We start from the raw sequence: 56,939 nt of genomic DNA, 5'->3' as shown, positions 1-56,939 counted from the left end.
GCTTCTTGGCCTGCTCGAACGCCGCGCCGAGCCCGGCCGGGTCGGTGACCCGGATCGCCTTGCAGCCCAGGCCCTCGGCGACCTTGACGTGGTCGACGCCGTAGACGCCCAGCTCGGGCGAGTTGACGTTCTCGAACTCCAGGTTGACCTGGAAGTCGATGTCGAACGCCCGCTGCGCCTGGCGGATCAGCCCCAGGTAGGAGTTGTTCACCAGGACGTGGACGTACGGGATCCGGTGCTGCGCGCCGACCGCGAGCTCCTCGATCATGAACTGGAAGTCGTAGTCGCCCGAGAGGGCCACCACCGGCGTCCCCGGGTCGGCCTTCGCCACGCCCAGGGCGGCCGGCACGGTCCAGCCGAGGGGGCCGGCCTGGCCGCAGTTGATCCAGTGGCGCGGCCGGTAGACGTGCAGCATCTGCGCGCCCGCGATCTGGGAGAGGCCGATCGTGGTGACGTAGCGGGTGTCGGGGCCGAAGGCGCGGTTCATCTCCTCGTACACGCGCTGGGGCTTGATGGGGATGTCGTCGAAGTGCGTACGGCGGTGCAGGGTCGCCTTGCGCTCCCGGGCCGAGGCGGCCCAGGCGCTGCGGTCGGGCAGTTCGCCGGCGGCCTTGAGTTCGGCGGCCACGTCGACGAAGAGCCGCAGCGCGGCGCCGGCGTCGGAGGCGATCCCGTAGTCGGGGGCGAAGATCTTGCCGATCTGGGTGGGTTCGATGTCGACGTGCACGAAGGTGCGGCCCTCGGTGTAGACGTCGATCCGGCCGGTGTGGCGGTTGGCCCAGCGGTTGCCGATGCCCAGGACGAAGTCGGACTCCAGGAAGGTCGCGTTGCCGTAGCGGTGCGAGGTCTGCAGGCCGACCATGCCCGCGTTGAGGTCGTGGTCGTCCGGGATGGCTCCCCAGCCCATCAGGGTCGGCACCACCGGGGTGCCGGTCAGTTCGGCGAACTCCACCAGCAGACCGGCCGCGTCGGCGTTGATCACCCCGCCGCCCGCGACGATCAGCGGCCGCTCGGCGGCGGTCATCATGGCGAGCGCCTTCTCGATCTGACGGCGGGTGGCGGCCGGCTTCCAGACCGGCAGCGGCTCGTACGTCTCGGGGTCGAACTCGATCTCCGTGAGCTGGACGTCGACCGGCAGGTCGATCAGGACCGGGCCGGGACGCCCGGAGCGCATCAGGTGGAAGGCCTTCTGGAAGACGCCCGGGACCTGGGCCGCCTCCAGGACGGTGGTGGCCGCCTTGGTCACGGGCGCGGCGATGGCCGCGATGTCCACGGCCTGGAAGTCCTCCTTGTGGATCACCGCGGTGGGCGCCTGCCCGGTGATGCAGAGGATCGGGATCGAGTCGCCGGTCGCGGAGTAGAGGCCGGTGATCATGTCGGTGCCGGCGGGCCCCGACGTGCCGATGCACACGCCGATGTTGCCGGGGGCGGTGCGCGTGTAGCCCTCCGCCATGTGCGAGGCGCCCTCCACGTGCCGGGCCAGCGTGTGCTGGATGCCACCGGAGGCCTTGAGGGCGGCGTAGAAGGGGTTGATCGCGGCGCCGGGCACGCCGAACGCGGTGTCCACGCCCTCGCGCTTGAGGATCTCCACTGCCGCTCGGGCGGCGGTCATTCGAGGCATTCGGTCACTCCTGCGTCGTCCTGCGGTCCAGGTTGTCGCGCCCGGTGCTCCATATTCCGCATTACGGAAGTTGTCTTTTGTTATGCGGAACTACTGTGAACATAGGGCGCCCCCGGCGCGCGGGTCAAGAAGGGGACGCGAAAGCCGTTCGGCAATCGGGTCGATCGATGTCGGTACCAACCAGTAGGGTTCCGCTCGCCCTTCACATCGGCTTCACACGGACCCCAGGTGATCTCCTTGACCACGCCGACGCCGTCGCCCGCGCAGTCCCGGCACCCGTCCCAGCCCCAACCCCAGCCGCAGGCACAGCCGCAGGCACAGGCGGTGCCGCCGGCCGCTCGGCCGAGGCCGCTGCCGCCCTTCGGGCAGGAGGTGCCCGGTTACGGACGCTCCTGCCTGTTCTGCGGCTCGGTGCCGGCGGTCCAGGCGACCGTCCGGGGGCACCAGGGCATGGTCGTGATGATGCGCTTCCTGAAGGTCCGGGCCCCGTTCTGCCGGCGCTGCGGCATCGCCAAGCACCGCGAGATGGTCTCCAACAGCCTGGTGCAGGGCTGGTGGAGTCCGACCTCGATGCTGTTCAACCCGCTCACCCTGCTGGTCAACCTGTTCCAGCGCTGGAAGATCAACCGCCTGCCCGAGCCGGTCCCCGGCGCCCCCGGCACGCCCGCCGACCCCGGCCGGCCGATCCTGCTCCGCCCCACCGCCCTGGGCCTGCTGATACCCGTCATCCTCATCGGCGGCGGCTGGCTGGTGCTCCACGACGACGCCGAGTACGCCGAGGTCGGCGACTGCGTCCACAGCAGCGGCGACGTCCTCTTCCCGGACGTGTCGGTCGTCGACTGCGGTTCCGCGAAGGCCGAGTTCGAGGTCGTCGGGCGCTTCGACGACACCGCCGACACCGGCCGCTGCGACGCCTACCCCCGCACGGTGGCCACGTTCCGGGCGGAGCACGGCTCGACCAAGTACGTCCTGTGCCTGGCGCGGAACGACAACGCCTGACCGCCGCCCGCGCGGACCACCGGACCGGGCCTCAGCCGCGGCTCCACTTCTGGTCGTCCGCGCCGGTGCAGCTCCACAGCCGCAGCCTGGTGCCGTTGACCCCCGGTGAGTCCTCCGCCTCCACGCACTTGTCGGCCTGGACGTTGACCAGGTCGTGAGCGGCGTTGAGGCGGAACTGCTGGGCGCCGGTGCCGTTGCAGTCCACCAGTTGGACGGCCGCGCCGTCGTCCCGCGAACCGCCCGCGACGTCCATGCACTTGCCCCGGGAGCGGATGCTGCCGTCCGGCTTGATCTGCCAGGACTGCGCCGCGCTGCCCGTGCAGTCCCAGATCTGCAGCGGCGAGCCCCACGGAGGGCTGCCGTCGATGCAACGGCCCGAGTCGTGGCTCCGGATCGCCGTGCCGGAGCCCGCGGCGGAAGGGGACGGGCCGGCGGCGGGGTGCTGCGCCGCTCCCCCGCCCGTGGCGCCGGCCGTGGCCTTGCCCCCGGTCGCGCTCGGAGTGGCGGTCGAGGTCGGGCCGCCTCGGGAACCGGCCTCCGGCGACCGCCGCCCGGTGTCCCCGGGGGACGGTGACCGCCCGCCGGAGGGGCTCGCGGTGGCGGGGCCGCCCCCCGGTGCCTCGCCGGCCGGGCCCTCGTCCGCGAGGGTGGCGGCGGCCGGGCCGTGGTCCTCCTCACCCGAACCCCGCACGAGGAACGGCACGCAGACCAGCACGCCGACCGCGAGACCCGCGCCGAGCAGCAGGAGTGGGCGGGACCACCTGCGGCGCGCACGGGAAGGCGCGGGCTCCGCCGCGGCGGGGGCCTGCGGGCCCGTCCCCACAGCCGTCGCCGGCAGGTGCCCCTCGTCGGGCGCGGGCGCGGGCGCGGGCGCGGTACGGGACGCGAAGGCGAGCCCGGCCGCGAAGCCGTCCGCGTAGGAGGACTCCGGTTCCGCGGCCTCCTCGGGCCGCTCGGGAAGGGCGGCGGCCTGCCTGGCCCGCAGTGTCGGGGCGTCGCCGCCGGTCCAGTCCGGGGGGTTCCGGCTGGTGGTGGCGGATGCGTCGGCGATCGCGGACGTCCTCCGAGTCCGCCGTGGCAGCGCCGTACCGGCGGGGGACGGCGCCGCCGGGGTCTCGTCGGCCGTGGGCGCCGGCCCGTCGGGAGAAGCCGTCATGAATCCTTCCAAACCCAGATGTGCACAAAACAGCCCCGCCGCGTGGGCCGGGGCTGCTTTCGGCACACCGTCCCCCAGGGGCATCCGCGCTGCGCGGTCAGCCCGAACAGGGCTCACGCGGCAGTGCAGCTCGCACCCTAGCAACCGCTCCCGGCCGTGACGACGCGCCCGGTGACGGCACTGTGGCCGCCCGGTGAACGGAGGTCGTCCCGTGGGTGACGGTGTCCCTCAGGGCCTGCGGCGGTGGGGTTCCCACGTGCGGCGGACGTCGTTCCACAGGTAGCGGGTGCCGGCGCCCTCGGCCCCGCCGGTCGTGGCCCAGACACCCTGCGGGTGGTCGCCGAGGGTGTCGGTCCAGGCGATCTCCAGGCCGGCGACCTCCGGATGGCCGAGGTCCAGCCGCTGGAACTGGGCGACCGCCTCGACCGGCAGCAAGGGGTGCACCTGCACCCGGGTGCGGGAGGCCTCGTCCTCCAGCCGGAGCACCCCGCCGCCCTCGCGCCGGACCGAACCGAGCTTCTGCACCGCCGCGATGAAGGCGGCCGCCGTCCGTTCCTCCTCGGTGGCCCCGCGGCGCCGCCAGAAGCCCCGGCCGCCCATGCGCGTCGCCGTGATCTCGCCGAGCCTGGTCCCCACCGCCTGCAGGAACGAGCTCAGCAGGACCACCCCGCCCGCACCGACCACGGCGGACACCAGCTCCGGGATCGCGGACTGGTCACCGCTCCCCGGCCGGGCGTCCTCCCAGTGAGCCATCCCCGTCGCCCCCATCTCCCGTACGTCTCCGGTGTGTTGTCAGGGTAACGGCGGCGGCTACTGTGGCGGGCGTGATCATCTGGCTGAACGGCACTTTCGGCGCGGGCAAGACCACGACGTGCTCGCACCTGGTGCGGCTCGTCCCCGGCGCCCACGTCTTCGACACCGAACAGGTCGGTTTCATGCTGGGGCACGTGCTGCACGAGGCCGTGCCCGTACGGGACTTCCAGGAGTGGCCCCCCTGGCGGGCGCTCACCGTGGCGTCGCTCGCCCAGGTGCACGCCTACCTCGGCGGGACGCTGATCGTGCCGCAGACCGTGCTGGTGGAGGAGTACTGGCGGGAGGTCGAGGCGGGGCTGGAGCGGGCCGGGCTGCCCGTGCGGCACTTCCTGCTGCACACCGACCCGGCCACCCTCACCCGCAGGATCGAGCGGGACACGGTGGAGACCGGCGCCCGGCAGTGGCGGCTGGACCACCTGGAGGAGTACGCCGAGGCCCTGCCCTGGCTGCGGGCGGCGGCGACGGTGCTCGACACGACCGCCGCGCCGCCGGAGGCGGTGGCGCGGCAGGTCGCGGACCTCACGCGGGCCTGAAGGACTCCCGCAGCTCGACCTTGCGGACCTTGCCGCTGACGGTCATCGGGAAGGCGTCCATCAGCCGCAGGTGGCGCGGCACCTTGTAGTGGGCGAGCCGGCCGCGGCAGAACTCGCCGAGCTCCTCCACCGTCAGCGCGGCCGCCGGGTCCTTGAGGATGACGCAGGCCAGGATCTCCTCGCCGTACCGCTCGTCGGGGACGCCGACCACCTGGACGTCCGCGATCTTGGGGTGGGCGTAGAGGAACTCCTCGATCTCGCGCGGGTAGACGTTCTCACCGCCGCGGATGATCATGTCCTTGATGCGGCCCACGATCTGCAGGTAGCCGTCCTCCCGCATCACGGCGAGGTCGCCGGTGTGCATCCAGCGGCCGGCGTCGATCGCCTCCGCGGTCTTGTCCGGCTCGTCCCAGTAACCCAGCATCACCGAGTAGCCGCGGGTGCACAGTTCGCCCGCCGTGCCGCGCGGCACCGTCACGCCGTCCGGGTCGACGACCTTGACCTCGACGTGCGGCAGCACCCGGCCGACGGTGCCGGTGCGGCGCTCGAGGTCGTCGTCCCGGCGGGTCTGGGTGGAGACCGGCGAGGTCTCGGTCATGCCGTAGCAGATGGACACCTCGGCCATGTGCATCTCCGCGACGACCCGCTTCATCACCTCGACCGGGCAGGGCGAGCCCGCCATGATGCCGGTGCGCAGCGAGGAGAGGTCGTACGTCGCGAAGTCCGGCAGGTTGAGCTCGGCGATGAACATCGTCGGCACCCCGTACAGCGAGGTGCAGCGCTCCTGCTCGACCGCGCGCAGCGTCGCCGCCGGGTCGAAGCCGGGTGCCGGGATGACGATGCAGGCGCCGTGCGAGGTGGCGCCCAGGTTTCCCATGACCATGCCGAAGCAGTGGTAGAAGGGCACCGGCAGGCAGACCCGGTCCTGCTCGCTGTAGCCCACCTGCTCGCCCACGAAGTAGCCGTTGTTGAGGATGTTGTGGTGGGAGAGGGTCGCGCCCTTGGGGAAGCCGGTCGTGCCCGAGGTGTACTGGATGTTGACCGGGTCGTCGCAGGACAGTTCCGCCCCGCGCTCGGCGAGCTGCTCGTGGGGGATGTGGGCCCCGGCCTCGACGAGGGCGTCCCACGTCGGGTCGCCGATGTACACGACCTCGGTGAGCGAGCGGCACCCGCCGCGCACCTGCTCCACCATGGCGCGGTAGTCGCTGGACTTGAACGCGGTGGAGGCGACCAGCACCTCGATGCCGGCCTGGTCGAGCACGAACGCCAGCTCGTGGACGCGGTAGGCCGGGTTGATGTTGACCATGATCGCGCCGATGCGGGCGGTGGCGTACTGGACGAGCACCCACTCGGGGCAGTTGACGGCCCAGATGCCCACCCGGTCGCCCTTGCCGACGCCCTTGGCGAGCAGGCCGCGCGCCACGTCGTCGACGGCGGCGCCGAACGCGGCGTAGGTCCAGCGGCGGCCGCTGGGGACGTCGACCAGCGCGTCGCGGTCCGGCCAGGCGGCGACGGCCCGGTCCAGGTTGCGGCCGATGGTGTCGCCGAGCAGCGCGGTGGTGCCGGTGCCGCTCGCGTACGACGGCTCGACGGGGCTCGCGGGGGTGCTCACCTGTGGTCCTCCTCGCGGTACTCGGTGCCGACGGCACCCTCGGCGGTGCGCCGGCGCAGCTCGATGCGGCGGATCTTGCCGGACACGGTCTTGGGCAGCTCGGCGAACTCGATGCGCCGCACCCGCTTGTACGGGGCGAGCACGGCCCGCGAGTGCGCGAAGAGCGCCGCGGCGGTCTCCGGGCCCGGCTCCCAGCCCTCGGCCAGGACGACGTACGCCTTGGGCACGGCCAGCCGCAGCGGGTCGGGCGCCGGGACGACGGCGGCCTCCGCCACGCACTCGTGCTCCAGCAGGGCGCTCTCCAGCTCGAAGGGGGAGATCTTGTAGTCGGAGGCCTTGAAGACGTCGTCGGCGCGCCCGATGTAGGTGATGTAGCCGTCGGCGTCGCGGGAGCCGATGTCGCCGGTGCGGTACCAGCCGCCGGCCATGGCCTCGGCGGTGCGCTCCGGGTCGCCCTCGTAGCCGGTCATCAGGCCCACCGGGCGGGCGGACAGGTCGAGGCAGATCTCCCCCTCGTCGCCGGGCTTGCCGGTGACGGGGTCGAGGAGTTCCACCGTGTAGCCGGGACTGGGACGGCCCATGGAGCCCGGCTTGAGCGGCTGCCCGGGCGGGTTGGAGACCTGGACGGCCGTCTCGGTCTGGCCGAAGCCGTCCCGGATGGTGAGGCCCCAGGCGCGTCGCACGTGCTCGATGACCTCCGGGTTGAGCGGCTCGCCGGCGGCGACGACCTCGCGCGGCGGGGTGCGCAGCGCGCCGAGGTCGGCCTGGATCAGCATCCGCCAGACGGTGGGCGGCGCGCAGAAGCTGGTGACGCCGGCCCGGTCCATCTCGGCCATGAGGCGGCCCGCGTCGAAGCGCGTGTAGTTGTGGATGAAGACCGTCGCCTCGGCGTTCCACGGCGCGAAGAGGTTGGACCAGGCGTGCTTGGCCCAGCCGGGCGAGGAGATGTTGAGGTGGACGTCGCCGGGGCGCAGCCCGATCCAGTACATCGTCGCCAGGTGGCCCACGGGGTAGGACAGGTGGGTGTGTTCGACGAGCTTGGGCTTCGCGGTGGTGCCCGAGGTGAAGTACAGCATCAGCGGGTCGTCGCCGCGGGTGTCCCCGTCGGGCGCGAAGTCCGCGGGGGCGTCGTACGCGTCCTCGTAGGCGTGCCAGCCCGCGGGCGCGCCGCCGACGGCGATCCTGGTGTACTCCCCCGGCACCTGGTCGAACTTCGCCGCGTCCGCCGCGCGGACGATCACGTGCCGGGCCCGGCCGCGCTCCACGCGGTCGGTGAGGTCGGCGGGACCGAGCAGCGGGGTGGCCGGGATGACCACGGCCCGCAGCTTCATGGCGGCCAGGGCGGTCTCCCAGAGCTCGGTCTGGTTGCCCAGCATGACCACGATCCGGTCGCCGGCGCCCACCCCGAGGCCGCGGAGCCGGTTCGCGACCCGGGCCGAGCGCTCGGACATCGCGGCGAAGGCGACGGCCGACTCGGTGCCGTCCTCCTCGACGATCTGCAGGGCGGTGCGGTCGTTGTCGCGGGCGATGACGTCGAACCAGTCCAGCGCCCAGTTGAAGTGCTCGGGCCGCGGCCAGCGGAAGCCCTCGTACGCCGCCTTGTAGTCCTCGCGGTGGCGCAGCAGGAAGTCCCGGGCCTCCCGGAACTCTTCCGTCCGGCTGGTTGCCGTCATGTGTCCTCCTCGTAGCCGGCCCGCTCAGTAGCATCCTGTTGTCAGTGACGAGGCTCTCACTACCCCCGGACGGGGGTGAAGGAGCGGCGAGGGCGTGACGGGATCGGGCGAGGCGGCGGAGCTGCGGGCGGCGCTGCTGCGGATGAGGCGCACCAGCGGTCTGCCGGTGGCCTTCGGAGGGCTGCTCCCGGAACCGGGGCGGCTGCGGATCTCCGAGCTGTCCGGCACGGCCACGGCCTCCCTCCAGGGGCTCACCGTCACCGCGGGCAACGGCCTCGGCGGCAAGACGATCGCACTCTCCCGGCCGCTCGCCGTCACCGACTACAGCACGTCGCGGGTGATCAGCCACGAGTACGACGCGGCGGTGGGCGCCGAAGGCCTGCGCTCGGTCCTGGCGGTGCCGGTGGTCGTACGGCGCCGGGTGCGCGGGGTGCTCTACGGTGCGCTGCGCCATCCGCTGGCGCTCGGCGACCGCCCGGTGAGCGCCGCGGTGGAGGCCGCGCGCGAGCTGGAGCAGCGGCTGGTGGTCCGGGACGAGGCCGACCGCCTGCTGTCGACGTGCCGGCAGCCGACCACGGGCGACCCTGCGGCCTGGGAGGAGGTCCGCGAGGCCCACGGGGAACTGCGGGCGCTGGCCGGCCGGGTCGCCGATCCGCTGCTGCGGCAGGAACTGCTCGCCGCGTGCGGCCGGCTGGCGGCGGCGACCGGCGCCGCCGGTGCCGGGCAACGCTCCCCCACCGGGCGGCCGGTGGCGCTCGCCTCCCGGGAGCTGGACGTACTGGCGTGCGTGGCCACGGGGGCCACCAACGCCGCCGCCGCCGACCGGCTGGGGCTGCGCCCGGAGACGGTCAAGAGCTACCTGCGCTCGGCCATGCGCAAGCTCGGCGCCCGCACCCGCCTCGAGGCGGTCGTCGCCGCCCGCCGTGCCGGCCTGCTCCCCTGAGGTGCCGGCCCGCGCGGACCGCTGCGGACCCGGTGCGGACCCGGTGCGACATTGACGACAAAGCGGCCGCGCCGGCCGCTCCCCGGTGGCGCGTTCACCCGCAAAGCACCGTGAGCGGGGCAGGACCGGAAGTCCGGACAAGCCGCCATGTTCGGTTCACCCAGGGTTATTTTGGGGTTTGACCGCCGGCGGGATCGGACCGATCATTCGGGGTGTGTCCACCGGCACGCGCGGGACGGGGGCCGGCCTGACGAATGGTCCGGTGTTCAACAGACCGTTGCCCCCGTGCGTTTCCCGATGTGCCGCCCATTGCACGACATCCATTCGGCGACGGCGGTGAATTTCCCTACACCGGACGGAAGTCGAAGGGCCGCGCCCGCACCGGCGGATTTCCGTGGCTCTTTGCATAACATTGTCCCGGACACGACACGAGGGGAGCGGCGACCGTGGAGCAGGTCTTCGACGTGCCGGCCAGACCCCGACCCGACCAGGTGATCGGGCGAGGTGACGTCCTCGCGCGGGCCCGCGGGCATCTGGCCCAAGGGGGCAGCCTGCTGCTGTACGGACCTGCCGGAATCGGGAAGTCCACCGTATTGCGGACGCTCGCCGAGGAATACGGCGGCGAGCCGACGGTGCTGCGCTGTTCCGCCACGGAGTCCGAATCGCACCTGCCCTTCCTCGCCCTGGTCGATCTGCTCGGCCTGGTCGCCGACCAGGTGTCCGACAGCCTGCCCGCACCGCAGCGAGCCGCGCTGGAGTCGGCGCTCACCGGCCGCGGGGAGTCCTCCCTGCAACGGGACGGGCTCGCGCTGCGGCTGGCCGTGCTGTCGGTGCTGCGGGCCCTGGCCGCCGACGGCCCGGTGCTGATCGTCGTGGACGACCTGCAGTGGATGGACCCCGCCAGCGCCGAGCTGCTGGCCTTCGCGGCCCGCCGGGTCGCCGAGCTGCCGGTGCGGGTGCTGGGCGCCGTACGCACCGAGGCCGATCCGCAGGACCAGCACGACCGCTACCTGCGCGCCTTCCCGCAGGACGTGCGCACGCTGCGGGTGACCCCGTTGTCCCGGCCGGAGGTCTCCGAGCTCCTCGACGGGCGCGGTCACGCCGGGCTGCCGCGGGCGGTCGTCCGGGACATCCACCGCACCAGCGGCGGCAATCCGCTCTTCGCCCTGGAGCTCGGCCGCGCCCTCGCGGAGAGCCGCACCCCGCCCCGCCCCGGGGAGCCGCTGCCGGTGCCGACCTCGCTGCGCACCCTGGTGCTCAACCGGCTCGAGATGCTCTCCGCGGACACCCGCCGCACCCTGCTCATCGCCAGTGCGGGGGCCCGCCCGACCCTTGCGACGCTGCGCAGCGCCGGCCGCGCCAACGCCGAGAGCGAGACGGGCGTGGCCGCCTCGCTCGGCCTGGTGGAGATGGACCACCACGACGGCACCGGCCTGGTGCGTTTCGCGCACCCGCTGATATCCGCGGCGCTGTACGCGGAGGCGACCCCGGAGGACCGGCGCAGCGCCCACGCCGCGCTGGCGGCGGCGGCCGGCGACCCGATCGAGCGGGCCCGGCACCTGGCGCTGGCGACGAGCGGCAAGGACGAACGGGTCGCGGCGAGCCTGGCCGAGGCCGCGGACGAGGCCCGGGCCCGCGGCGCCCCCTCGGTGGCCGCCCAGCTCGGCCTGCTGGCCGCCCGGCACACCCCCGAGGGCGCGGTGCCCACCGCGGACGAGCGGCGGCTGCGGGCCGCCGAGGACGCGCTGACCGCCGCCGAGCCCGAGCTCGCCCGGGCCACCGCCCGCGAGGTGCTGGCGCAGGCCACGGTCCCGGCGGACCGGGTGCGGGCGTGGAGCGTGGTGATCGACTCGGTCGGGCAGGCCCTGTCCGAGGTCGACGACGTCTTCCCGCAGGCCCTGGCGGACGCGGGCGACGACCCGCGGCTGCAGGGCCTGGTGCGCTACCAGCTCGCCTGGCGGGCCCTGGTGGACGGCCAGATGCACGAGGCGCGCGCCGAGGCCGCCCGCTCGGCGGCGCTCGCCGCGCGGGCCGGCGACCGGCGCACCGAGTTGCTGGCGCTGTCCTTCAAGGCGCTCAACGAGACGTTGGTAGGGCATCCCGACGCCGCCGCGACCCTGGCCCAGGCCTCCGCGGAACCGCAGGACCCGGACGTGGCCATGAACCACAACGGCCCGGTCTACATCCGCTCCCGCTACCTGCTGATGAGCGATCAGCTCGACGAGGCGCGCACCGCGCTGACCTGGCTGGCCGGTGAGGCCCGTCAGCGGGGCGCGGTGGAGAGCGAGGTCTACTCGGTGCGCAGCCTCGCCGAGATCGAGCTGCGCTCCGGCCGCTGCGGCACGGCGCTGGACCTGGCCCGCGAGAGCCTGCGGCTGGCCGAGGACACCGGCATCGGCGAGGGCTTCGCGCTGCAGATCTCGGCCCTGACCGAGGCGGCGGGCGGCACGGTGGAGCGCGCCCTGTCCCTGGCCGGGGACGCGGTGCGGCGGGCCGAGGCCGACAGCGACATGCCGTACATGACACGCGCGTTGTACGCGCTCGGGCACGCGCGGCTGGTCGGCGCCGACCCGCAGGGCGCGGTGGACGCGCTGCGCCGGGTGCGCGCGCTGGAACGCGAGATGGGCGTGACGGAGCCCGCGCGCGGCCGCTGGCAGGGCGACCTGGCCGAGGCACTGGTGCTGACCGGCGCGCTCGGTGAGGCGCGTGAGGTCATCGACGAGACCCGCAGGCACGCCCTGCGGCTCGGCCGGCAGAGCATCCTGGCCGTCCTGGAGCGCGCCGAGGGGATGCTGCTCGCCGCCCGCGGTGACACCGACGGGGCGGTGGCGGTGCTGAACGGGGCCCGGCAGCGGCTGGTCGCGCTCGGGTACGGGCTGGAGGAGGCGCGCGCCGTCTTCGCACTGGCCCAGGTGGAGGCGGACCGGCGCAACCGCGCGGCGGCCCGGGTGGCGCTGGACGAGGCCGGCCGGTTGTTCCGGCGGTCGAAGGCCCTGCCGTGGCTGGGGCAGGTGGGCCCGGCCCCGGCGGCCCCCCCGGCGGCGGCGCCACCGGAGCTGGACGGGCTGGCCTCGATGGAACGTCAGGTGGCCGCGCTGGTCCTGGAGGGCGCCACCAACCGGGAGATCGCCGCGACGCTGTTCATCAGCGTGAAGACGGTCGAGGCGACCCTGACCCGGGTCTACCGCAAGCTCGGCATCCGCTCACGGGTGGACATCGTGCGACTGGCCGCGGGCCGCCGGGCCGGCTGAGGCGAGCGCCGGCCCGGCCCGGCGGCGCTGTTCGGCGCGCGCCGGACACGTGAGGTGACCGAGGGGTTTCCCTACGCGACCGGGGTTAGGGGGTTCCCTCATTGGGGCGCGGGGGCCGCGACCCTAGCCTGGGTCCCGCACAGAGCAAGCAGGTTGACCCGTCCCACGAGTGCACGTGCGCCAACTCGCCCCTCGTTCACGGTCGTCGACGATGACGTCGGCCCAGGCCGTGCCGTACGCGTGGGATGAAGCGCCGCCCCACCGGTGACCCGCGCGTTCCCCCCACCGGCATCCTGAGGAGCTCGACGTCAGGGCTCGACCGTGCGAGGAAGGCCGCCGCGGTCGCGGCGACCGCGGCCGCCGGGGCGGCGGCCCGAGTGAACTCCTGACCATGAGTCAGGCTGCGCCAGGGGTGGGGGGGGGGGGGGGGGCCGCCCCCCCCCCCCCCCCCCCCCCCCCCAACAGCCCGCCCCCGCCGCCGGGGGGGGGGGGCGGGGGGGGGGGGGGGGGGCCCCCCCCCGCCCCCCCCCCCCCCCCCCCCTCTCCATGTCAGCGGCCGCGGTCGGCGGCGTCGACCGCGGCGTAGATGCGGTCGAAGACGGGCCCCAGGCTCTCCAGCTCGCCCGGCTCCAGCGGGTCCAGGACCATCCGGCGCACCGACTCCACGTGCGCGGGCGCGGAGGCCACGAGCTTCTCGTACCCCTCGGGCGTGAGGATCGCCAGGGTGTAACGGCCGTCCCCGGGGTCCGGCTCGCGGCGGACGAAGCCCTGGTGCTCCAGGCGCCGCACCACGTGCGACAGCCGCGACAGGGACGAGCTCGCCCGGTCCGCGAGCACGCTCATCCTGATGGTGTGCCGCTCCTGCTCGGAGAGCATCGCGAGGACGTGGTACTCCATCCAGTTCAGGTCGGCGTCGCGCTCCAGCTCGCGTTCCAGGGCCGGCAGGAGCCGGGCCATGACCCTGGCCATCGACATCCACGCGGTCAGCTCGCCGCCCTGCAGCCAGCGCGGCTCCATCGCGGCGGGGGCGGGCGGTACCGCTGTGTTCTTCGTCATGCTCCCCAGGCTATCGGACCGCTTGAAGCTTCAAGTCGATCTGTTACAGTGCACTTGAAGCTTCAAGTTGAAGCTTCAATTCGTACCCCCAGCACCGCACAGATCGGGAATCACGCCTCATGACCAGGATCGGCATCATCCTCGGCAGCACCCGCCCCGGCCGGAACGGCGAGAAGGTCGCCCACTGGGTCGTCGAGCAGGCCGCCAAGCACGCCGGCGACGCGACCTTCGAGCTCGTGGACCTCGCCGACTACCCGCTCCCCCACCTCGACGAGCCGATCCCGCCGGCCATGGGCCAGTACCAGAACGCCCACACCAAGGAGTGGGCCGCCAAGATCGCCGGCTTCGACGGCTTCATCTTCGTCACCCCGGAGTACAACCACTCCACCTCGGGCGTGCTGAAGAACGCCATCGACTACCTGCACGCCGAGTGGAACCACAAGGCGCTCGGCGTCGTGTCCTACGGCTCCGTGGGCGGCGCCCGCGCCGCCGAGCACCTGCGGCTGATCGCCGGCGAGCTGAAGATGGCCGACGTGCGCTCCCAGGTCGCGCTCTCCCTCTTCACCGACTTCGTCAACTTCAGCGAGTTCGCCCCCGGCGAGCACCAGGCCGCCAGCCTGTCGACCCTCATCGACGAGGTCATCGAGTGGAGCAGCGCCCTGGCGCCGCTGCGCGGCTGACCTTGCGCGCCGTCCCGGCGACCGGGGCCCTCAACGGCGCGGGCGGCCCGGCGAACGGGCGGGGAGCGTGAGACGCCGGGGCCGGGCGGAGGATCCTCCGCCCGGCCCCGGCGTGCCGCCCGTCCCGCTCAGGCGAAGCGCACGTCGTGGTGGTCGGCCTCCGGGTCGGAGGCGGCGAGCAGCCGCCTGCCCTCGGCCTCCAGCGCGTCACGGTCGGCTGCCGCGAGCGGCGCGAACGACGCCACCGTGACGACCGCGGAGCCACGCGACCGGTCGGTGCTCCAGGTGCCGGCCACGAATCCGTCGACGAGGACCGTGCCGCGGACGATGCCGTTGGCCGTCATGACCCGGCGGACGTGCTCCCGGGCGAGGATCCGCGAGCGGTCGGCGTGGGAGAGCACGAGGTTGTCGAAATCCGCGACGAAGCGGGCGCCCACCGGCAGGTCCGGGTCGGGCAGGGCCGCGGCGTCGGGGGCGTCGTAGAGCACCCGGCCGTCCTCGTCGCGGTAGCCGCGCAGATCCATCGAGGCGAAGACCTCGCGCAACCCGGTGAGCCCCGACCACTTCTGCGCGTCGGCGACGGAGGCGGGGCCGAAGGCCGCCAGGTAGCGGCGCACCAGCTCCTGGGGGTCGCAGGCCGCGGCAGGGGGACGTCCGAGCCAGGACCCGGCCGTGGTGTACGCGGTCCGTCCGGACACCCCCCAGACGCCGCGCGGCGGCACCTGCACCAGCGGCAGCCAGTTGCGCAGCGCGTTGACCAGGGAGGCGGGATCGGCGTCCGGCCAGCGCGGGCCGAGCAGGTCGCGCAGCTCGCCCGGGGTGCGCGGCTCTTCCTCGACCAGCGCCCGGCAGGCGGCGACGGCCTCGTCGCGGTCCACGCCGCGCACCCCCGGGCCCCAGGTGCCCTGGGCGATCTGCCGGTCCAGCAGCGGCTGCAGCACCGGTCGCAGCCGCAGGGCGTCGTCCGCGGTGACCAGGTGGACGGTGCCGCGCAGCAGCGCGATCCGGACGACCCCGCGGTCCAGCAGCAGACGGGACAGGTCGCCGAAGGCGAAGCCGTCGAGCCGGGTCCACAGCGCGGCGTACGCCGCGTGCGGGGCCTGGGACTGAAGGCCCACCAGATGCCCGACCGCCTCCAGGGGGCCCATGGCCGAGCGCTCCAGCAGCAGTTGCCGGTCCAGCAGGGCCCGGTTGAGCGTACGGCGGCCCAGTACGGCCCCCGGTGTCGTCCTGCGCATGCGGACACCGTACGGCCCGGAAGAACTCGGGGGTAACGCGCCCCGGCCGTGCCCGGGAGTGTAGACATACCCTATGGCCGGGCCGAGCGATCACCGCGCCTCCAGGGAGCGGGGGCTGCGAGCGCTGCTGGCCGGACGCAGCGTGGCGGGACAGGTCTTCCTGCTGCAGGTCGTGGTCGTGGTGCTGCTGGTCGCCGCGGCGGTCGTCGAACTCGTCGTCCAGGCACGGCACGACAGCCAACAGGAGGCCCGCAACCGGTCGGTGGCGGTGGCGACCGCCTTCGCGAGCGCGCCGGGCATCGTGGCGGCGCTGGAGTCGCCCGACCCGACGGCGGTCCTGCAACCGGAGGCCGAACGGGCCCGCCGGCTCTCCGGTGTGGACTTCATCGTGGTGACGGACCGGCAGGGGATCCGCTACACCCACCCCAAGCCCGACCGCATCGGCAAGAAGTTCGTCGGGGACATCGAACCGGTCCTGCACGGCCGGATGGTCACCGAGAACATCGTCGGCACCATCGGCCCGCTGGTGCAGGCGAACGTGCCGGTCCTCGACGACCGGGGCGAGGTCGTCGGCATGGTGTCCTCGGGCATCACCATCGCCAAGGTCAGCGGCGCGGTCAACGACCAACTGCCGGTCATGCTGGGCGCCGCGGCAGCGGTGCTGGCCCTGGCCACCGGCGGCACCTGGCTGATCGCCAGACGCCTCACCCGGCAGACCAGGGGCCTCGGCCCGGTCGAGATGACGCGCATGTACGAGCACCACGCCGCCGTGCTGCACGCCGTGCGCGAGGGCGTCCTCATCCTGGACGGCGACCGGCGGCTGCTGCTCGCCAACGACGAGGCACGACGTCTGCTGGACCTGCCCGCCGACGCGGAGGGCCGGCCCGTCACCGGGCTCGGGCTCGACGAGCGGGCCTGCGAACTGCTGGCCTCCGGCCGCGACGCCACCGACGAGGTGCTGCCGGCCGGCGACCGGCTGCTGGTGCTCAACAACCGCCACACCGACCGCAACGGCGGCCCGCCGGGCAGCGTGGCGACCCTGCGCGACGCGACCGAACTGCGGGCGCTGTCCGGCCGCGCCGAGACCGCCAGGACCCGGCTGCGGCTGCTGTACGACGCGAGCATGGGCATCGGCACCACGCTGGACATCACCAGGACCGCCGAGGAACTGGCGCAGGTCTCGGTACCGCGCTTCGCCGACTACGTCACCGTGGACCTCGCGGTACGGGTGCTGCGCGGCGACGAGCCGCTGACGGGCCCGTCGGTGGAGATGCGCCGGGTCGCGGTGAACGGCATCCGCGACGACCACCCGCTGTACCCCGCGGGGCACCCGCTGCTCTTCGTGCCGTCCAGCCCGCAGGCGGCCGGCATCGCCGGCGGCCGGGCCGTCCTGGAGCCCCGGCTCGCGGACTCCCCCGGCTGGCAGGCGCAGGACCCGCAGCGCAGCGCCCGGGTCGTCGGCTTCGGCATCCACTCGCTGATCTGCGCCCCGCTGAGCGCCCGCGGCGTGCTCCTGGGGATGGCCAACTTCTGGCGCTCGCAGGCCCCGGAGCCCTTCGACGAGGATGACCTCACGCTCGCCGAGGAACTGGCGGCGCGGGCCGCGGTGTGCATCGACAACGCCCGCCGCTACACCCGCGAGCACACGATGGCGGTCACCCTGCAGCACAGCCTGCTGCCGCGGGAACTGCCCCGGCTGACCGCCCTGGACGCCGCCTACCGCTACCTGCCCGCGCAGGCGGGGGTGGGCGGCGACTGGTTCGACGTGCTGCCGCTGCCCGGAGCGCGGGTCGCCCTGGTGGTGGGCGACGTCGTGGGCCACGGGCTGCACGCGGCCGCCACGATGGGCCGGCTGCGCACCGCGGTGCACAACTTCAGCACCCTGGACCTGCCGCCCGATGAACTGCTCGGCCACCTCGACGAGTTGGTCGGCCGGATCGACCAGAACGACTCCGGGCCCGCCGGCGACGGCGCCGCCCCCGCGGGCACCACCGTCGCGGGCGCGACCTGCCTGTACGCCGTCTACGACCCGGTGACGGGCACCTGCACGATGGCCCGCGCCGGGCACCTGCTCCCCGCGGTCGTGCACCCCGACGGGACCGTGGAGTTCCCCGACGTACCGGCCGGGCCACCACTGGGCCTGGGCGGACTGCCCTTCGAGGCGGTGGAACTGACGCTCCCCGAGGGCAGCAGCCTGGTGCTGTACACCGACGGCCTGGTCGAGGACCGCGACCGGGACATCGACGAGGGCCTGGAGCTCCTGCGCCGTTCCCTGTCCCGGGCCGGCCGCGACCCCGAGCAGACCTGCCGGGACGTCTTCGAGACCATGCTGCCCTCCCGGCCCGGCGACGACATCGCGCTCCTCGTCGCCCGCACGCGGGTCCTGCCCGCCGACCGCGTCGCGGACTGGGACGTGCCCAGCGACCCCGCCGCGGTCTCCGGCGTGCGCGCGGCGGTCCAGCGGCGGCTGGCGGCGTGGGGGCTGGAGGAGCTGTCCTTCACGACGGAGCTGCTGCTGAGCGAGCTCATCACCAACGCCATCCGGTACGGGGCCGAACCCATCCGGGTGCGCCTGATCCTCGACCAGGCGCTGATATGCGAGGTCTCCGACGCGGGCAGCACCTCCCCGCACCTGCGCTACGCGGCCGCGACGGATGAGGGCGGGCGGGGGCTGTTCCTCGTCTCGCAGTTCGCCGAGCGCTGGGGCACGCGCTACACGCCCGAGGGCAAGGTGATCTGGGCCGAGCAGTTGCTGCGGTAGCCGTCCGGGGTGCGTTCTGTGGGGCCCGGTTGTCGTGTGCGGGTTGTTTGCGCCTGCGCACAACAACCGGGCAGCCCGGCGCAGCCGCCCACACCTTCACACCCCGCACAGCCCCGCAGGGCGCGCACCGTGGATCGGGGCGTCCACGCCCCTAAGGGGACGCCCCGTTCCCCCGTGGCGGTGGGCCACGATCTCCGCGGCGATGGACAGCGCGGTCTCCTCGGGCGTGCGGGCGCCGAGGTCGAGCCCGATCGGGCTGTGCAGCCGGGCCAGTTCGGACGCGCCGAGGCCCGTCTCGCGCAGCCGGGCCAGGCGCTGCTCGTGGGTGCGCCGGGAGCCCATCGCGCCGACGTAGGCGACGGGCATGCGCAGGGCCCGCTCCAGCAGCGGTACGTCGAACTTGGCGTCGTGGGTGAGGACGCAGACGACGGTGCGGCCGTCGACCGGGGTGCGCTCCAGATAGCGGTGCGGCCACTCGACGACGACCTCGTCGGCCTCCGGGAAGCGCCGGGCGGTCGCGAAGACCGGGCGTGCGTCGCAGACCGTCACCCGGTAGCCGAGGAACGTGCCGACCCGCACCAGGGCGGCGGCGAAGTCGATCGCCCCGAACACCAGCAGGCGCGGCGGCGGGGTGGCGGCCTCGACGAGCAGGGTGAGCGGCTCACCGCAGCGGCTGCCGTCCGCGCCGATGTTGACGGTGGCGTTGCGGCCCGCGTCCAGCAGGGCGTGGGCATCGGCCGCGGCGGTGCGGTCCAGATCCGGGTCGCCGAGGGTGCCCTCGTACGATCCGCCGGGGCGCACCAGGAGGGTGCGGCCGGGCAGTCCGGCGGGGCCCGCCACGACCCTGGCCACGGCCGCCGCCTCCCCGCGGGAGGCGGCGGCCAGTGCCGCGGCGAGCTGCGGCTGCGCCCCGGGCAGGATCCGCTGGACGAAGATGTCGATGACGCCGCCGCAGGTCAGCCCCACGGCGAAGGCGTCGTCGTCGGAGTATCCGAAGCGCTGGAGGACCGGCTCGCCGGTCTCCAGCACCTCCTGGCAGAGTTCGTAGACGGCGCCTTCCACGCACCCGCCGGACACGCTGCCGACCGCGGTGCCCTCGGCGTCGACGGCGAGCGCGGCGCCGGGCTGCCGGGGGGCGCTGCCGCCGACCGTGACGACGGTCGCGACGGCGAACGGCCTGCCCTGGGCGGACCAGCGGTCGAGCTCGTCGGCGATGTCCAGCATGGCGGGGACCCCTTCTAGCTGACGCCGAGCCAGCCCTCGAGCGGGTGCAGGGCGAAGTAGACGACGAAGACGGCCGCGAGCACCCACATGAAGACCCCGGGCTCACGGAACCTGCCCTGGGCCGACTTGATCGCGGTGTAGGCGATGACCCCGGCGCCGACCCCGGCGGTGATGGAGTAGGTGAAGGGCATCAGGGCCACGGTGAGGAAGACGGGCACGGCCACCGAGCGGTCGCCCCAGTCCACGTGCCGGGCGTTGCCCATCATCATGGCGCCGATCACCACCAGGGCCGCCGCGGCGACCTGGCCGGGGACGATCTGCGCCAGCGGGGTGAAGAACAGCCCGGCGGCGAAGAGCACGCCGGTGACCACGGAGGACAGGCCCGTACGGGCGCCCTCGCCGACGCCGGTCGCGGACTCGACGAAGACGGTCTGACCGGAGGCCCCGGAGAACCCGCCGATCGCGCCGCCCGCGCCGTCGATGAACAGGGCCCTGCCGAGCCCCGGCATGCGTCCCTGGTCGTCGGCGAGCTCCGCCTCCGTGCCGACGCCGATGATGGTGGCCATCGCGTCGAAGAAGCCGGCCAGCACCAGCGTGAAGACGATCATGCCGACGCTCAGGGCCCCGATGTGCTGCCACCCGCCGAACTCGACCTGCCCGAACAGCCCGAAGTCGGGCGCGGAGACCACGTGTCCGGGCAGTTCGGGGACGGTCAGTCCCCACACCTTCGCGTCGGTGCCACCGGCCGCGTGGACGGCCACGGCCAGGACGGTACCGGTGACGATGCCGATGAGGATGGCACCGGGGGTCCCGCGCGCCTGGAGCATGAAGATCAGCAGCAGGGTGACGCAGAAGACCAGTACCGGCCAGCCGGCCAGCTGTCCGCCGGCGCCCAGGGTGAGCGGGCTGCCCTCGCCCCGGCCCACGAACCCGGCGTTGACCAGCCCGATGAGGGCGATGAACAGGCCGATGCCGATGGTGATCCCGTGCTTGAGCGGCAGCGGGATCGCGTTCATGATGACCTCCCGCAGACCGGAGACCACCAGAGCCACGATCACCACGCCGTACAGCACGCACATCCCCATCGCCTGGGGCCAGGTCATGTGCGGGGCGACCTGCGTGGCGAGCACCCCGGAGACGGACAGCCCCGCGGCGAGGGCGAGCGGCACCTTGCCGACGAGGCCCATGAGGAGGGTGGAGACGGCGGCGGCCAGCGCGGTCGCCGTGATCAGCCCGGTCTGGCCGAGCCGGTGCCCGTCCACGTCGGGCCCGGACAGCAGCAGCGGGTTGAGCAGCAGGATGTACGCCATCGCCATGAAGGTCGTCAGACCTCCGCGGAGCTCGCGGGCGACGGTCGAGCCGCGTGCGGATATGTGGAAGTACCGGTCGAGCCTGCCGCGTCCGGCCGGCGGTCGCGGCTGCGCGCCGGGACCGTCCGGGGCGGTTCTGTGCAGGGCTGACGGGGTCGACTGGGTCATGCGGTGCCACTCCCAAGGTTCACAGGGACACCCGGACGGCCTGCGCCGTGCGGGATTTGGGATGGTCCGCAGCACGACCCGGGGGACGGCCCGAGAGTGGTGCGGCGACCGCCCGGCGCCGGACGGCGCCGGGCGGAGCTGTCTCACGTACCGGTCAGGTGCTCCGGCCGTACCGGTACGCGGGCCAGGGCCAGACCGGTCGCCGCGCGGATGGCGGCGACGACGGCCGGGGTGGAGGACAGGGTCGGCGCCTCGCCGACGCCGCGCAGCCCGTACGGGGCGTGGTCGTCGGCGAGTTCGAGCACGTCGACCGGGATGGGCGGCGTGTCGAGGATGGTGGGGATCAGGTAGTCGGTGAAGGACGGGTTCCGGACCGTGGCCCGGTCGGAGACGAGGACCTCCTCCATGACGGCCAGGCCGAGGCCCTGCGTCGTGCCGCCCTGGATCTGGCCGATGACCGACAGCGGGTTGAGTGCCTTTCCGACGTCCTGGGCGCAGGCGAGTTCGACGACCTTGACCAGTCCGAGTTCGGTGTCGACGTCCACGACGGCGCGGTGCGCGGCGAAGGAGTACTGGACGTGCCCGCGGCCCTGGCCGGTGCGCAGGTCGAAGGGTTCGGTGGGGCGGTGCCGCCATTCGCGCTCGATGTCGATCGCCTCGTCGCCCAGCACCTCGGCGATCCCGGCGAGTACCTCTCCGCCGTCGGTGACGACCTTGCCGCCCTCCAGCAGGAGTTCGGCGGTGGCCCAGGCCGGGTGGTGGGTGCCGAGCCTGGCGCGGCCCAGTTCCAGGACGCGTTCGCGCACCGCCTCGCAGGTGTGCCGCACGGCGCCGCCGGTGACGTACGTCTGCCGGGAGGCGGACGTGGAGCCGGCCGAACCGATTCGGGTGTCGGCGGGGTCGATGGTGACCTGGGTGACGCCGAGTTCGGTGCGGGCGATCTGGGCGTGGACGGTGACGCCGCCCTGGCCGACCTCGGCCATCGCGGTGTGCACGGTGGCCACCGGTTCCCCGGCGATCACCTCCAGGCGGACGCGGGCGGTGGAGTAGTCGTCAAAGCCCTCGGAGAAGCCGACGTTCTTGATGCCGACGGCGTAGCCGACGCCGCGGACGACGCCCTCGCCGTGGGTGGTGTTGGACAGCCCCCCGGGCAGGTCGCGGACGTCCACGCCTCCGCCGGCGCTCTCCCACTCCCGCTCGGGCGGCATCGGCATCGCCTTGACGCGCCGCAGCAGTTCGGCGACGGGCGCCGGGGAGTCGACGACCTGACCGGTGGGCATGACGGCGCCCTGGGACATGGCGTTGAGCCGCCGGAACTCGACCGGGTCCATGCCGAGGGCGGCGGCGAGCTTGTCCATCTGCGCCTCGTAGGCGAAGCAGGCCTGGACCGCACCGAAGCCGCGCATCGCTCCGCAGGGCGGGTTGTTGGTGTAGAGCGCGAGGGCCTCGATGTCGACGTCGTCGATGACGTACGGGCCGGCGCTGAGGGAGGAGGCGTTGCCGACGACGGCCGGGGAGGAGGAGGCGTAGGCGCCGCCGTCCAGCACGATGCGGCACCGCATGTGGGTGATCTTCCCGTCGCGGGTGGCGCCGTGCTCGTAGTGCAGCTTGGCGGGGTGCCGGTGGACGTGGCCGAAGAAGGACTCGAAGCGGTTGTAGACCATCTTGACGGGCCTGCCGGTGCGCAGCGCCAGCAGGCAGGCGTGGATCTGCATCGACAGGTCCTCGCGCCCGCCGAAGGCGCCGCCGACGCCGGAGAGCGTCATGCGGACCTTCCCCTCGGGCAGGCCGAGGACGGGGGCGATCTGGCGGAGGTCGGCGTGCAGCCACTGGGTGGCGATGTAGAGGTCGACGCCGCCGTCCTCGGCGGGGACGGCGAGCCCCGACTCGGGGCCGAGGAAGGCCTGGTCCTGCATGCCGACCTCGTAGTCGCCGGTGACGATCACGTCGGCGCGCCGGGCGGCCGCGTCGGCGTCGCCGCGGACGATCGGCTGGCGGTGCACGACGTTGGGGTGCGGGACGTGGCCGCTGTGGTGGTCGGTGCGGTCCTCGTGGAGCAGCGGCGCGCCGGGGGCGGTGGCGGTGGCCTCGTCGACGACGACGGGCAGTTCCCGGTACTCGACCTTGATCTTGGCGGCGGCGCGGCGGGCGGTCTCGGGGTGGTCGGCGGCGACCAGCGCGACCGGTTCGCCGTGGTGGCGGACCCGGCCGTGGGCCAGGACGGGGGTGTCCTGGATCTCCAGCCCGTAGTGCCGCACGGCGGTCGGCAGGTCGTCGTAGGTGAGCACGGCGTACACACCGGGCTGCGCCAGCGCCTGCGAGACATCCAGGGAGACGATCTCGGCGTGCGCGTGCGGGCTGCGCAGCGTGTGGCCCCAGAGCATGTCCTCGTGCCACAGGTCGGAGGCGTAGGCGAACTCGCCGGTGGTCTTGAGGACGCCGTCGGGGCGCAGCGTGGACTCGCCGATGCCGCCCCTGGTGTCGCTGCCCTGGGTGGTGGGGGTGGGGGTGCGGGTCACGCCCATGGCGGTCAGGCCTCCGTCCCCGTGCGGGCGGCCGCCAGGCGGACCGCGTCGAGGATCTTCTCGTAGCCGGTGCAACGGCACAGGTTGCCGGAGAGGGCCTCGCGGATGTCGGCGTCGGTGGGCTGGGCGTTGCGCTCCAGCAGTTCGTCGGCGGCGACCAGCAGCCCCGGGGTGCAGAAGCCGCACTGGACGGCTCCGGCGTCGACGAAGGCCTGCTGGACCGGCGACAGCTCCGTGGCCGGGCCGGCGGGCCGCGGCTGCCACCGCTGTGCGGCGCCCGGCTCGGTGCCGGGGCCCGCCTCGCCCGTGTCACGCTCCTTGGCGAAGTCCGCCAGGCCCTCGACGGTCACGACCTCACGGTCCTGCACCTGGCCGGCGGCGACCAGGCAGGCGCACACCGGCACTCCGTCCAGCCGGACCGTGCAGGAGCCGCATTCGCCCTGCTCGCAGGCGTTCTTGGAGCCGGGCAGGCCCATGCGCTCGCGCAGGACGTACAGCAGGCTCTCGCCCTCCCACACGTCGTCGGCGTCCTGGCGCCGTCCGTTGACGGTGAAGGTCACGCGCATCGGGCGCTCCTCTCGTTGCCGCGGTACTCGTCCCAGGTCCAGCCGAGGGTGCGGCGGGCCATGACCTGCAGTGCGTGGCGGCGGTAGGCGGCGCTGCCGCGTACGTCGTCGATGGGGCTGGCGCAGGCGGCGACCAGCTCCGCGAACTGGCGGGCCACGGACGGCGGGACGCTCCCCGCGCTGTCCCACAGGCCCTCCTCCTCCAGCGCCGCGGTCAGGAACTCCTCGGCGGTGGTGGCGCGGACCGGGGTGGGCGCGGCCGAGCCGATGCCCGTGCGCACCGTGCGGGTGGCCGGGTGCAGGGCCAGGCCGAAGGCGCAGACCGCGATGACCATGGCGTTGCGGGTGCCGACCTTGGAGAACTGCTGGGGGCCGTCGGCCTTGGCGATGTGCACGGCGCGGATCAGCTCGTCCGGCGCGAGGGCGTTGCGCTTCACCCCGGTGTAGAACTCCTCGACCGGGATGAGCCGGGTGCCGCGTACGGACACCGCCTCCACCTCGGCACCGGCGGCGAGCAGTGGAGGGTGCGAATCCCCGGCAGGCGACGCGGCGCCGAGGTTGCCGCCGACGCTGCCGCGGTTGCGGATCTGCGGCGAGCCCACGGTGCGGGCGGCGAGCGCGAGGCCGGGCAGTTCCCTGCCCAGGGCCTCGATGACGCGGGTGTAGGGGACCGCGGCGCCCAGCCGTACGGTCTCCTCCCCCACCTCCCACTCGTACAGGTCGCGGACCCGGTTCAGGTCCAGCAGGACATCGGGCCGGCGGTGGTCGAAGTTGATCTCGACCATCACGTCGGTGCCACCCGCGATGGGTACGGCCGTGGGGTGCTCCGCCTTGGCGGCGAGGGCCTCCTCCCAGGTCGCGGGACGCAGGAAGTCCATGAGCGCTCTCTTCTTCGTCGGGGGACGGGATGGCTTTTCATGTCCTGTTCACGCTGTGTGACCCAGTACACGTCCGGGCACCGTGCCGGGTGCAGTCACCGAACGCATGAAGCACTTCGCTGGTCGGTAAGCTGGTCTTGTAGATTCCTCCGAAAGACGCGGACCTGAAACCTGTCGGCATCGACACGGCAACACCGATGCAATCGAGTGGGCGCCACCCTGGTACCGCCTCAGAGACGGAAGCGTTCGAGACAAGGCGACGACGATGCGGCTGCGCGCACTGCTGGACACCGATGCCCTCGGCCTGCGGCTGCTCGGCGGCGAGGAGGAGCTGGACCGCACGGTCCGTGGCGTGATGACCACCGACCTGAAGGACCCCAGCCGCTACCTCTCCGGCGGCGAGCTGGTGCTGACCGGCCTGGCGTGGCGCCGCGCGCCGGACGACTCCGAGCGCTTCGTGCGGATCCTCGCCGCGGCCGGTGTCGCCGGTCTCGCGGCCGGCGAGGCCGAGCTGGGCTCGGTCCCGGACGACCTGGTGCTGGCCTGCGCCCGGCACCGGCTCCCGCTGTTCGCGGTCGACGAGGACGTCGCCTTCGCCTCCATCACCGAGCACGTGGTGCGCCAGGTGTCCACCGAGCGGGCCGGGGACCTGGCGGCCGTGGTGGAACGGCACCGCCGGCTGATGACCTCCGGGCCCGAGGGCGGCGGGCCCGACGCCGTCCTGGACCTGCTCGGCAGCGACCTCGACCTGCGCGCCTGGGTGCTGTCCACGACCGGCCGCAGGATCGCCGGCTCCGACCACCCGCTGCCCGCCGGCGTACGGGCCGAACTCGCCGGCGAGCACCTGGCCGCCGCCCGGACGGACCGCCCCTGGCCGCACCGCGCCTACACCGCGGGCCGCCACTACTCGCTCTTCCCCATCCGCAGCGGCGACCCGGCCGACGACATCCGCGGCACCCTGCTCTCGGACTGGTTCCTGGCGGTCGACGCCGACACGGGCGACTGGCCGGCCGAACGCCTGGACCTGCTGGACGGCGTCACCCAGCTCATCGCCGTCGAGCGCGACCGGCGGGACGCCTCGCGCACCGTGCGCCGCCGCCTCGCCGCAGAGGTGATGGACCTGGTGCAGACCGGCGCGCCGCCTGGCGAGATCGCCGCGCGGCTGCGCGTGGCCGCGCCCGTACTGGTGCCGGGGCTCGGCACCGCGCCGCACTGGCAGGTCGTCGTCGCCCGCGTGGACTGGGCAGGTGGCGGGCCGGCCGCCGGTCCGGTCGCCCAGGCCCTGCTGGAGGAGGCCCTGGTCGATCCGGGCGCGGTGGGCCCCGACCCGGCCGACCGCATCGCCGTCGCCCACACGGGCGAGGAGGCGATGGCCCTGGTCCCCCTGTCGTCTCTCGAGTCCGACGGCGCCGCCCCCGAACTGTCCGCCCAGGGGCTGCTCTCCGTCCTGCGCGGGCCCCTCACCCGGGGCCTCGACGGCGACGGACGGCTGACCATCGGCGTCAGCGCCACCGTCCACTCCGCCGACGGGCTGCGCGGCGCCCTGGAGGAGGCCCGCCACGCCCGCCGCGTCGCCGCGGCCCGCCCGGGCCGGGTCTGCGTCGCCGGCCACGAGGAACTGGCCTCGCACGTCCTGCTGCTGCCCTTCGTCCCCGACGACGTCCGCCGCGCCTTCACCGCCCGGCTCCTCGACCCGCTGCGCGCCTACGACCGGCGGCACCGCGCGGAGCTCATCCCCACGCTCGAGGCCTTCCTCGAGTGCGACGGCTCCTGGACGCGCTGTGCGAACCGGCTGCATCTGCACGTCAACACTCTGCGCTACCGCATCGGCAGGATCGAGCAACTGACGGGCCGCGACCTGTCGCGTCTGGAGGACAAGCTCGACTTCTTCCTGGCCCTGCGGATGAGCTGACGGCGGCCCGCCCGGTCGGCGGAGGCCGGCACGCCGGGTGCGCCGCGGTCAGCGTGGATCTTGACCCGTGGTCGCGGCTCGGGCAGGCTCGGTCAGAAATTCGGGGGGCCGGGTGTTCGAGTTCGATGTCCTGGGGTCGTTGCGTGTGCGCCGGGAGGGTCGGACGGTGGCGCTGCCGGCCCCGATGCTGCGCCGGCTGTTGTGCCTGCTGCTGGCGGGGGGCGGGCGGCCGGTGTCCGCCGGGCGGTTGCGGGACGCGTTGTGGGAGGGCGGGCCCCCGCCGAGCTGGCGCAAGACCCTGCAGGTCCACGTGCACCGGCTCCGCCGTGAGCTGGGCCTGGAGGAGCGGCTGCACCACGGGCCGCAGGGCTACGGGCTGACGGTCCTGGACGGCGAGCTGGACGCGGGGCGCTTCGCGGACCTCACGGACCGGGGGCGGCGCGAACGGCGGCGCGGTGAACCGGTCCGGGCCGCCGCCCTGTTCCGCGAGGCACTGGCCTTGTGGCGGGGCCCGGCCTACGACGGCGCTCCGGGCGGGCCTCCGGTGGCCGCCGAGGCCGCCCGGCTGGAGGAGCTGCGCACCCGGGTGCACGAGGAGTGCGCGGGCGCGGAGCTGGAGCTCGGCCGCCACGCGGAACTCGTCGGCGAACTGGCCGGACTCGTCCGGCACCACCCCTACCGCGAGGAGTTACGGGCGCACCTCATGCTGGCCCTGTACCGCAGCGGCCGCCGCGCGGAGGGTCTGGAGCTGTTCCGGGAGACCCGCACGCTCTTCGCGGAGCACCTGGGCATCGAGCCCGGCGAACCGCTGCGGCGGCTGCACGAGGCGATGCTGCGCGCGGACGGGGCCCTGGAGGCCCCCTCACGGCCGTACGAGGCGCCCGGCCGCTCAGATGGTCCGCCGCCCCGGCCGGGCGCCCTGCCGGCCCAGGCCACCAGCTTCGTCGGGCGCCGTGCCGAGGTGGACGCGGTGGGCGCACTGCTCGCCGGCGCACGGCTGGTGACGCTGACCGGCGTCGGCGGGGTCGGCAAGACGCGGCTCGCCCTGCGGGTGGCGGACGAGGCGGGTGCCGCGTTCCCCGACGGGGCGTGGCTGGTGGAACTGTCCTCGGTGCGGGACGGCGACCTGGTCGCGCACGCGGTGGCCCAGGCCCTCGACCTGCACGACTGGGCCCTGCGGACGCCGCTGCAGGCGCTGCGCGAGCATCTGGCCGCCCGGAAGCTCCTGCTGGTGCTGGACACCTGCGAACATCTGGCCGACGCCTGTGCCCTGTTGACCGAAGCCCTGCTGCAAGGCGCCCCGGGAATCCGCGTGCTGGCCACCAGCAGGGAGTCGCTGGGGGTCGCCGGGGAGCAGATCTACGTCGTGCCGCCCCTGCCGGTGGCGCCGCAGGATCCCGGCGCTTCGCAGGCCGGGGTCGCGGACGCCGTCGCCCTGTTCGTCGAGCGGGCCCGGGCCGTCGACCGGCACTTCGCGCTGACCCCGCTCAACCGGGCGGCGGTCGGCCGGCTGTGCGCCCTGCTCGACGGCATCCCGCTGGCGATCGAACTCGCCGCCGTGCGGTTGCGCTCCCTGTCGGTGGCCCAGATCCTGGAACGCCTGGACGACCGCTTCACGCTCCTGGGCGTAGGACGCCGGACCGCGCTGCCCCGGCACCAGACGCTCAGGACGGCCATCGAGTGGAGCCACCAGCTCTGCTCGCCGCCCGAACGCCTGCTGTGGGAGCGGCTGTCGGTCTTCTCCGGCAGCTTCGACACGGAGGCCGCGCAGGACGTCTGCGCCGACGCGGAGCTGCCGGGTGCGGCGATCGCCGACCTGCTCGCCGGACTCGTCGACAAATCGGTTCTGCTCCGCGAGGAGGACTCGCTCGGGGTGCGGCTCCGCATCCTCGACACGGTCCGCGAGTACGGCGCCGACCGGCTGCGGGGGCACGGCGAACAGGACCGTCTGCGCCGCCGCCACCGGGACCACTACCTGGCCTTGGCGCACCGCTTCGAGGACGACTGGTACGGGCCGCGCCAACTGCGGTGGCACCGGCGGGTGCTGCACGAGCACGCCAACATCCGCTCGGCGCTCGACTTCTGCCTGTCCCGGCCCGAGGAGCATCGCACCGGACTCGAACTGGCGGGCACCTTGTGGGTGTTCTGGGTGGCCTGCGGACTGTTCACGGAGGGGCGGCACTACCTCGACCGGCTCCTGGGACTGGAGGCCGCGCCGGGCGGGGAACGGCTCAAGGCGCTGTGGGCCTGCGGACACGTCGCCCTGGGCCAGGGTGACACCGAGACCGTCGACCGGGTGGCCGGCGAATGCAGATCCCTCGCCGCCGGTCATGGCGACGGCGTCGCGGCCGCCTTCGCCACGCATCTGCTCGGCGCCGCCGCGGCCCAGCGGGGCGACGCCGCCAAGGGCGTCGCCCTCGCGGCCGCCGCCGTCCGCCTCAGTCGCGCGCTGCCCCGTACCGCCGACCGGGAGCGCGCGCTGGCCATGGCCCTGGTGGGCGAGGCCTTCGCCCTGCTGATGAACGGCGAGCTCGAGGCGGCCGCCGAGGCCATCGACGAGCAGCAGGCCCTGTCGGCCTCCCGCGGCGAGATCTGGACGCGGTCCTGGAGCAGCAGCCTGCGCAGCTCGGTCGACCTCGCCCGCGGGGAGACCGCGTCCGCCGTCGCGCACGCCCGGGCCTCCCTGACGGTGCGGCGGATGCTCGGCGACACCCTGGGGGTGGCCATGTGCGTCGACACCCTGGCGCACGCCGCGCTCGCCTCGGGCGACGCCGAAGGCGCCGCCCGCCTGCTGGCCGTCAGCCGCCGGGTCTGGGAGACGTTCGGCCCGGCGCAGTTCGGCTCCGCGGAACTGCGTGCCGCCCAGGACCTGTGCGCCGAGCAGGCGCGCAAGCTCATCGGCGACGCGGCGTACGACCGTGCCTTCCGCGCCGGCGGCGCGCTGGACCTGGAGGACGCGATCTCCTTCGCCCTGGGCCGCCGCCCGGGGTCCCCGTGGGATCCCGAAGGGCCGTGGGGACCGCGGTGACGACCACCCCGACGGGGGGCGTCCGGGAACCGGCTCCGGTCAGAGCGCGCAGTCGCGGTTGGGGATGTACAGATCGAGCCAGGTGTTGGACCCGACGACGCCGTCCACGCCACCGGGCGTCCGGTTGCAGCGCTGCACCGCGCGAACGGCCTCGTCGGTCTTCGTCCCGAACTCGCCGTCCTCGGACAGCCAGTAGTCGTAGGCGCTGCTCCCCACGTTGATGAGGCACTGGATCTGCTTCACAGCGGCCGCCGTGCTCGCGTTGTAGGGGCCCTTCTTGAGCGTCGGGCGGTACCAGTCGTTCACGTAGTTGCACTCTCCGTAGGTGTCCGCCGCGTGCGCCGCGGTCGGTGCCACCAGCCCTCCCAGGCACAGCGCGGCGACGGTGGCACCCACGGCGCCGATGCGGGCACGGTTCATGCGCATGATCTGTCCCCTCCACGAACTGCCGGATACGCGACCCCCCTTCGAGGGCCGGTGAACAGCGTCCGCCCCGCCGGATGCGGTACGGATGCGCCGTGGTTGCGCCACGGTTGCGTGCGGGACCGGCCAACTGGGAGGCAGGAAATCGATCACACGCCGTCCGCCCTCTTGGCGTGGCACCCGGTGTCGTGCTGGACTTCGGCCCAACCGGCTCGATGACGCGCTTCGGGGAGGGCAAGTGGCGGACACCGCCATGTCGGACGCAGAGGTGGGACCGACGGTGCCGGGCGGTGGTGCGCCGCCCGACGTGTCGCGGCTGCGGGGCCGCGGGTGTTGGGCGGAGGCCGCACAGTTGCTGGCGCCCCACGCGGAGCGGTCGCCGGCGGCGGCGACGCAGCGGGCGGCGTTGCTGATCGAGCGCTGCATGTTCACCCTGGACGGCTGGGCGGAGGCCGAGGACGCCCTGCGCTCAGCGGAGGCCCTGGCCCGTACGGACGACGAGCGCGGCGAGGCCGCCTGCGAACGCGGCAACCTCGCGTACGTGGCGACGCTCTTCGGGATCCGCGACCGGGCCGACGAGGCGCGCGCCGCCTTGATGCGCAGCGCCGCGCTGCTGGCACCCGGTGCTGCGGGGCGACCGCTGCTGGACTTCCGGCGCGGCCTGATCGCGGAGAACCTGGGCGACGACCCGGACGCGGCGAAGGCCGCGTACCGCCGGGCGCACGCGGGGGCGGTGGCCCACGACGACGTGCTGCTGACGTCCTACACCTGGCGGCACCTGGCCGGGCTGGCGGCCCGCGACGGCGACCTCGCCGAAGCTCGCCACGGCTTCACCGAGTCCCTGCGGATCCGTGTGGAGCTCGGCCATGCCGTCGGGGTCGCGCCCGCCCTGACCGCGCTGGCCGGGGTCGAGCCGGACCCCGAGGCGCGGCGGCTGCGCGCCGAGGCGGCGCGGCTGTTCCGGATGCTGGGCGGGGTGCCGGTGTGGCTGGCCGGGGAGCTGGACGTGGACGCCGGCTGAGCGTCACGCCCCGGAGAAGTGCTCGCGCACCAGTGACTCGACGGTGCTGAGGTCACCGGAGACCAGCGCCTCCAGCAGCGCCGCGTGCTGCGTGGCGTCGGCGATCAAGCGGGCGCTGATGCCGCGGACCGGGGCGGCCCCGGGACGGGCATGGCCGTGGTCATCGGTGACCGGCCACTGCGACCTGCGGTGCAGCTCGTCGGCGACGGCGACGAGCTGCCGATTGCCGGAGAGCTCCAGCAGGGCGCGGTGGAAGGCGCGGTCCGCCTCGGCGTAGGCGGCGCGGTCGCCCAGGGCCGCGGCGGCCACCGTGGCCTCGACGAGCGGGCGCAGCTGCTCCCAGCGGGACGCGGGGAGTGTGCGGGCCAGCCGCAGCACGACGGGGACCTCCAGGAGCGCGCGCACCTCGGCGAGGTCGGCGAGGTCCCGGCTGCTGCGCTCGGCGACCCGGAAGCCCTTGTTCGGCATGGCCTCCACCGCGCCCTCGCGGGCCAGCAGCTGCATCGCCTCGCGCACCGGGGTGGCGGAGACCCCGAAGCGCTCGGCGAGCGCGGGCGCGGAGTACACGGCCCCCGGGCGCAGCTCGCCGGTGAGCAGGGCGCCGCGCAGGGCACGCAGGACCTGGTCCCGCACGGTGTGCCGCTCGGGCAGCCGGCGCGGCCGGGGGAGCCCTTCGGCGCGGTCCGGAACGGCCTCGGTGCCGGGCTCGGCGTGCGGGTGGGCACCCCGGACACGTTCATCGTGGCCGGGCGGTACCCCGGGGGCCGCCGCGGCGGGCGCCGCAGGGCGCCGCGCGGCGCGGGGGGCGTACTCCACAGGGGCTCCTTAGGACAGTCGTGTGCGCTGGCGCACTCCCGTGGGGAACGTGCGCCGCCATCTATTGCAACACGCTCCGCGACCGGCTTCGAGCCCCCTGGGCGACGGCTCTCCCCCGGCAAGATCGTCCGAGGCTTGCCACATCTCATGTGGATCTTTCGCCCATGTCATCCGATCACCCGTCAGGTCACAGGTTTCGACTCGATCAACTGAACCAATCCCGCTCCCCAGTTCGAGTATTCTGACGATCTCGTCCCACGCCACCCCTCCGTTGGCGTTCTCTTGCCCTGAAACCGCATCGCGCGCCCGAGGCGTTCGCCAGGATGGCGCGCGGACGCCGTCTCGCGGCCCGAGCGCGACGGTACTGCGACGCAAGGAATCGCTCGATGAGACTTACGGACACAACGCTGGACTGGGCGCTCCCGTGCGCCGTGGGTCTGGCGGTCCTCGCCGCCGCGGCGGTGTTCCTGCGCAACCGCAAGGCCCGCAAGGAGGAGACGGGTCAGGCCGATTCCTGGGAGCGCTCGGAGGAGCGGCGCCGCAAGAAGGAGGCCCTGTACGGCACGGCCTCCTACATCCTGCTCTTCGGGTGCGCCTCGGTCGCCGCGGCGCTGTCCTTCCACGGCCTGGTCGGCTTCGGCCAGCAGAACCTCGGCCTCTCCGGAGGCTGGGAGTACCTGGTTCCCTTCGGGCTCGACGGCGCGGCCATGTTCTGCTCGGTGCTCGCCGTGCGGGAGGCGAGCCACGGTGACGCGGCGCTGGGCTCGCGCCTGCTGGTGTGGCTGTTCGCGGGCGCGGCAGCCTGGTTCAACTGGGTGCACGCGCCCCGTGGCGGCGGCCACGCCGGTGCCCCGGAGTTCTTCGCGGGCATGTCGCTCTCCGCGGCCGTGCTCTTCGACCGCGCCCTCAAGCAGACCCGCCGGGCCGCCCTGCGCGAGCAGGGGCTGATCCCGCGGCCGCTGCCGCAGATCCGCATGGTCCGCTGGCTGCGTGCGCCCCGCGAGACGTACGGCGCCTGGTCGCTGATGCTCCTCGAGAACGTCCGCACCCTGGACGAGGCCGTCGAGGAGGTCCGCGAGGACCGCGCCCGCAAGGAGCAGGAGGCCCTGCGCCGCCGCGAGCACGAGCGTCTGGAGCGGGCCCGCATCAAGGCGATCAACCGGCAGCACCGGATCTGGAACCGCGGCGGCAGCAAGTACGAACTTCCCTCCTCGGCCGCGGCGGGTGCCCAGGCCGGCGCGGAGCCTGCCATAGAACCGGAGAAGGCCGAACTGCCCTCGCGCTCCCGGCCCGCCCTGTCGCCCGTACGTGAGGAGGTCGCCCGTGCGACGATCGACCTCACCGCCGAGGACGACACCATGGCCCTCCCCAAGCTGGACTCGCTGGAGCGCAAGCTCGCCGACCTGGAGCGCCAGTACGGCTGATCCCATGCATCTGTGACGCCTCGTCAAATTCGTTGCCCCGGCCCGGACCTCCGGCCGGGGCAGCGGCGCGTCCGGAGACGGCGGCGCGGCCGGCTGCGGGTCAGCAGGCCCCGGCGTCGAGTTCGAACCAGACGATCTTCCCGGTGCCGTCCCCGTCGGGGCGCACCCCCCAGGCGTCGGCGAGCGACTGGACGAGCAGCAGTCCGCGGCCCGAGGTGCGACGGTCGGAGGGGGCGCGCAGGCGCGGGTGACGGGTCGTGAAGTCACGGACCTCGACGCGCAGGCGGTGGTCGGCCCCGGCCAGCAGCGTCACGGTGAGGACGGCGCCGCGGTCGGTGTGGCGGAGGGCGTTCGTGACGAGTTCGGTGGTGAGGAGTTCGGCGGTATCGGCGAGGGCGGGCACGCCCCAGCTCCGTAACGCCTCGCGCAGCAGCCTGCGGACGTCGGCGACGGCCGGCAGGTCGGCGTGCTGGACAGGCCGGTGCAGCCGGCGCGCCTCGACGGGCCCCCCGGCCTCCCTGCCGCCCGGCTGGACAGGCTGACGTTCCATCGGCTCCGCTCCGGCCGCTGATGCCCTTTCGGGTTCGAACATCTACGCGCAATGCATGCCCCACCGTGACCACGTCCAGTCATGGACCGGGGACGGAGCGCTCCTGTATCCACTGTATGCATTGCATGCAATGCATACAGTGGATACAGTGGTGGGGTGCAGCAGACGGACGCCGCGCGCACGCGGCTGCGGGAACTGATCCTGGACGGGGTGTACGCGCCCGGCCAGCGCCTGACCGAGCTCGAGGCCGCGGCGGTGCTGGCCATGAGCCGTACGCCGGTGCGGGAGGCGTTCCGGGCGCTGGTCGCCGACGGGCTGGTGCGCTCGGCGGGGCGCGGGGTGAGCGTGGTCGACATGGGGCCGGAGGCGCTGCGTCACGCGTACCAGGTGCGGGGCGTGCTGGAAGGCCTGACGGCGGAGCTGGCCGCGGAGCGGCAGCGGCGCGGGGAGATAGCGCCCGCCGAACTGACCGCGCTGGAGCGGCTCGCGGCGGACGCGGAGGAGGCCACGGCCGCGGGCCGGCTGGTCGAGGCCGTCCGTCACAACCGGCGCTTCCACGCCCGGATCGCCACCCTGTCGGCGAACCCGGTGGCCGCCGGGTCGCTGGAGCGGCTGTGGGACCAGATCCAGGTCTCCACACGGCGGTCGCCGGCCGCACCGCTGCGCCCCGGTCAGGTCGCCGCGCAGCACCGCCGGCTGCTCGCCGCGATCGCCGCCGGCCACGCCGGGGAGGCCCACGCGGCCGCCCGTGAGCACGTCATGGACACCTGTGCCGCCTACGAGCGGGACGGGGCGGAGGAGGAGCGTTAGCCGTGCCCGACATCAGCAAGCGCCACACGTACACCACCGAGGTCGTCTGGACGGGGAACCGGGGCACGGGCACCGGTACGTACCGCGGGTACGGCCGGGAGCACGAGATCGCCGCGCCCGGTCTGCCCGTACCGCCGATACCCGGCAGCTCCGACCCCGCCTTCCGCGGCGACCCGGCGCGCTGGAACCCCGAACAGCTGCTGCTGGCCGCGCTGTCGCAGTGCCACATGCTGTCGTACCTGCACGTGTGCACGGTCGCCGGTGTCGTGGTCACCTCCTACACCGACCGGGCGGAGGGCACGATGGAGGAGACCGCCGACGGCGGCGGCCACTTCACCCGGGCCCTGCTGCGGCCCCGGGTGGAAGTGGCCTCCGCCGCCATGGTGGACGCCGCCGTCAAACTCCACGCGGACGCCAACCGGCTGTGCTTCATCGCCAACTCCGTGGCCTTCCCCGTGGACCACGAGGCGGAGGTGACGGTCACGGCGGGCGGCTGACCGTCCGCCGCCCCGTGCGGCGCCCGGGTCAGCGCAGTCCGCGCAGGACGTTGCCCTCGGTGGTGAGGTAGTGGGAGCGGTAGTCGAAGCGGCGCGCCCGGGCGAACAGCAGGTAGTAGTACTTGGCGTTCTCGCTGAACCAGTAGGCCGGGGTCAGGTCGCCCAGCTTCATGGGGCGGGCGGTCACGTCACGTACCACGGTGTACCCGTTGGCCACCTTGCAGTACTGCCTCTGCCGCCGGAACATCTCGGCGGCCCGCTGCCGGTAGAGCTCCTTGCCGGTCGCGAGCCACAGGAAGAGGCAGGAGTCCACGTACTCCGGACGCAGCGGGTAGGAGGCGTCCAGGGCGCTCATGCCGTGGTAGTCGAGGCTCTCGGGCGGCAGGCGGAAGGAGCGCAGGGTGGCGGCCCAGCTGTCGTGGTAGGCCTCGCCCTCGGCGACGCGGCCGCTCTGGGCGAGCAGTCCGGCGTAGAAGGCGGTCAGTTCGGACTGCGCGTGCCCGGTGCCGGCGCCCGTGCGCATGTCGGCCTGGCGGAACCAGAGCCGTCCCGAGCGGCGCTCGGTCAGGTGCGTGAGGACGGCCGCGGTGAGGGTGGTGTACCAGGTGCGCAGTTCCTCGTCGCGGTAGAGCTCCCAGCCGTCCCAGAGATACTCGTAGAAGGAGTCGACGGGCGGGTCGAGGGTGGCGGTGGTGCCCGTCCACGCGCCGGTCTCGACGTTCATCCCGGTGCCGAGCAGGTCCAGCCGTGAGCGGCGGTCGTAGACGGCGCGCAGGGCCTTCTTCGCGGCGTCGTAGTACTTCCGGTCGCCGGTGAGCCGGGACAGCTCGCCGAACTCGGTGATGCAGGTGCCGATCTCGGCGAGGTAGTTCTCCTTGCCGGAGACGGCGCCGGTGACCAGGTTCACGTAACGGTAGGGGGCCCCGGTGGGCGACCGGGTGAAGGCGGGCAGCAACCGGTCCGCCAGTTCGCGGGCGCGGTCGAGCAGGACGGGTTCCTTGGTGGCCAGGTGTCCCGAGAGCAGTCCGCCCACCAGGCGGATGATCGTCTCGAAGACCTGCACGGGGGCGTCCTGGCCGAGTACGAGGTCGTCGCGCACCCACTGGACGCCGGCGTCCAGCTCCTCGTCCAGCTCCATCAGGTAGAGGGTGTCCAGCGCCTCGACGATCGTCAGGCCGAGGGTGCTGCCCGGGATGAAGAAGTCCGAGCCGGCTCCGGCGAGCGGCCGCAACTCGTCGCGTCCCCAGGCGAGTCTGCGGTAGGCGTCCCAGGCGCTGCGGAACTCGGTGACGGACGCGCGGGCGAGCGCCGCGTACGGGTCGGTGGCGGCCGCCGCCGTCCCGGGCAGGGACACGGAGGGGACGGTGGCGATGGGGGCGAGCCGTGCGGCGGCACCGAGCAATCTGCGCCGGGAGAGCCCGCCGGGACGCGCGATTTTTCTCATGCTCCGAAAACCCCGTCCGCCTTCCGGGCGTTACGGGACACCAGCGCATTGACGGGGAATCCATCCGGTGAGCCGACCCGAGGAGCTGAGATGCACGACGACCGTCTGCTGGTCGAGGGCCGTCTGACCAGGGCCATGAACCAGTTCGTCCGGCCCGCCCGCTACGCCGACCGGGTGCCGCTGGGCATGTCGGTGTGGCATGTGGAGGACGGGGAAGGGGGGCCCGTGCCGGTCGGTGAGGCGCTGAAGGCCTCGTCGGACGGAGCGTTCGAACCGTTCTCCGTGGGCACGCCCTGGGGGCCGCCGTGGTCGACCAGCTGGTTCCGGCTGGAGGGCACGGTGCCGGCGGCCTGGGCGGGCCGCCGGGTCGAGGCCGTGATCGACCCGGGGTTCGGGAACGACGGCCCGGGCTTCGTGGCCGAGGGGATGGTGTACGACGCCGAGGGGGTGCCGATCAAGGGCGTCCACCCGCTCAACCGCCATGTCCCGGTGGCCGCTCCGGCCGCCGGGGGCGAACGGGTGAGCCTGCTGCTGGAGGCCGCGGCCAACCCCGCCGTGCTCCGTGACTGGCGTCCGACCCCGCTCGGCGACGTGCTGACCGCGGGGTCCGAGCCGCTCTACCGCTTCGACACCGCCGAACTGGCCGTCCTGGACGAGGACGTCTGGCACCTCGTGCTGGACGTCGAGGTCCTCGAGGGCCTGATGCACGAGCTGGACTTCCACGATCCCCGGCGTCACGAGATCCTGCGCTCGCTGGAGGACGCCCTGGACGCGCTCGACCTGCACGACGTGCACGGCACCGCCGCGGACGCGCGGCGCGAACTGGCCGGGGCACTGTCCCGGCCCGCGCACGCCAGCGCGCACCGTGTCTCGGCGACCGGCCACGCCCACATCGACTCGGCGTGGCTGTGGCCGCTGCGGGAGACCGTCCGCAAGGCCTCCCGCACCTTCGCCAACGTCACCGCGCTCGCCCGCGACTACCCCGAGCTGGTCTTCTCCTGCTCGCAGGCCCAGCAGTACGCCTGGGTGAAGGAGCACCAGCCGGTGGTGTGGCAGCGCATCCAGCAGGCCGTCAGGAACGGCAACTGGGCGCCCGTCGGCTCCATGTGGGTCGAGTCCGACGCCAACATGCCCGGCGGCGAGGCGCTGGCCCGGCAGCTCGTGCACGGCAAGCGCTTCTTCCTGGACGAACTGGGCGTGGAGACCGAGGAGGTCTGGCTGCCGGACACCTTCGGCTACACCGCCGCCTTCCCGCAGCTCGCGAAGCTCGCGGGGGTCCGCTGGTTCCTCACCCAGAAGCTGTCCTGGAACCAGTCCAACAAGATGCCGCACCAACCTTCTGGTGGGAGGGCATCGACGGCACGCGCGTCTTCACCCACTTCCCGCCCGTCGACACCTACAACGCGCAGCTCGCGGGCCGCGAACTGGCGCACGCGGTGCGCAACTTCGCCGAGAAGGGGCGCGCCACCCGCTCCCTGGTGCCGTTCGGCTGGGGCGACGGCGGCGGCGGTCCCACCCGGGAGATGCTGGAGAAGGCGCGCCGGCTGCGTTCCCTGGAGGGGGCGCCCCGGGTCGAGATCGAGAAGCCCGCCGCCTTCTTCACGGCGGCCGAAGCCGAGTACGGCGACCGGGCCCCGGTGTGGTCCGGGGAGCTCTACCTGGAGCTGCACCGCGCGACGTACACCACGCAGGCCAAGACCAAGCAGGGCAACCGGCGCAGCGAACACCTGCTGCGCGAGGCCGAGTTGTGGTGCGCGGCGGCCGCGCTGGGCGCTGCGTCCTGGTACGCCTACCCGTACGAGGAGCTGGACCGGATCTGGAAGACGGTGCTGCTGCACCAGTTCCACGACATCCTGCCGGGCAGCTCCATCGCCTGGGTGCACCGCGAGGCGCGCGACACCTACGCGGCGGTGCGGGACGAGCTGGAGGACCTGATCGCGGGGGCGGTGCGGGCGCTGGGCGGCGACGGGTCCCAGGGCTCCCCCGCCCTGCTCAACGCCTCGCCGTACGCCCGGGAGGAGGTCGTCGAGCTGGACGCCACGGCGGCGGCCGCCCTGCCGGAGGGCAGCGGCGCGCAGCCGCTGGCGGACGGCCGGGCGGTGGTGGCCGCGAGCGTCCCGGCGCTGGGCACGGCGGCCGCCCTGGACCGCCCGGGCGCCGCTGCCGCGGACCCGGTGCGGGCGGTGCGGGAGGGCGGGCTGATCGTGCTCGGCAACGGGCTGCTGCGGGTCGCCGTCGACGCGGACGGGCTGCTGGCCTCCGTCCGCGACCTGACCGCCGGCCGGGAGGTGCTGGCGCCGGGGAAGCGCGGCAACCTGCTGCAGCTGCACCCCGACCACCCCACCAAGTGGGACGCCTGGGACATCGACCGCCACTACCGGCGCAAGCACACCGACCTGACGTCGGCTCAGTCCGTCGAACTCGTCGAGGAGGGCCCGCTGCGGGCCGCCGTCCGGGTCGTACGGGCCTTCGGCGGCAGCCGGGTCGTCCAGGAACTGCGGCTGACCGCCGGCAGCCGCCGGCTCGACGTGCTCACGGAGGCCGACTGGCACGAGTCGGAGAAGGTGCTGAAGGCGTCCTTCCCGCTCGACGTGCTCGCCGAGCGCTCCACCGCCGAGATCCAGTTCGGGCACGTGCACCGCCCCACCCACGCCAACACCGGCTGGGACGCGGCCCGGTTCGAGATCTGCGCCCACCGCTGGCTGCACGTCGGCGAGCCCGGCTACGGGGTGGCGCTGCTCAACGACTCCACCTATGGCCACGACGCGAGCCGTTCCGGTACCGACACCACCGTCCGGCTCACCCTGCTGCGCGCCCCGCACAGCCCTGATCCGCACACCGACCAGGGCACGCACCGCTTCACCTACGCCCTGCTGCCCGGAGCGGCGGTGGGCGACGCGGTCGCGGCGGGGCTCGCGCTCAACCTGCCGCTGCGGCCGGCGGATTCACTGCCGCCGCTGAAGCCGTTGCTGCGCGTCGGTCACCCCGGCATCACCGTGGAGTCGGTCAAGCTCGCCGACGACCGCTCCGGCGACGTGGTGGTGCGCCTGTACGAGTCGCGGGGCGACCGCGCCTCTGGCGCGCTCACCACGGGCTTCCCGCTCGCCCGCGCCCGGGTCACCGACCTGCTGGAGCGGCCGCTGGAGGACGCCGAACACGAGGGCGACGCGGTCGCCGTCGTGCTCCGCCCGTTCCAGATCCTGACGCTGCGGCTCACCCCGGGGCCGCGTCAGGCGTCCCAGACGGCGACCGCCGTACGGTCGTCCGCGTAGCCCTTGACCCGGGTCTGGGTGTCGCCGAGGAAGGCCGGCAGACCGGGGGGCTCGGCGGCGCCCCACCGCTGGGTCAGGCGGGCGACGAGGGCGGGCTCGCCGCGCAGCGGCCCGGCCAGTCCGCCACTGCACAGCAGCAGGGTGTCGCCGGAACGGGCCACGGAGGCGCGGAAGCGGAAGCGTACGGCCGGGCTGTCCTCGGTCTCGGCGCGCTCGTCGGGCCGCCAGGGGTCGAGGTCCTGCCACTCCCCGCCGCGGATGCGGTAGAGCCCGCCGTCGCCGACTCCGAAGAAGAGGCGGATGCGGCAGTCGGGGTCGGCGGGCAGCAGCAGGCAGCGGAGGGTGGCGCTGTACTCGGCCGGGTCCAGGCCCAGGTCCTCGCCGCGGGCGCGCAGCCGTCCGTAGCAGCGGTCGGTGAGCCGGTGCAGGCCGGACTTCAGGGAGCCCCGGCGGGAGGCGCGGATGTCCTCGCTGAGCCGGACCTGGCTGCGGCCCACCGCCGCCGCCATCCACGTGCAGGCGTCGCGGGCCGCGCGGTGGGCGGTGTCCGAGGTGCGCGGGCCGGTGGCGGCGGCGATCAGCAGCAGAGCGTCGTCGCCGCTGCCGAAGCGGGCGGTCAGGACCGCGTCGCGGCGCGGCTCGCCCCGGTAGCGGGCGGAGTCGCCGCGCACCGAGGCCGTGCGGATCGTCAGCAGGCCGTACCGGGCGCCGTCGAGCTCCGTGTCCGGGACGAGGTCGTCGAGGTCGTCCGGGTCGGCCGCAGGCCAGGCGGTCGGCTCGGGGTCGTACGTGGGCGGGCCGTCGCCGACGTACGGCACCGCGGCGAGGGTGGGCTCCGGCAGGCCGGCCGGTGCGGACCGGACGGCCGGCGCGGGAGGTTCCGGGGGTGCCGCGGACCGCGCGGGGTCCGGGGCGGGTTCGGCGGGGGCCCATCCCGGGGGCAGGCCGGGCGGCTCCGAGGCCGGTTCGGGCAGCGCCTGGGGGTGGGGCGGGCCCTGGTACTGCCAGGGGCGCGGGGCGGCAGCCGGGGGCGGGGCGGGACGGCGCAGCCGCAGGGTGTCGGGCGGACCGGCGTCGTCCGCGGCGGTACCACCGGCCTCTCCTGCCGCACCGCTGCCGGGGGCCGTGCCCGCATCGGTGCCGACGTACCAGGTGTCACCGGGCGCGGCCGGCGCGGCCGTGTCCTGCGGGACGGTCCGCCAGGGCGCCTCGCCGCCGCCGTCCTGCTCCTCGCCCTCCGGCTCCTCGCCGTCCGCTTCCTCGCCGAGCGCGGAGAGCGCCGAGCTGTAGCGGTCGTCGAGCGTGTCGCCGGGCTCCCGGCCCGCGGGGTCGGGCTGCCCGTACAACTGCCGCCACCACTCGTCCTCTTGGCGGCGGTCCGTCTCCCCCTGCTGACTCATGCCCCTATTGTCCACCGGCGGGCCCGCGGCGAAACAGGGTTCGGACACGCGAATGGTCCGACGGGCGGCCGGCTCCCTCCTCGGGCCGCACGTCGGACGATCCAGTAGGGACACCTTGCCAGGACAGGGGTTCGAGCAGGGATGATGGCGGGCGGCGGGATTACGCCATGGCTCATTCCCGCCATGCCCGCGTGTTGCGTTCCTCGGATCCGGAAGGGGTGCCCGTGCTCGGTGCCATAGGGCTGGACGATGCCCAGGAGGCGGCCTACCGCGCCCTCGTGGGGCTGGGAGCCGCCGAGGTCGTCGACCTCTCGCACCGGCTCGGCATGCCCGAGGACGAGGCGGCCAGGATACTGCGCCTGCTGGAGCGGCAGGGGCTGGTCGCGCAGTCCTCCGCCCGGCCCGGCCGCTGGGTGGCCGCCCCGCCCACGGTGGCGCTCGGCGCCCTGCTCACCCAGCAGCGGCACCATCTGGAACAGGCGGAACTCACGGCCGCCGTGCTGGCGCAGGAGTACCGCGGCGAGGCCGCGGAGCCGTCGGCGCACGACCTGGTGGAGGTGGTGACCGGCGCGAGCGCGGTGGCGCACCGCTTCAACCAGCTCCAGTTGGGTGCGGACAAGGAGGTCTGCGCCCTGGTGACGGGCACCCCGATGGTGGTGTCGGGGATGGAGAACACCGCCGAGGAACGCGCCGTGGAACGCGGGGTGACCTTCCGCGTGGTCATCGAGCGCGAGGTCATCAGCGGACCCAACGGCATCGCGGAACTCACGGCGGCGCTCGGCCGCGAGGAGCAGGTGCGGGTGGTGGACCGGGTCCCCACCAAGCTGGTGCTGGCCGACCGTTCGCTGGCGATGGTGCCCATGGCCCGGGACGCGGGCGGCCCCGCGGCGCTGGTCGTCCACGGCAGCGGGCTGCTGGACTCGCTGATGGCCCTCTTCGAGAACGTCTGGCGCGAGGCCCTGCCGATCCGCCTGGACACCGGGGGCGCCCTGCGGGAGGAGTCCCCGGACGCGCCCGACGCCGTCGACCTGCAGATCCTGTCGCTGCTGCTGGCCGGGCTCACCGACGCCAGCGTCGCCAAGCAGCTCGAACTGGGGCTGCGGACGGTGCAGCGCCGGGTGAAGCGGCTGATGGAGCTCGCCGAGGTGTCGACCCGGCTGCAGTTGGGCTGGCACGCGTACGAGCGGGGCTGGGTGGAGCGCACCCCCGGCTGAGGCGCGGGGACTTGGGGCTCCGCCGGCGAGGCCGGAAAACCAGGGGGCGCCGGGGCCCGGCTTCGGGCACGCTGGGCCCATGGGGACCGGACAGCTGTGCCTGATCGGTGCCGTCATGCTGTCCGGACTGTGGGGCGTGCTCGTACCGGGCGCGCCGGGCCCGCTGATGTGCTGGGCCGCGGTCCTGTGGTGGGCGACCCATCTGCACACCACGGTGTCGTGGGGCGTCCTGGCGGCGGCCACCGGTGTGCTGCTGCTCAACCAGGCCGTCCAACTGCTGCTGCCCGCCCGGTCGGTGCGGGACGCGGGGGTCCCCCGGCGGGCCTTCCTCGTCGCCGGGCTGTGCGCCGTCGCGGGCTTCTTCCTGCTGCCGGTGGTGGGGGCGCCGGCCGGTTTCACGCTGTCCCTCTACGGCGGCGAGCGGATGCGGCTCGGCAGCCACGGCGCGGCCTGGTCCTCCACCCGTACGGCCATGCGGGCCGCGGGAACGGCGCTGCTGGTGGAGCTCTTCTCGTGCCTGCTGGTCGCCGGGGCGTGGCTGGGGGCCGTCGTCACCTCGTAGGTCCCACGGTGCCCCCCGGAGCCCGGCCGCGCGCAAGCGGCGGGTGCGCGGCGGCCGTTCGGGCCGCTCCGTCGCCGTCCTCCGGCGGAATTGTCAGGGCTCCGTAACAGCCGGATCCCCCGGTGCCCCTCCCCCGTCCTCCCGTGTGCAGGTACGGGACACCGGACACGAGGAGCGGGGCGGACATGGGGTGGAGCGGGATGCGCGGGACGAACGGCCGGGTGCTGGCGGCGGCACTGGGCGTGGCGGGGGTGGCCGCGCTGGCGTCGGTGTGGACCGCCCAGGCCGGCACCCCCGACGGGCCGCAGGCGGCGGTCCGTCCGGCGAAGCCCTCCGCCTCCGCCAAGCCCCGGCCCATACCCGGGCAGACCTCCGTGCCGGACGCCGAACTGCCCGCCCCCGTGGTGAACATGGACATCGCCCACGCCTCCGACAAGGGCCCCCGGGGCGTCAACATCACCATCGACGACGGGCCCGACCCGCAGTGGACCCCGCAGATCCTCCAGGTGCTGCAGGACAACGGCGTGAAGGCGACCTTCTGCATGGTGGGCCCGCAGGCCCGGGCCCACCCCGACCTGGTGAAGGCGGTGGTGGCCGCCGGGCACCGGCTGTGCGACCACTCCGTCACGCACGACACGACGATGAACGGCAAGCCGCGCGCGTACCAGGCGAAGGAGATCCTGGACGCGGAGCGCATGATCACCCAGGCCTCGGGGGGCGTCAGGCCGCTGTACTACCGGGCTCCGGGCGGTGCCTTCACCCCATACAGCCGCCAGCTGGCGGCCTCCCGCGGCATGCGCCCGCTGGGCTGGAACGTCGACTCCGAGGACTTCAAGCAGCCGGGCACCGCCGCGCTGGTGTCCACCGTCAAGAACGAGATCTCCAACGGGCCGACGCTGCTGTTCCACGACGCGGGCGGGGACCGCGGCCAGACCGTAGAGGCGCTGCGGGAGATCCTGCCCTGGCTGAAGCAGCAGGGCCGCACCTTCGGCTTCCCGGTGCGCTGACCGCCGGGCGGGCGGCCGGGAACAGGCGAGAGAGCGCTCTCAGAAACGGCCCGCGAGCTGCGGGGAGAGCGCTCTCTCCATGCTTCCCGGAGGGACTACGCTGTTCCCGTCCCGAGAGGAGCACCCCTTGTCCGACCAGATCTCCGGAGCACGCCCGACGCTCGAAGCCGTCGCCGAACGGGCCGGGGTCTCCCGGGCCACCGTCTCCCGGGTCGTGAACGGCGGGACGGGGGTGCGCGAGGCACTGGTGGACAAGGTCCGCAAGGCCGTCGAGGAGCTGGGCTACGTACCCAACCAGGCCGCCCGCTCGCTGGTCACCCGGCGCACCGGGGCGGTCGCCGTCATCGTCGCGGAGCCGGAGAGCCGGGTCTTCGCGGACCCCTTCTTCGCACAGCAGTTGCTCGGCATCAGCCGTGAGCTGGCGGTGCACGACTCGCAGCTCGTCCTGCTGCTGGTGGAGGGCACCGCCGACTACGACCGGGTGGGCCGCTACCTGGCCGGCGGGCACGTGGACGGCGCGCTGGTCTTCTCGCTGCACGCCGAGGACCCGCTGCCCGGCATCATCCGCCGGATCGCGCTGCCCACCGTCTTCGGCGGGCGTCCCGGCTGGCCGGGGGCGGAGGGGGACCGCAGCGTGCTCTACGTGGACTCGGACAACCGCGGCGGCGCCCGCGAGGCGGTGCGCCACCTGGTCTCGCTGGGGCGGGAACGCATCGCGACCGTCACCGGGCCGCTGGACCAGACCGCGTCGGTGGACCGGCTCGACGGCTACCACGACATCCTGATGGACGCCGATCCGCGGCTGATCGTCGAGGGTGACTTCTCCGAGGCGGGCGGGGCGCGTGCCATGGCCGTGCTGCTGGACCGGGCGCCGGACGTCGACGCCGTCTTCGTCGCCTCCGACCTGATGGCCTGCGGTGCGCTGCGGGTGCTGCACGAGCGGGGCCGGCGGGTGCCGGAGGACGTCGCGGTGGTCGGCTTCGACGACATGGTCTCGGTGGCGGAGCTGGCCGACCCCCCGCTGACGACGGTCCGTCAGGAGATCGAGGAAATGGGCCGGTTGATGGTCAGGCTGCTCGTGCGGGGCCTGGAGCGGCGGTCGGAGGAGGACAGCGGCGGCCGTCCGCTGTCCTCGCTCGTCACCCCGACCCGGCTGGTGCGGCGCGCCAGCGCCTGACCGGCCGGGGCTCAGAGCGTGCTGTGCTCCTTGACCACACGGCGGGCCTGGGCGAAGAGCATTCCAACGTTGACCGAGCGGCGGCAGACGACGACGGCGACGACGTCCTCGTTCATGTTGTTGCGCATGAACAGGTGGGTCAGGTTGTCGCTGTTGACGAGGATCTCCTGGAAGTAGTGCGCGTCACTGGTGACCCCGCGGCGCTCCTTGAAGACGTCCTCGATCATCACCACCGTGCGCCCCTGGAAGAGGTCGAGGGTTGCCGCGGCGAGCAGGTCCAGGACCTCCGGCGGATGGCTGTCGACGGTGTCGACGGAGAGCAGCATGCCGGTCGACATGTCGACCACACCGGCGGCGAGGCAGTCGGGGACCTCCTGGCGCAGGTTCTTCACCAGGCCCATGACCAGGTCGGACAGGTTGCCGTGCGGGCGTTTTCCGGTGGTGCTCACAGCACTCCTTCTGCGGTCTTCACTGAGGCTTGGATCGTCATCCGAGGACTCCCTCGGGGTCGTGCGCGGACTCCGGCGCGGGCACGGCGCCCGGTCCGGGACCGGGTGCCAGCAGGATCGCGCCGATGCGCTCGACGGCGGACCTGGCCTCCACGTGGAGCTGGGGGACGTTCATGCCCTCGTCGCCCACGACGACCAGGAGCGCGGTCTCGCCGACCGCGTAGACGGCGGTGTAGCCGCCGCTGCTGCAGGTCACGGTCCTGCGGAGCGGGCCGCGCAGGGCCGCCATGGCGATCCGCCGGGCGAGCCCGAGACTGGCGGCGGCCAGCGCGGCGAGCCCGTCGGGGTCGATGGCCTCCTCGGTGTCGGCGGCGATCAGCAGGCCGTCGACGGCCGCCACGGCCGTGTCGGTGACGCCGACCACCTGGTCCCGCAAAGCGCGCATCTCGGCGACCAGGGCGTCATGATTCATGCACGTGCACCTCCTTGAATTCCCTTCGGTCGGTGTTCCGTTGGTCCCCGCGGATTTCGGTCACGGGGAATCGGCCCGGCTCCGTCCTCGCGGCCGGAGAAATCCTTTCCAGCCCGATTGCGGGCGGCTCGCGTCGAGAGCCTCGCGAATACCGCTGGCGCCCGGTTCCCGGCGGGGCAGCCCCTCGGCGCCGGGGGCCGTGACGGGGACGTCCCCCGGTTCCCACTCCGGTACGGGCGGGTACGGGCCCGGGTACGGGTCCGCAGCGCCCTCCGGGAGGGCGAGGGGAGGACTCGGCACGGCAGGGCCCGCCGGCTCCGCCGGTGTCGTGGGATACGGGTCGGGGAGCGGCGGCGCCGGGGCGGGCGGCGGCAACGGGTGGGCCGGCGGGGCCGGGACGGTCTCGACGAGGCCCTCGGCGCACATCCGGGCGACCTCCACGGTGATCGTGTAGACCCCGCGGCCGATGAGGAACGCGATGTCCCGGGGGCTGCGCCGTCCGTTGGCGCAGCCGAGGATCTCGCGGCGCACCGGCGCCAGGGGCTCGTCCGCCCACGCGGGCGGACCCACGGCGGCGACCCGGTCGCGGTCGGGCGAGACCGATCGCGGCAGGGAGGCCAGCGCGGTGAGCCGGCGACCCGCCTCCACCAGCAGTTCCTCCGGTTCCACCCCGTTGCCCAGGCCGGGCGGCGGCACGGTGCGCGGCGCTCCCGGCGGGGCGGGGTCGAAGGCGCAGTTGTCCAGGCGTCCGGCCAGCACGGCGAAGACCGCGTCCTGGACGGCCATCATGTGCAGCACCTGGAACTCGGCCGTGCCCAGCCGCCCGCCGGCGGCGATCGGCGCGCCCGGCCACAGCCCCGTACCTGCGGCGTCGTGGGCGGCGTTCCACTCGTCGGCGTCGATGCGCCCGGAGCGCACCAGCAAGGTGCCCACCCCCGGCGCCCCGGGACTCTCCACGGCCACGACCGCGCCGTCGAGCAGATGGAAGGCCCCGCCGGGGCTGCCCTGCACGCGCAGCACCCCGGTCGCCCGTTCGTCGCGGCACCTGGACAGCGCGCGGCCGAGCAGACCGTGAGCGGCATTCCGGGCGGGCACGGAACCCGATGGTGCCGAGGTCATCGCTCCCCTTGCTGCGGTTATTCGGGCATACGGCGGGCGGGCTCGCGGGCATAGGGACGGGAGGCGCGAAAATGCCGTACTCATGCACGAACAATCACGCCGGCGGGTAATTTCTAGCAGCCCTCCGACACGCTCCTCCGGGCATCGCACGACATGGCCGAGGACGAGTATTTGAGCCCTACAGATGTCAATTCCGTGCCGTTCCACGACCGTTTCCGCGCCAACGGGCGGAGGTGCCCGGAGAGGTTCGCGAAGGGTCACGACGCCGGCGATGCCGTCAGGACGTGGAGCCGCGCAGGGCCCGGGGCCACCCCACCGGCCTTTATCCATTCGACTCTTGACGAATCACCGGATGCGGCGGCACTCTCCTGGGCATCGCTTGAGAGCGCTCTCAAGAACCGCGAACAAGGGCCCTCTCACCCGTCCCGAAGCCATGGGAGGCTTCCATGCCCATCGCCCGAGCCGCCAGACGCGCCGCCCTCCGACTCGGGGCGGTCGCGCTCGCCGGGGCGCTCCTCGCCGCCTGCGGATCCGGCTCGACCGGTACGTCCGCGGACAAGGACGGCAAGGTCACGATCACCGTCGACCTGTTCGGCACCTTCGGCTACAAGGAAGCCGGCCTGTACGACGAGTACGAGAAGCTCCACCCCGGCGTCACCGTCAAGGAGAGCAGCACCGAGAACGAGGCCGACTACTGGAAGGCCCTGCAGACCCGGCTCGCGGGCGGCGGCGGCCTCGCCGACGTCCAGGGCATCGAGGTGGGCCGCATCGCGTCGGTCACCCAGCAACAGGCCGACAAGTTCGAGGACCTGGGCGCCCTGGGTGCCAAGGACCTCAAGGACGACTTCTCCGCCGCCAAGTGGGCCGCCGCCACCACCTCCGACGGCCGCACCCTGGGGCTCGGCACCGACATCGGCCCCGAGGCGATCTGCTACCGCACCGACCTGTTCCGGCAGGCCGGCCTGCCCACCGACCGGACACAGCTGGCGCAGAAGTGGTCCACGTGGGACGGCTACCTGGAGCTCGGCAAGCAGTACAAGGCCAAGGCCGGGGCCAAGAGCGCCTGGGTCGACAGCGTCGGCAGCCTCTACTCCGTCATCGTCGGCCAGGAGAAGGAACGTTACTACGACGCCTCCGGCAAGCTGATCTACGACGACAACGCCGCCATCACCTCGGCCTGGGACCTGTCCGTGAAGGCCGCCCAGGACGGGCTGAGCGCCAAACTCGCCCAGTGGACCCCCGCCTGGAACCAGGCCTTCAGCAGCGGCTCCTTCGCCACCATCGGCTGCCCCGCCTGGATGCTGGGCTACATCAAGGGCCAGGCCGGGGACGCCGGCAAGGGCAAGTGGGACGTCGCCCCGCTCCCGGGCGGCGCTTCGGGCAACTGGGGCGGGTCCTACCTGGCCATCCCCAAGGGCTCCGCGCACGCCAAGGACGCCTTCGCGCTGGTCAAGTGGCTGACGGCCGCGGAACAGCAGGCCAAGCTCTTCAAGAGGCAGGGCAGCTTCCCCTCCAACGTCGGGGCGATCGAGTCCGTCAAGGACGTCACCGACCCGTACTTCAGCGACGCGCCCATCGGGCAGATCTTCGGCGCCGCCGCCGAGGCCTCCCCGGTGCAGGTGCTCGGCGTGCACGACGGCGACGTCAACCAGCAGATCACCAACGCGCTCGGCGAGGTCGAACGCAAGGGCACGGACTCCGCGACGGCGTGGAGCCACGCCAGGAAGGGCGTCGAGAACGCCGTCGGCTGACGGCCCCCGCCCCGCCGGCGCCGGGCGCGGCGGACCCCTCCCCGGTCCTCCGCGCCCGGCCGCCCCGCCCCGGTACGCCCCCGACCCGAAGGTCCCGCCCCATGACCCTGACCGCCACCGCGCCGGTGCCCCCCGCCCGGCCCCCGGCAGCCCAGGCGCCCCCGCGGCGACTGCTCGCCCGGCTGTCGCCGTACGCCTACATCGCGCCGTTCTTCGCGCTCTTCGCCGCGTTCGGACTGTTCCCGCTGCTCTACACCGCGTACGTCTCCCTCTACCGCGTCGAGCTCCAGACCCCCGGCGCGATGGAATGGCGGGGCCTGGACAACTACACCGCGCTCCTGCGCGACGACTTCTTCTGGACCGCGCTGCGCAACACCTTCACCATCGGGGTCGTCTCCACCGTGCCGCAGCTGCTCATGGCGCTCGGCCTCGCCCACCTGCTCAACTACAAGCTGCGGGGCCGGACCTTCTTCCGGGTCACGATGCTCCTGCCGTACGCCACGTCCGTGGCCGCCGCGACCCTGGTCTTCGCCCAGCTCTTCGGCCGCGATTTCGGCCTGGTCAACTGGCTGCTCGGGCTGGCCGGCATCGGGCCCGTCGACTGGCAGTCCGGGACCGTCGCCTCGCAGATCGCGGTGTCCACGATCGTCACCTGGCGGTGGACCGGCTACAACGCGCTCATCTACCTCGCCGGGATGCAGTCCATCCCCGGGGACCTGTACGAGGCCGCCGAACTCGACGGCGCCTCGCGGTGGCGGCAGTTCCTCCACGTCACCCTGCCCGGCCTGCGGCCCACGATCCTCTTCACGATCGTGGTCTCCACGATCGGCGCCACCCAGCTCTTCGGCGAGCCGCTGCTGTTCGAGGGGAGCATCTCGGGCGGCATCTCCCACCAGTACCAGACCCTCGGCCTCTACATGTACGAGCAGGGCTGGGGCTACTTCCACCTGGGCCGCGCCGCCGCCATCGCCTGGGTGATGTTCGTCCTCATCGTCCTGCTCGTGCTGCTCAACACCGCGCTGGCACGGCACCGTTCACGGAAGGGGACCCGTCGATGAGCGCGCTCCTCACACGGCCGCGACCCGGCCGCGACGCCGGGACCGCACGCCCCCTGCCCCGCCTGCGCTCCGCCCGGGCGGGCCGGCAGCACCACGGCGGCCGTCTCGCCTACGCCCTTCTGATCGTCGCGGCGGCGATCTCCGCCTTCCCCTTCTACTGGACGATCGTCGCCGCGACCCGGTCGAACGCGGAGCTGGCCGCGAGCCCGCCGTCGCTGCTGCCCGGCGGCAACCTCGTGCACAACTTCCGGCAGGTGCTGGAGCAGGCCGACATCGGCAAGGCCCTGCTCAACTCACTGATCGTCTCCGGGTCGGTGACCGTCGGCACCGTCCTGTGCTCCACGCTCGCCGGGTTCGCCTTCGCAAAACTGCGCTTCCGGGGCCGCAACGCGCTGCTCACCCTGACGGTCGGCACGATGATGATCCCGCCCCAGCTGGGCGTCATCCCGCTCTTCATGCTCATCGCGGAGCTGCACTGGGTGAACCAGCTCCAGTCCGTCATCCTCCCCGGGCTCGTCTCGGCCTTCGGGGTCTTCTTCATGCGGCAGTACCTCGCGCAGTCGCTGCCGGACGAGCTGATCGAGGCCGGCCGCGTCGACGGCGCCTCGACGGCGCGGATCTTCTGGAGCATCGTCGTGCCCATCGCCCGGCCGGGGATGGCGGTGCTGGGGATGCTCACGTTCATGGCGTCCTGGAACGACTTCTTCTGGCCGATCATCGCGCTCACGTCGCAGGAGCCCACGGTGCAGGTCGCCTTGCGGCAGCTGGGCGGGGGGTACGTGCACGACCAGTCGGTGATCATGGCGGGCACGCTGCTGGGGACGGTGCCGGTGCTGGTGGTTTTCGGGGTGCTGGGGCGGCAGATCGTGGGCGGGATCATGCAGGGGGCGGTGAAGGGTTGACGGGGCCTCGTCCGCGGCACCGTTGTGGTTGCGGTTGGGGTTTCTCCCCCGCCCGCCGCAGGCGCAAACGACCCGCATAAGGCAACGACCCGCACACAAGGAGCCCCGATGACCACGACCGCAGCCCGCCGGACGAGCAACGCGCCGCACACGACACCGGCCTTCCCCGAAGGGTTCCGGTGGGGCGCCGCCACCGCGGCCTACCAGATCGAGGGCGCCGCCGCCGAGGACGGCCGCACCCCCTCGATCTGGGACACCTTCAGCCGCACGCCCGGCAAGGTGCGCAACGGCGACACCGGGGACATCGCCGCGGACCACTACCACCGCATGCGCGAGGACGTCGCGCTGATGGCGGAGCTGGGCCTCACGGACTACCGCTTCTCCGTGTCGTGGCCGCGCGTGCAGCCGACGGGCCGGGGCCCGGCCGTGCAGAAGGGGCTCGACTTCTACCGCGCCCTGGTCGACGAGCTGCTGGACCACCGCATCCGCCCCGTCCTGACCCTGTACCACTGGGACCTCCCGCAGGAGCTGGAGGACGCCGGCGGCTGGCCCGTGCGCGGCACCGCGGAGCGCTTCGCGGAGTACGCGGGGCTCGTCGCGGACGCGCTCGGTGACCGGGTGCCGTTGTGGACGACGCTGAACGAGCCGTGGTGCTCGGCGTTCCTGGGGTACGCGCAGGGCGTGCACGCCCCGGGCCGGACGGAGCCGGAAGCGGCGCTGCGGGCGGCCCACCACCTGCTGCTGGGGCACGGCCTCGCGGTCGGCGTGCTGCGTGAACGGCTCCCGGTACCGGCCCAGGTGTCGCTGACGCTGAACCTCGCGGCGGTACGTCCGCACACCGGGAGCGCCGCCGACCAGGACGCCGCCCGGCGGGTCGACGCGCTGGCCAACCGGATCTGGCTGGACCCGGTGTTCCGCGGCTCCTACCCGCGGGACCTGCTGCGGGACACGGCCGCGCTGACGGACTGGTCCTTCGTGGCCGACGGTGACCTGCCGGTGATCTCCCGTCCGGTGGACGCGCTGGGCCTCAACTACTACGCCCCGACCGTGGTGGCCGCGGGCGGCCATGCGGGGCCGTCGCCGTGGCCGGGGGCCGAGGGGCACGTGCGGTTCGTGCCGGCGCCGGGGCCGCGGACGGCGATGGACTGGCCGGTGGACGCCGACGGGCTGCACGAACTCCTGCTCCGCCTGCGGGACGAACTGCCGGACACGCCGCTGCTGGTCACCGAGAACGGCGCCGCGTACGACGACTACGCCGACCCCGAGGGCGAGGTCCACGACCCGGAGCGGATCGCGTACCTGCGCGCGCACCTGGCCGCGGTGCACCGGGCGATCGCGGACGGTGCCGACGTCCAGGGCTACTTCCTGTGGTCGCTGCTGGACAACTTCGAATGGGCCTACGGCTACGGCAAGCGGTTCGGCGTGGTGCACGTGGACTTCGCGAGCCAGCGCCGTACGCCGAAGGACAGCGCCCGCTGGTACGCCGGGGTCGTCGCCCGGGGCGGCCTGCCGTCGACATGAGCCGCACATGCGGACAACTCGGGTCGCAGAAACGCGAGTTGGTCCGCACGGCGTGTGAGACGGTACGGCCACGGGAAGGTCACGTTCGGACATCGAAGGTGAAGGTGCGGTAAAACGCGCCCCGAACGGGCTGGAGGAGCCATGGTCTACTCGATCGTCCTCGGCATCGTCATCGTCACACTCGGCCTCGGCAGCATCGTCTACACCTTCTGGCACGAGGGCAGTCCGCTGACCTTGCGCCGCGGCGGCGAACGCCACAACGGCGCCGGATGACCGCCGGCCCGGCTCCCCGCCGGGGAGCCGGGCCGGGTCCGGTCAGTACACCTTGCGGTGGCCGCCGCCGCGCTTGCGCTCGTACATCTCACGCCCCGCGGCGGAGCGCAGCTTCCACTCGCGGCGCATCTCGGAGCGGAGCCGGGCGTCGGTGCGGGAGGCGATCCACGCGTTCTCACGGAGCAGCTTGCGGTAGCTGTCCAGCCGGCGGTGGGTCAGTACGCCGTCCTCCAGGGCGGCGAGGACCGCGCAGCCGGGCTCGGAGTCGTGCGAGCAGTCGGGGAAGCGGCACTCCCCGGCCAGCGCCTCGATGTCGGAGAACGTCCGGGTGAGACCGGAGTCGGCGTCCCACAGCCCGACGCCGCGCAGCCCCGGGGTGTCGATGACCACCCCGCCGCCGGGCAGCGGCAGCATGTCGCGGGTGGTCGTGGTGTGCCGGCCCTTGCCGTCGCTGTCGCGGTTGGCCTGCACCTCCTGGACCTCGCGGCCCAGCAGGGCGTTGGTGAGCGTGGACTTGCCCGCGCCCGATTGCCCGAGCAGCACGGACGTGGTGCCGGCCAGCGCCATCGCCACCTCCGGCACGCCCTGGCCGGTGGCGGCGCTGACGACCAGGACCTCCACGCCGGGCGCCGCGCCGCGGGCGTCGTCCAGCAGGTGGCCGGGGTCGTCGACGAGGTCGGCCTTGGTGAGGACGACCAGCGGCTGCGCGCCGCTGGTCCACGCCAGGGACACGAAGCGTTCGAGCCGTCCGAGGTCGAGTTCGGCGGCGATCGACACGGCGATGACCGCCAGGTCGACGTTGGCCGCCAGGACCTGTCCCTCGGAGCGCTTGGAGGAGGTCGAACGGACGAAGGTGGTGCGGCGCGGCAGCAGGGCGCGTACCGCGGGACCGGTCGCCGGCGTCTCGTCGACGGCGGCCCAGTCGCCGGTGCAGGCGATCCCCATGGGGTCGCGGGTGAAGACGTCCTCGGTGTCGGCGCGGACGGCCTTCAGGCCACCGGAGCCGTCGGGGAGGACGACGTCGCACAGCCCGCGGTCGACGCGGACGATGCGGCCGGGTGTGAGTCCCCGCTCCGCGTGGACGGCGAAGTCGGAGTCGAATGAGGAGTCCCAGCCGTAGGCGGTGAGCGCGGTGGACGGCTGCGGGACGGATCCGTTGGTCAACGGAGGAGAGCCCTTCGGGAGGGCGGTCGCGCGCGGCTGTGCCGTCGGGTGCTTCGCGACGGGCAGGGTCAGCCGGCGACCGCTGAGGTGGGGGTGATGATCTTCTGGATGGGGGCAGCGCCCAGCTCGACGGCAGTCATCGTTCCAACACCTCCCGGTTTACTCGCGGTCCGACGGCGACACCTTAGCCGGTGCCCCGGGAGACCCCGCAACCGGTTTTCCGCGGACGGCTCACGCCGTCTCGGCGTACCGCTCCCCCGCGTACTCCCGCACCACCGGGACGACGGCCTCCGCGCCGCCGGGCAGCCGGTCCAGACGCACCAGGGCGAAGGCCTTGTGGCCGTCGACCAGGTAGGAGGGGTTGCTGTGCGGACGGCTGCCCGGCAGCGGCCACACCACCAGCCAGGGGCGGGTGTCGGTGGTGGTCGGCGGTCGGCCGACCGTGACGGCCGCGATGTCCTTCCAGGAGAAGAACGACTCCTCGCCGGTGACCTCGCGCATGCCGATCCCGGCGGGCCCCACGCGCAGCCGCAGCGGCTTGCGCCAGCGCCGGTACGAGCGGCCCGTGAGGACCCAGCAGCCGATCGCGCCGAGCGGACCGAAGGCGCCGAGGGGCACGGGGCCGGTGAAGCCGCCCCGGACGAGTTCCCAGAACGAGTAGCTGAAGACGACGGCGAGCGCCGCCCAGACCAGGACCCAGGTGCCGGCGCGCCGGGCGTCGACGAACTGCCGCTCCCCGCCGGGCACGCGCGATTCCGGCCCCGACACGGTCACCGGGATCGGCGGGCGCACGGCCCGTGGCGCGGTCTCGAAGGCGGCGCCGCCGTGCTCGGCGAGCGCGGCCGTCAGTTCCCGAACGCTCTGGTCGAGGTCCTCGCAGTCGACGAGCGTGTAGCGCAGCCGGTCGTCCCAGGTGCGGTCGGGCTTGCGGGGGAACGTGACGCCGGGCGCCGTCCAGAGCGTGAGCCGCGGCTTGGGCGGTGTGGTGGCCTCGCTGTCCTCACCGGTGTTGGGGAGGTGCCACAGGGAGACCGCCTCGATCTGCTCCCAGGCGAGTTCCGCGTCGTGCAGGGTAATGCCGAACGCGTCGACCCGCAGCCGGAACGGCTTCCGCGCCCTTCGCAGGTCCCTCGCCCCGTTCCACGCCCCCACGGCCGCCAGGAACCCCAGGAACAGGGGGCCCGTCGCGCTCTGCGAGGCGACCAGCCACACCAGCGCCAGCGCGACCGTCGTCAGACCTCCGATCAGCCACCGCCGGCCCCGTCTCCTGAGCGTCCGCTCTACCGTGAACTCCACCGTTCCCCGCCCCCTTTGACGTCCCCCACCGGAAATCATTGTGCGTTCGCCAGGGCCTGCGGCTGCTGCCGTGAGCTGGGTGTTGCCCAACCGTGACGCCCGGCCGGACGGCGGCTCCGGCCGGTCGCCGCCGCGTCGCCCGCCGTTCACCGAGGGCCCCGCGAGGAGCTCCCGAGGACGACTTTGCCTGTTCTTTACAACCCGCCTCCGGGCCGCCTCGTCTCTCCGCGCGATCAGTTGCCACCACCCGCCCGTGCCCCACCGGGGGCAGGGCGGGGTGACGAAGGAGAGCGATACATGCGCAGCAGTGTTCTCACCGCCGCGGCCGTCGCGTGCGCCGCGGTGCTGGCGGGGACGGCGCCCGCGTTCGCCGACGGGCCGAGCGCCCGGCCCGCGCCGGCGCGGAGCGCCGCGCCGAGCGAAGCGCCGTCCGCGGTGCCGTCCCCGCGTCAGGTCGACCGGGTGCCGGCGGGTGCGCCCGACACCGGCGTGCAGTCCCCGGCCGGCGCGCACGGGCCGGACGGCACGGTGGTGGCGGCGGCCGGGGGCGGCCTGCTGCTCCTGGCCGGCGGCACGTTCGTGGTGACGCGGCGCAGGCGCACCACCGCCGGATGACCCCGGGCGCGAGGTGGGCCGCGGTCCTGGCGGCCCTGGCCGTGCTGCCCTGGGCGGGCGGGTGCGCGGGCGGCTCCGGTGACGGTCCCGTCGCCGCGCCGCCCGCCGTCTCGGCGCCGCCCGCGGCCGCACCGACGCGCCCGTCCCCGCCGGCCCCGCTCGCCCGCTCGGTCCCGGTACGGCTGCGGATCCCGGCGATCGGGGTCGACACCCCGGTCATGGAACTGGGGCTGGCCCCGGACGGCACGGTGGAGGTCCCGCCGGTGGCGCGTCACTCGCCCGCCGGCTGGTACCGCCACTCCCCCACGCCGGGACAGCTCGGCCCGTCCGTGCTCCTGGCCCACGTCACCGTCGGCCGGTTCGGCGACGGGGTCTTCCGCGACCTGGCACGGCTTCGCCCGGGCGACCGGGTCGTGGCGGGGCTGCGGGACGGCGCGTCGGCGGAGTTCACCGTGGACCGGGTGCGGACGGTGGCCAAGGCGCACTTCCCGGCCCAGGAGGTCTACGGCGACGTGGACCGCCCCGAACTGCGCCTGATCACCTGCGGCGGCCCCCGCACCGCCGACGGGAGCGGATACCGCGACAACGTCGTGGTGTTCGCCTCCCTGACCTCGGGGGACCGCGACTAGCGGCGGGGGGGGGGGGGGGGGGGGGGGGGGCCCCCCCCCCCCCGCCCGGGGGGGCCCCCCCCCCCGGGGGCGGGGCCGCGTGGGGGTGGGGTGTGGGGTGGGGGAGGGCCGGCCCGCGGGGCCGGC

The 56,939-nt window shown here is 73.9% G+C and carries 45 protein-coding genes and 1 pseudogene (1 of these 46 cut by a window edge); 24 read left to right on the top strand and 22 right to left on the bottom strand.

From position 1 onward, the window contains the following. A protein-coding gene (gene gcl, locus ACFYYN_RS07810) for a glyoxylate carboligase (RefSeq protein ID WP_500438002.1) crosses the window boundary here: on the bottom strand, positions 1 to 1,621 show its 5' portion. The gene continues 167 nt to the left of window position 1, outside the view; 1,621 of the gene's 1,788 nt are visible here — the first part of the coding sequence; the start codon lies at positions 1,619 to 1,621; the stop codon falls past the left edge of the window. 237 nt (positions 1,622 to 1,858) lie between these two features. Between gcl and ACFYYN_RS07805 the strand changes: the two genes are divergently transcribed. After that, entirely contained in the window at positions 1,859 to 2,620 is a 762-nt protein-coding gene (locus ACFYYN_RS07805; protein WP_500545073.1) for an LppU/SCO3897 family protein, read from the top strand. Positions 2,621 to 2,651: 31 nt separating this feature from the next. Here ACFYYN_RS07805 and ACFYYN_RS07800 read toward each other — a convergent pair whose 3' ends face one another. Both ACFYYN_RS07800 and ACFYYN_RS07795 read right to left on the bottom strand, forming a co-directional pair. Next, positions 2,652 to 3,776, bottom strand: a complete 1,125-nt coding sequence (locus ACFYYN_RS07800; RefSeq protein WP_500545072.1) for a ricin-type beta-trefoil lectin domain protein — start codon at positions 3,774 to 3,776, stop codon at positions 2,652 to 2,654. Positions 3,777 to 4,004: 228 nt separating this feature from the next. Further along, the gene (locus tag ACFYYN_RS07795) at positions 4,005 to 4,529 is read right to left on the bottom strand and encodes a hypothetical protein (protein WP_500545071.1); all 525 of its coding nucleotides are present in this window, start codon (positions 4,527 to 4,529) and stop codon (positions 4,005 to 4,007) included. 71 nt (positions 4,530 to 4,600) lie between these two features. On the opposite strand from ACFYYN_RS07795, the gene ACFYYN_RS07790 reads away from it, so the two are divergent. Then, a complete protein-coding gene (locus ACFYYN_RS07790; protein WP_500545070.1) occupies positions 4,601 to 5,122 on the top strand; it encodes an AAA family ATPase in 522 nt (173 codons plus the stop codon). On the opposite strand, the gene ACFYYN_RS07785 is transcribed toward ACFYYN_RS07790, so the two are convergent. Both ACFYYN_RS07785 and ACFYYN_RS07780 read right to left on the bottom strand, forming a co-directional pair. Next, positions 5,109 to 6,734 carry an AMP-binding protein gene (locus ACFYYN_RS07785; protein WP_500545069.1) on the bottom strand — a complete coding sequence of 542 codons (1,626 nt, stop codon included), beginning with the start codon at positions 6,732 to 6,734 and terminating at the stop codon, positions 5,109 to 5,111. The genes ACFYYN_RS07790 and ACFYYN_RS07785 overlap by 14 nt on opposite strands. After that, positions 6,731 to 8,407: an AMP-binding protein gene (locus ACFYYN_RS07780; protein WP_500545068.1), complete on the bottom strand. Its 1,677-nt coding sequence runs from the start codon at positions 8,405 to 8,407 to the stop codon at positions 6,731 to 6,733. The genes ACFYYN_RS07785 and ACFYYN_RS07780 overlap by 4 nt, the downstream gene beginning before the upstream one ends. A gap of 94 nt (positions 8,408 to 8,501) precedes the next feature. Between ACFYYN_RS07780 and ACFYYN_RS07775 the strand changes: the two genes are divergently transcribed. After that, positions 8,502 to 9,350 carry a helix-turn-helix transcriptional regulator gene (locus tag ACFYYN_RS07775; protein ID WP_500545067.1) on the top strand — a complete coding sequence of 283 codons (849 nt, stop codon included), beginning with the start codon at positions 8,502 to 8,504 and terminating at the stop codon, positions 9,348 to 9,350. A gap of 446 nt (positions 9,351 to 9,796) precedes the next feature. Then, the gene (locus ACFYYN_RS07770) at positions 9,797 to 12,601 is read left to right on the top strand and encodes a helix-turn-helix transcriptional regulator (protein WP_500545066.1); all 2,805 of its coding nucleotides are present in this window, start codon (positions 9,797 to 9,799) and stop codon (positions 12,599 to 12,601) included. A gap of 549 nt (positions 12,602 to 13,150) precedes the next feature. Here ACFYYN_RS07770 and ACFYYN_RS07765 read toward each other — a convergent pair. Then, positions 13,151 to 13,657, bottom strand: coding sequence for a MarR family winged helix-turn-helix transcriptional regulator (locus ACFYYN_RS07765; protein WP_500545065.1), 507 nt, complete (start codon positions 13,655 to 13,657; stop codon positions 13,151 to 13,153). A 119-nt stretch (positions 13,658 to 13,776) separates the two neighbouring features. Here ACFYYN_RS07765 and ACFYYN_RS07760 point away from each other — a divergent pair, with 119 nt between their 5' ends. Then, the gene (locus tag ACFYYN_RS07760) at positions 13,777 to 14,337 is read left to right on the top strand and encodes an NADPH-dependent FMN reductase (RefSeq protein WP_500321684.1); all 561 of its coding nucleotides are present in this window, start codon (positions 13,777 to 13,779) and stop codon (positions 14,335 to 14,337) included. A 128-nt stretch (positions 14,338 to 14,465) separates the two neighbouring features. Here the strand turns inward: ACFYYN_RS07760 and ACFYYN_RS07755 are convergent, their stop codons facing one another. After that, on the bottom strand, positions 14,466 to 15,575 hold the full coding sequence (locus ACFYYN_RS07755) for a winged helix DNA-binding domain-containing protein (RefSeq protein WP_500545064.1): 1,110 nt from the start codon (positions 15,573 to 15,575) through the stop codon (positions 14,466 to 14,468). A 73-nt stretch (positions 15,576 to 15,648) separates the two neighbouring features. Between ACFYYN_RS07755 and ACFYYN_RS07750 the strand changes: the two genes are divergently transcribed. Next, a complete protein-coding gene (locus ACFYYN_RS07750) occupies positions 15,649 to 18,336 on the top strand; it encodes a SpoIIE family protein phosphatase (RefSeq protein ID WP_500545063.1) in 2,688 nt (895 codons plus the stop codon). A gap of 96 nt (positions 18,337 to 18,432) precedes the next feature. On the opposite strand, the gene ACFYYN_RS07745 is transcribed toward ACFYYN_RS07750, so the two are convergent. From ACFYYN_RS07745 to ACFYYN_RS07725, 5 genes are all read right to left on the bottom strand, one after another. Further along, complete coding sequence (locus tag ACFYYN_RS07745) at positions 18,433 to 19,560, bottom strand: XdhC family protein (protein ID WP_500545061.1); 1,128 nt, start codon at positions 19,558 to 19,560, stop codon at positions 18,433 to 18,435. 14 nt (positions 19,561 to 19,574) lie between these two features. Continuing rightward, positions 19,575 to 21,038: an NCS2 family permease gene (locus ACFYYN_RS07740; protein WP_500545060.1), complete on the bottom strand. Its 1,464-nt coding sequence runs from the start codon at positions 21,036 to 21,038 to the stop codon at positions 19,575 to 19,577. A gap of 143 nt (positions 21,039 to 21,181) precedes the next feature. Beyond that, the gene (locus ACFYYN_RS07735; RefSeq protein WP_500545059.1) at positions 21,182 to 23,563 is read right to left on the bottom strand and encodes a xanthine dehydrogenase family protein molybdopterin-binding subunit; all 2,382 of its coding nucleotides are present in this window, start codon (positions 23,561 to 23,563) and stop codon (positions 21,182 to 21,184) included. Between the two features lie 5 nt (positions 23,564 to 23,568). Next, complete coding sequence (locus ACFYYN_RS07730) at positions 23,569 to 24,129, bottom strand: (2Fe-2S)-binding protein (RefSeq protein WP_500545058.1); 561 nt, start codon at positions 24,127 to 24,129, stop codon at positions 23,569 to 23,571. After that, a complete protein-coding gene (locus ACFYYN_RS07725) occupies positions 24,120 to 25,007 on the bottom strand; it encodes an FAD binding domain-containing protein (protein WP_500321691.1) in 888 nt (295 codons plus the stop codon). The genes ACFYYN_RS07730 and ACFYYN_RS07725 overlap by 10 nt, the downstream gene beginning before the upstream one ends. Positions 25,008 to 25,272: 265 nt before the next feature. On the opposite strand from ACFYYN_RS07725, the gene ACFYYN_RS07720 reads away from it, so the two are divergent. Continuing rightward, positions 25,273 to 26,919, top strand: a complete 1,647-nt coding sequence (locus tag ACFYYN_RS07720) for a PucR family transcriptional regulator (protein WP_500321692.1) — start codon at positions 25,273 to 25,275, stop codon at positions 26,917 to 26,919. Between the two features lie 166 nt (positions 26,920 to 27,085). Next, positions 27,086 to 29,947 (top strand): ATP-binding protein, encoded by a 2,862-nt coding sequence (locus ACFYYN_RS07715; RefSeq protein WP_500545057.1) that lies wholly within the window; start codon positions 27,086 to 27,088, stop codon positions 29,945 to 29,947. Between the two features lie 39 nt (positions 29,948 to 29,986). Here ACFYYN_RS07715 and ACFYYN_RS07710 read toward each other — a convergent pair whose 3' ends face one another. Next, positions 29,987 to 30,373: a peptidoglycan-binding domain-containing protein gene (locus ACFYYN_RS07710; protein ID WP_500321693.1), complete on the bottom strand. Its 387-nt coding sequence runs from the start codon at positions 30,371 to 30,373 to the stop codon at positions 29,987 to 29,989. Positions 30,374 to 30,623: 250 nt separating this feature from the next. Here ACFYYN_RS07710 and ACFYYN_RS07705 point away from each other — a divergent pair, with 250 nt between their 5' ends. Beyond that, the gene (locus ACFYYN_RS07705; RefSeq protein ID WP_500321990.1) at positions 30,624 to 31,391 is read left to right on the top strand and encodes a hypothetical protein; all 768 of its coding nucleotides are present in this window, start codon (positions 30,624 to 30,626) and stop codon (positions 31,389 to 31,391) included. A 3-nt stretch (positions 31,392 to 31,394) separates the two neighbouring features. Here ACFYYN_RS07705 and ACFYYN_RS07700 read toward each other — a convergent pair whose 3' ends face one another. Beyond that, positions 31,395 to 32,207, bottom strand: coding sequence for a GntR family transcriptional regulator (locus ACFYYN_RS07700; RefSeq protein WP_500545056.1), 813 nt, complete (start codon positions 32,205 to 32,207; stop codon positions 31,395 to 31,397). A 386-nt stretch (positions 32,208 to 32,593) separates the two neighbouring features. Between ACFYYN_RS07700 and ACFYYN_RS07695 the strand changes: the two genes are divergently transcribed. Then, positions 32,594 to 33,631 carry a DUF2637 domain-containing protein gene (locus tag ACFYYN_RS07695; RefSeq protein ID WP_500545055.1) on the top strand — a complete coding sequence of 346 codons (1,038 nt, stop codon included), beginning with the start codon at positions 32,594 to 32,596 and terminating at the stop codon, positions 33,629 to 33,631. Positions 33,632 to 33,731: 100 nt separating this feature from the next. On the opposite strand, the gene ACFYYN_RS07690 is transcribed toward ACFYYN_RS07695, so the two are convergent. After that, entirely contained in the window at positions 33,732 to 34,181 is a 450-nt protein-coding gene (locus ACFYYN_RS07690) for an ATP-binding protein (RefSeq protein WP_500321696.1), read from the bottom strand. A gap of 156 nt (positions 34,182 to 34,337) precedes the next feature. Between ACFYYN_RS07690 and ACFYYN_RS07685 the strand changes: the two genes are divergently transcribed. Continuing rightward, on the top strand, positions 34,338 to 34,991 hold the full coding sequence (locus ACFYYN_RS07685) for a GntR family transcriptional regulator (RefSeq protein WP_500545054.1): 654 nt from the start codon (positions 34,338 to 34,340) through the stop codon (positions 34,989 to 34,991). 2 nt (positions 34,992 to 34,993) lie between these two features. After that, the gene (locus ACFYYN_RS07680) at positions 34,994 to 35,488 is read left to right on the top strand and encodes an OsmC family protein (RefSeq protein WP_500321697.1); all 495 of its coding nucleotides are present in this window, start codon (positions 34,994 to 34,996) and stop codon (positions 35,486 to 35,488) included. A gap of 28 nt (positions 35,489 to 35,516) precedes the next feature. Here ACFYYN_RS07680 and ACFYYN_RS07675 read toward each other — a convergent pair whose 3' ends face one another. Then, complete coding sequence (locus ACFYYN_RS07675; protein WP_500545053.1) at positions 35,517 to 36,932, bottom strand: glycoside hydrolase family 47 protein; 1,416 nt, start codon at positions 36,930 to 36,932, stop codon at positions 35,517 to 35,519. A gap of 90 nt (positions 36,933 to 37,022) precedes the next feature. On the opposite strand from ACFYYN_RS07675, the pseudogene ACFYYN_RS07670 reads away from it, so the two are divergent. Beyond that, positions 37,023 to 40,204 (top strand): annotated as a pseudogene (locus tag ACFYYN_RS07670) (alpha-mannosidase). Here ACFYYN_RS07670 and ACFYYN_RS07665 read toward each other — a convergent pair. Next, positions 40,162 to 41,604, bottom strand: a complete 1,443-nt coding sequence (locus ACFYYN_RS07665) for a protein phosphatase 2C domain-containing protein (RefSeq protein WP_500545052.1) — start codon at positions 41,602 to 41,604, stop codon at positions 40,162 to 40,164. The pseudogene ACFYYN_RS07670 and the gene ACFYYN_RS07665 sit on opposite strands and share 43 nt — an antisense overlap. A 224-nt stretch (positions 41,605 to 41,828) precedes the next feature. Between ACFYYN_RS07665 and ACFYYN_RS07660 the strand changes: the two genes are divergently transcribed. The 4 genes from ACFYYN_RS07660 (at position 41,829) to ACFYYN_RS07645 (ending at position 45,564) form a co-directional block, all read left to right on the top strand. Beyond that, complete coding sequence (locus tag ACFYYN_RS07660) at positions 41,829 to 42,818, top strand: helix-turn-helix domain-containing protein (RefSeq protein ID WP_500545051.1); 990 nt, start codon at positions 41,829 to 41,831, stop codon at positions 42,816 to 42,818. Positions 42,819 to 42,897: 79 nt separating this feature from the next. Then, on the top strand, positions 42,898 to 43,380 hold the full coding sequence (locus ACFYYN_RS07655) for a DUF456 domain-containing protein (protein ID WP_500360591.1): 483 nt from the start codon (positions 42,898 to 42,900) through the stop codon (positions 43,378 to 43,380). 185 nt (positions 43,381 to 43,565) lie between these two features. After that, positions 43,566 to 44,387: a polysaccharide deacetylase family protein gene (locus ACFYYN_RS07650; protein ID WP_500545050.1), complete on the top strand. Its 822-nt coding sequence runs from the start codon at positions 43,566 to 43,568 to the stop codon at positions 44,385 to 44,387. 127 nt (positions 44,388 to 44,514) lie between these two features. Further along, positions 44,515 to 45,564: a LacI family DNA-binding transcriptional regulator gene (locus ACFYYN_RS07645; protein WP_500545049.1), complete on the top strand. Its 1,050-nt coding sequence runs from the start codon at positions 44,515 to 44,517 to the stop codon at positions 45,562 to 45,564. An 11-nt stretch (positions 45,565 to 45,575) separates the two neighbouring features. Here the strand turns inward: ACFYYN_RS07645 and ACFYYN_RS07640 are convergent, their stop codons facing one another. The 3 genes from ACFYYN_RS07640 to ACFYYN_RS07630 all read right to left on the bottom strand — a co-directional run bounded on the left by ACFYYN_RS07640 (position 45,576) and on the right by ACFYYN_RS07630 (position 47,580). Further along, entirely contained in the window at positions 45,576 to 45,965 is a 390-nt protein-coding gene (locus ACFYYN_RS07640; protein WP_500545200.1) for a hypothetical protein, read from the bottom strand. A gap of 85 nt (positions 45,966 to 46,050) precedes the next feature. Then, a complete protein-coding gene (locus ACFYYN_RS07635; protein ID WP_500545048.1) occupies positions 46,051 to 46,485 on the bottom strand; it encodes a roadblock/LC7 domain-containing protein in 435 nt (144 codons plus the stop codon). A 60-nt stretch (positions 46,486 to 46,545) separates the two neighbouring features. Next, complete coding sequence (locus tag ACFYYN_RS07630) at positions 46,546 to 47,580, bottom strand: MarR family transcriptional regulator (RefSeq protein ID WP_500545047.1); 1,035 nt, start codon at positions 47,578 to 47,580, stop codon at positions 46,546 to 46,548. Positions 47,581 to 48,050: 470 nt separating this feature from the next. On the opposite strand from ACFYYN_RS07630, the gene ACFYYN_RS07625 reads away from it, so the two are divergent. From ACFYYN_RS07625 to ACFYYN_RS07605, 5 genes are all read left to right on the top strand, one after another. Next, complete coding sequence (locus ACFYYN_RS07625; RefSeq protein WP_500545046.1) at positions 48,051 to 49,355, top strand: ABC transporter substrate-binding protein; 1,305 nt, start codon at positions 48,051 to 48,053, stop codon at positions 49,353 to 49,355. A 101-nt stretch (positions 49,356 to 49,456) separates the two neighbouring features. Continuing rightward, the gene (locus ACFYYN_RS07620) at positions 49,457 to 50,413 is read left to right on the top strand and encodes a carbohydrate ABC transporter permease (RefSeq protein ID WP_500545044.1); all 957 of its coding nucleotides are present in this window, start codon (positions 49,457 to 49,459) and stop codon (positions 50,411 to 50,413) included. Beyond that, the gene (locus tag ACFYYN_RS07615; RefSeq protein ID WP_500321709.1) at positions 50,410 to 51,315 is read left to right on the top strand and encodes a carbohydrate ABC transporter permease; all 906 of its coding nucleotides are present in this window, start codon (positions 50,410 to 50,412) and stop codon (positions 51,313 to 51,315) included. Before ACFYYN_RS07620 ends, ACFYYN_RS07615 begins: the two co-directional genes overlap by 4 nt. Positions 51,316 to 51,423: 108 nt before the next feature. Continuing rightward, the gene (locus tag ACFYYN_RS07610) at positions 51,424 to 52,836 is read left to right on the top strand and encodes a GH1 family beta-glucosidase (RefSeq protein WP_500545043.1); all 1,413 of its coding nucleotides are present in this window, start codon (positions 51,424 to 51,426) and stop codon (positions 52,834 to 52,836) included. A gap of 141 nt (positions 52,837 to 52,977) precedes the next feature. Beyond that, positions 52,978 to 53,109, top strand: coding sequence for a hypothetical protein (locus ACFYYN_RS07605; protein ID WP_499514675.1), 132 nt, complete (start codon positions 52,978 to 52,980; stop codon positions 53,107 to 53,109). A gap of 42 nt (positions 53,110 to 53,151) precedes the next feature. On the opposite strand, the gene rsgA is transcribed toward ACFYYN_RS07605, so the two are convergent. Together rsgA and ACFYYN_RS07595 are read right to left on the bottom strand one after the other, a co-directional pair. After that, on the bottom strand, positions 53,152 to 54,273 hold the full coding sequence (gene rsgA / locus ACFYYN_RS07600; protein ID WP_500321713.1) for a ribosome small subunit-dependent GTPase A: 1,122 nt from the start codon (positions 54,271 to 54,273) through the stop codon (positions 53,152 to 53,154). A 231-nt stretch (positions 54,274 to 54,504) separates the two neighbouring features. Beyond that, positions 54,505 to 55,569 (bottom strand): hypothetical protein, encoded by a 1,065-nt coding sequence (locus tag ACFYYN_RS07595; RefSeq protein WP_500545041.1) that lies wholly within the window; start codon positions 55,567 to 55,569, stop codon positions 54,505 to 54,507. A 297-nt stretch (positions 55,570 to 55,866) separates the two neighbouring features. Between ACFYYN_RS07595 and ACFYYN_RS07590 the strand changes: the two genes are divergently transcribed. Then, positions 55,867 to 56,184: an LPXTG cell wall anchor domain-containing protein gene (locus ACFYYN_RS07590; RefSeq protein ID WP_500321716.1), complete on the top strand. Its 318-nt coding sequence runs from the start codon at positions 55,867 to 55,869 to the stop codon at positions 56,182 to 56,184. After that, positions 56,181 to 56,813: a class F sortase gene (locus ACFYYN_RS07585; protein ID WP_500545040.1), complete on the top strand. Its 633-nt coding sequence runs from the start codon at positions 56,181 to 56,183 to the stop codon at positions 56,811 to 56,813. Before ACFYYN_RS07590 ends, ACFYYN_RS07585 begins: the two co-directional genes overlap by 4 nt. Positions 56,814 to 56,939: the final 126 nt, after the last annotated feature.

The sequence above is a fragment of the Streptomyces sp. NPDC001902 genome (assembly GCF_042891295.1).
Lineage (GTDB): Bacteria > Actinomycetota > Actinomycetes > Streptomycetales > Streptomycetaceae > Actinacidiphila.
This window is presented reverse-complemented; position numbering and strand designations above follow the sequence as displayed.

Excerpts from the sequence above, each read along its gene's own strand:
- ACFYYN_RS07710 (WP_500321693.1), bottom strand. The coding sequence starts at position 30,373 with ATGCGCATGAACCGTGCCCGCATCGGCGCCGTGGGTGCCACCGTCGCC.
- ACFYYN_RS07705 (WP_500321990.1), top strand. The coding sequence starts at position 30,624 with ATGTCGGACGCAGAGGTGGGACCGACGGTGCCGGGCGGTGGTGCGCCG.
- ACFYYN_RS07725 (WP_500321691.1), bottom strand. The coding sequence starts at position 25,007 with ATGGACTTCCTGCGTCCCGCGACCTGGGAGGAGGCCCTCGCCGCCAAG.
- ACFYYN_RS07675 (WP_500545053.1), bottom strand. The coding sequence starts at position 36,932 with ATGAGAAAAATCGCGCGTCCCGGCGGGCTCTCCCGGCGCAGATTGCTC.
- ACFYYN_RS07755 (WP_500545064.1), bottom strand. The coding sequence starts at position 15,575 with ATGCGCAGGACGACACCGGGGGCCGTACTGGGCCGCCGTACGCTCAAC.
- ACFYYN_RS07605 (WP_499514675.1), top strand. The coding sequence starts at position 52,978 with ATGGTCTACTCGATCGTCCTCGGCATCGTCATCGTCACACTCGGCCTC.
- ACFYYN_RS07610 (WP_500545043.1), top strand. The coding sequence starts at position 51,424 with ATGACCACGACCGCAGCCCGCCGGACGAGCAACGCGCCGCACACGACA.
- ACFYYN_RS07615 (WP_500321709.1), top strand. The coding sequence starts at position 50,410 with ATGAGCGCGCTCCTCACACGGCCGCGACCCGGCCGCGACGCCGGGACC.
- ACFYYN_RS07735 (WP_500545059.1), bottom strand. The coding sequence starts at position 23,563 with ATGGGCGTGACCCGCACCCCCACCCCCACCACCCAGGGCAGCGACACC.
- ACFYYN_RS07745 (WP_500545061.1), bottom strand. The coding sequence starts at position 19,560 with ATGCTGGACATCGCCGACGAGCTCGACCGCTGGTCCGCCCAGGGCAGG.
- ACFYYN_RS07665 (WP_500545052.1), bottom strand. The coding sequence starts at position 41,604 with ATGAGTCAGCAGGGGGAGACGGACCGCCGCCAAGAGGACGAGTGGTGG.
- ACFYYN_RS07690 (WP_500321696.1), bottom strand. The coding sequence starts at position 34,181 with ATGGAACGTCAGCCTGTCCAGCCGGGCGGCAGGGAGGCCGGGGGGCCC.
- ACFYYN_RS07695 (WP_500545055.1), top strand. The coding sequence starts at position 32,594 with ATGAGACTTACGGACACAACGCTGGACTGGGCGCTCCCGTGCGCCGTG.
- ACFYYN_RS07740 (WP_500545060.1), bottom strand. The coding sequence starts at position 21,038 with ATGACCCAGTCGACCCCGTCAGCCCTGCACAGAACCGCCCCGGACGGT.
- ACFYYN_RS07585 (WP_500545040.1), top strand. The coding sequence starts at position 56,181 with ATGACCCCGGGCGCGAGGTGGGCCGCGGTCCTGGCGGCCCTGGCCGTG.
- ACFYYN_RS07590 (WP_500321716.1), top strand. The coding sequence starts at position 55,867 with ATGCGCAGCAGTGTTCTCACCGCCGCGGCCGTCGCGTGCGCCGCGGTG.
- ACFYYN_RS07760 (WP_500321684.1), top strand. The coding sequence starts at position 13,777 with ATGACCAGGATCGGCATCATCCTCGGCAGCACCCGCCCCGGCCGGAAC.
- ACFYYN_RS07765 (WP_500545065.1), bottom strand. The coding sequence starts at position 13,657 with ATGACGAAGAACACAGCGGTACCGCCCGCCCCCGCCGCGATGGAGCCG.
- ACFYYN_RS07795 (WP_500545071.1), bottom strand. The coding sequence starts at position 4,529 with ATGGCTCACTGGGAGGACGCCCGGCCGGGGAGCGGTGACCAGTCCGCG.
- ACFYYN_RS07800 (WP_500545072.1), bottom strand. The coding sequence starts at position 3,776 with ATGACGGCTTCTCCCGACGGGCCGGCGCCCACGGCCGACGAGACCCCG.
- ACFYYN_RS07635 (WP_500545048.1), bottom strand. The coding sequence starts at position 46,485 with ATGAATCATGACGCCCTGGTCGCCGAGATGCGCGCTTTGCGGGACCAG.
- ACFYYN_RS07620 (WP_500545044.1), top strand. The coding sequence starts at position 49,457 with ATGACCCTGACCGCCACCGCGCCGGTGCCCCCCGCCCGGCCCCCGGCA.
- ACFYYN_RS07650 (WP_500545050.1), top strand. The coding sequence starts at position 43,566 with ATGGGGTGGAGCGGGATGCGCGGGACGAACGGCCGGGTGCTGGCGGCG.
- ACFYYN_RS07655 (WP_500360591.1), top strand. The coding sequence starts at position 42,898 with ATGGGGACCGGACAGCTGTGCCTGATCGGTGCCGTCATGCTGTCCGGA.
- ACFYYN_RS07640 (WP_500545200.1), bottom strand. The coding sequence starts at position 45,965 with ATGGGCCTGGTGAAGAACCTGCGCCAGGAGGTCCCCGACTGCCTCGCC.
- ACFYYN_RS07720 (WP_500321692.1), top strand. The coding sequence starts at position 25,273 with ATGCGGCTGCGCGCACTGCTGGACACCGATGCCCTCGGCCTGCGGCTG.
- ACFYYN_RS07730 (WP_500545058.1), bottom strand. The coding sequence starts at position 24,129 with ATGCGCGTGACCTTCACCGTCAACGGACGGCGCCAGGACGCCGACGAC.
- ACFYYN_RS07750 (WP_500545063.1), top strand. The coding sequence starts at position 15,649 with ATGGCCGGGCCGAGCGATCACCGCGCCTCCAGGGAGCGGGGGCTGCGA.
- ACFYYN_RS07625 (WP_500545046.1), top strand. The coding sequence starts at position 48,051 with ATGCCCATCGCCCGAGCCGCCAGACGCGCCGCCCTCCGACTCGGGGCG.
- ACFYYN_RS07780 (WP_500545068.1), bottom strand. The coding sequence starts at position 8,407 with ATGACGGCAACCAGCCGGACGGAAGAGTTCCGGGAGGCCCGGGACTTC.